The organism is Micromonospora sp. B9E7 (assembly GCF_039871815.1).
Lineage (GTDB): Bacteria > Actinomycetota > Actinomycetes > Mycobacteriales > Micromonosporaceae > Micromonospora.
In genome coordinates this window covers 1-56,678 of the sequence record NZ_JBDPLX010000018.1, presented here as the reverse complement: position 1 = coordinate 56,678, position 56,678 = coordinate 1, and the positions used below count along the sequence as shown (strand labels likewise).

At 72.0% G+C, this 56,678-nt stretch carries 54 protein-coding genes (1 of these 54 running past the window's edge); 23 read left to right on the top strand and 31 right to left on the bottom strand.

Annotation, left to right across the window (positions count from 1 at the left end; all coding sequences use genetic code 11):
• From ABGB10_RS24835 to groES, 3 genes are all read right to left on the bottom strand, one after another.
• Window positions 1-1,062 carry the 5' portion of a molybdopterin-dependent oxidoreductase gene (locus tag ABGB10_RS24835; RefSeq protein WP_347663356.1) on the bottom strand. It extends 642 nt beyond the left edge of the window, so the window shows 1,062 of its 1,704 coding nt (coding positions 1-1,062); its start codon is at window positions 1,060-1,062; the stop codon falls past the left edge of the window.
• Window positions 1,063-1,206: 144 nt separating this feature from the next.
• A complete protein-coding gene (groL, locus tag ABGB10_RS24830) occupies window positions 1,207-2,847 on the bottom strand; it encodes a chaperonin GroEL (protein ID WP_347663355.1) in 1,641 nt (546 codons plus the stop codon).
• Between the two features lie 70 nt (window positions 2,848-2,917).
• On the bottom strand, window positions 2,918-3,232 hold the full coding sequence (groES, locus tag ABGB10_RS24825; RefSeq protein ID WP_030330046.1) for a co-chaperone GroES: 315 nt from the start codon (window positions 3,230-3,232) through the stop codon (window positions 2,918-2,920).
• 259 nt (window positions 3,233-3,491) lie between these two features.
• On the opposite strand from groES, the gene ABGB10_RS24820 reads away from it, so the two are divergent.
• The 8 genes from ABGB10_RS24820 (at window position 3,492) to ABGB10_RS24785 (ending at window position 11,026) form a co-directional block, all read left to right on the top strand.
• Window positions 3,492-4,688 (top strand): methyltransferase domain-containing protein, encoded by a 1,197-nt coding sequence (locus ABGB10_RS24820; protein WP_347663354.1) that lies wholly within the window; start codon window positions 3,492-3,494, stop codon window positions 4,686-4,688.
• 10 nt (window positions 4,689-4,698) lie between these two features.
• Window positions 4,699-5,178 (top strand): Cys-tRNA(Pro) deacylase, encoded by a 480-nt coding sequence (gene ybaK / locus ABGB10_RS24815; protein WP_347663353.1) that lies wholly within the window; start codon window positions 4,699-4,701, stop codon window positions 5,176-5,178.
• Between the two features lie 179 nt (window positions 5,179-5,357).
• Window positions 5,358-6,446 (top strand): substrate-binding domain-containing protein, encoded by a 1,089-nt coding sequence (locus ABGB10_RS24810; RefSeq protein ID WP_347663352.1) that lies wholly within the window; start codon window positions 5,358-5,360, stop codon window positions 6,444-6,446.
• Between the two features lie 115 nt (window positions 6,447-6,561).
• Complete coding sequence (locus ABGB10_RS24805; RefSeq protein ID WP_347663351.1) at window positions 6,562-7,380, top strand: ATP-binding cassette domain-containing protein; 819 nt, start codon at window positions 6,562-6,564, stop codon at window positions 7,378-7,380.
• The gene (locus ABGB10_RS24800; protein ID WP_347663350.1) at window positions 7,377-8,639 is read left to right on the top strand and encodes an ABC transporter permease; all 1,263 of its coding nucleotides are present in this window, start codon (window positions 7,377-7,379) and stop codon (window positions 8,637-8,639) included. Before ABGB10_RS24805 ends, ABGB10_RS24800 begins: the two co-directional genes overlap by 4 nt.
• A 23-nt stretch (window positions 8,640-8,662) precedes the next feature.
• Window positions 8,663-9,844: an ROK family protein gene (locus tag ABGB10_RS24795; RefSeq protein ID WP_347663349.1), complete on the top strand. Its 1,182-nt coding sequence runs from the start codon at window positions 8,663-8,665 to the stop codon at window positions 9,842-9,844.
• Window positions 9,845-9,863: 19 nt separating this feature from the next.
• Window positions 9,864-10,160, top strand: coding sequence for a DUF1707 domain-containing protein (locus tag ABGB10_RS24790; protein ID WP_347663348.1), 297 nt, complete (start codon window positions 9,864-9,866; stop codon window positions 10,158-10,160).
• A 125-nt stretch (window positions 10,161-10,285) separates the two neighbouring features.
• Entirely contained in the window at window positions 10,286-11,026 is a 741-nt protein-coding gene (locus ABGB10_RS24785) for a DUF4142 domain-containing protein (RefSeq protein ID WP_347663347.1), read from the top strand.
• A 33-nt stretch (window positions 11,027-11,059) separates the two neighbouring features.
• Here the strand turns inward: ABGB10_RS24785 and ABGB10_RS24780 are convergent, their stop codons facing one another.
• From ABGB10_RS24780 to ABGB10_RS24735, 10 genes are all read right to left on the bottom strand, one after another.
• Window positions 11,060-11,314, bottom strand: a complete 255-nt coding sequence (locus ABGB10_RS24780; RefSeq protein ID WP_053660576.1) for a hypothetical protein — start codon at window positions 11,312-11,314, stop codon at window positions 11,060-11,062.
• Between the two features lie 14 nt (window positions 11,315-11,328).
• Entirely contained in the window at window positions 11,329-12,375 is a 1,047-nt protein-coding gene (gene tsaD, locus ABGB10_RS24775) for a tRNA (adenosine(37)-N6)-threonylcarbamoyltransferase complex transferase subunit TsaD (RefSeq protein ID WP_110563041.1), read from the bottom strand.
• The gene (gene rimI / locus ABGB10_RS24770) at window positions 12,368-12,850 is read right to left on the bottom strand and encodes a ribosomal protein S18-alanine N-acetyltransferase (protein WP_347663346.1); all 483 of its coding nucleotides are present in this window, start codon (window positions 12,848-12,850) and stop codon (window positions 12,368-12,370) included. Before rimI ends, tsaD begins: the two co-directional genes overlap by 8 nt.
• Entirely contained in the window at window positions 12,847-13,524 is a 678-nt protein-coding gene (gene tsaB / locus ABGB10_RS24765) for a tRNA (adenosine(37)-N6)-threonylcarbamoyltransferase complex dimerization subunit type 1 TsaB (RefSeq protein ID WP_347663345.1), read from the bottom strand. The genes rimI and tsaB overlap by 4 nt, the downstream gene beginning before the upstream one ends.
• Before the next feature lie 128 nt (window positions 13,525-13,652).
• The gene (gene ung / locus ABGB10_RS24760; protein ID WP_347663344.1) at window positions 13,653-14,354 is read right to left on the bottom strand and encodes a uracil-DNA glycosylase; all 702 of its coding nucleotides are present in this window, start codon (window positions 14,352-14,354) and stop codon (window positions 13,653-13,655) included.
• Between the two features lie 65 nt (window positions 14,355-14,419).
• On the bottom strand, window positions 14,420-14,902 hold the full coding sequence (gene tsaE / locus ABGB10_RS24755) for a tRNA (adenosine(37)-N6)-threonylcarbamoyltransferase complex ATPase subunit type 1 TsaE (protein ID WP_347663343.1): 483 nt from the start codon (window positions 14,900-14,902) through the stop codon (window positions 14,420-14,422).
• On the bottom strand, window positions 14,899-16,002 hold the full coding sequence (locus ABGB10_RS24750) for an alpha/beta hydrolase (protein ID WP_347663342.1): 1,104 nt from the start codon (window positions 16,000-16,002) through the stop codon (window positions 14,899-14,901). Before ABGB10_RS24750 ends, tsaE begins: the two co-directional genes overlap by 4 nt.
• The gene (gene alr, locus ABGB10_RS24745) at window positions 15,999-17,117 is read right to left on the bottom strand and encodes an alanine racemase (protein ID WP_347663341.1); all 1,119 of its coding nucleotides are present in this window, start codon (window positions 17,115-17,117) and stop codon (window positions 15,999-16,001) included. Before alr ends, ABGB10_RS24750 begins: the two co-directional genes overlap by 4 nt.
• Before the next feature lie 80 nt (window positions 17,118-17,197).
• Window positions 17,198-18,667, bottom strand: coding sequence for an NAD(P)H-hydrate dehydratase (locus ABGB10_RS24740; RefSeq protein ID WP_347663340.1), 1,470 nt, complete (start codon window positions 18,665-18,667; stop codon window positions 17,198-17,200).
• Window positions 18,668-18,722: 55 nt separating this feature from the next.
• On the bottom strand, window positions 18,723-19,091 hold the full coding sequence (locus tag ABGB10_RS24735) for a holo-ACP synthase (RefSeq protein WP_347663339.1): 369 nt from the start codon (window positions 19,089-19,091) through the stop codon (window positions 18,723-18,725).
• 173 nt (window positions 19,092-19,264) lie between these two features.
• Here ABGB10_RS24735 and ABGB10_RS24730 point away from each other — a divergent pair, with 173 nt between their 5' ends.
• On the top strand, window positions 19,265-19,561 hold the full coding sequence (locus tag ABGB10_RS24730; protein WP_347663338.1) for a hypothetical protein: 297 nt from the start codon (window positions 19,265-19,267) through the stop codon (window positions 19,559-19,561).
• Entirely contained in the window at window positions 19,558-21,150 is a 1,593-nt protein-coding gene (locus tag ABGB10_RS24725; protein WP_347663337.1) for an alpha/beta hydrolase, read from the top strand. The genes ABGB10_RS24730 and ABGB10_RS24725 overlap by 4 nt, the downstream gene beginning before the upstream one ends.
• Window positions 21,151-21,154: 4 nt before the next feature.
• Here ABGB10_RS24725 and glmS read toward each other — a convergent pair whose 3' ends face one another.
• Window positions 21,155-23,068: a glutamine--fructose-6-phosphate transaminase (isomerizing) gene (gene glmS / locus ABGB10_RS24720; RefSeq protein WP_347663336.1), complete on the bottom strand. Its 1,914-nt coding sequence runs from the start codon at window positions 23,066-23,068 to the stop codon at window positions 21,155-21,157.
• Between the two features lie 375 nt (window positions 23,069-23,443).
• Here glmS and ABGB10_RS24715 point away from each other — a divergent pair, with 375 nt between their 5' ends.
• The 3 genes from ABGB10_RS24715 (at window position 23,444) to ABGB10_RS24705 (ending at window position 25,596) form a co-directional block, all read left to right on the top strand.
• Window positions 23,444-23,632 (top strand): hypothetical protein, encoded by a 189-nt coding sequence (locus ABGB10_RS24715; RefSeq protein WP_347663335.1) that lies wholly within the window; start codon window positions 23,444-23,446, stop codon window positions 23,630-23,632.
• A gap of 247 nt (window positions 23,633-23,879) precedes the next feature.
• Entirely contained in the window at window positions 23,880-24,368 is a 489-nt protein-coding gene (locus tag ABGB10_RS24710; RefSeq protein WP_347663334.1) for an MmpS family transport accessory protein, read from the top strand.
• A gap of 40 nt (window positions 24,369-24,408) precedes the next feature.
• Complete coding sequence (locus tag ABGB10_RS24705) at window positions 24,409-25,596, top strand: pyridoxal phosphate-dependent aminotransferase (protein WP_347663333.1); 1,188 nt, start codon at window positions 24,409-24,411, stop codon at window positions 25,594-25,596.
• A 69-nt stretch (window positions 25,597-25,665) separates the two neighbouring features.
• Here ABGB10_RS24705 and glmM read toward each other — a convergent pair whose 3' ends face one another.
• From glmM to ABGB10_RS24665, 8 genes are all read right to left on the bottom strand, one after another.
• Window positions 25,666-27,024 (bottom strand): phosphoglucosamine mutase, encoded by a 1,359-nt coding sequence (glmM, locus tag ABGB10_RS24700; RefSeq protein WP_347663332.1) that lies wholly within the window; start codon window positions 27,022-27,024, stop codon window positions 25,666-25,668.
• Window positions 27,025-27,140: 116 nt separating this feature from the next.
• A complete protein-coding gene (gene rpsI, locus ABGB10_RS24695; protein ID WP_145778939.1) occupies window positions 27,141-27,605 on the bottom strand; it encodes a 30S ribosomal protein S9 in 465 nt (154 codons plus the stop codon).
• Between the two features lie 20 nt (window positions 27,606-27,625).
• Window positions 27,626-28,069: a 50S ribosomal protein L13 gene (gene rplM, locus ABGB10_RS24690; RefSeq protein ID WP_088987625.1), complete on the bottom strand. Its 444-nt coding sequence runs from the start codon at window positions 28,067-28,069 to the stop codon at window positions 27,626-27,628.
• Window positions 28,070-28,278: 209 nt separating this feature from the next.
• Complete coding sequence (locus ABGB10_RS24685) at window positions 28,279-29,661, bottom strand: nitrate/nitrite transporter (protein WP_347663331.1); 1,383 nt, start codon at window positions 29,659-29,661, stop codon at window positions 28,279-28,281.
• A 128-nt stretch (window positions 29,662-29,789) separates the two neighbouring features.
• A complete protein-coding gene (locus ABGB10_RS24680; protein ID WP_238644740.1) occupies window positions 29,790-30,083 on the bottom strand; it encodes a hypothetical protein in 294 nt (97 codons plus the stop codon).
• A complete protein-coding gene (locus tag ABGB10_RS24675; RefSeq protein ID WP_088950199.1) occupies window positions 30,073-30,330 on the bottom strand; it encodes a DUF6364 family protein in 258 nt (85 codons plus the stop codon). Before ABGB10_RS24675 ends, ABGB10_RS24680 begins: the two co-directional genes overlap by 11 nt.
• Window positions 30,331-30,419: 89 nt before the next feature.
• Window positions 30,420-31,115: a class I SAM-dependent methyltransferase gene (locus ABGB10_RS24670; RefSeq protein WP_347663330.1), complete on the bottom strand. Its 696-nt coding sequence runs from the start codon at window positions 31,113-31,115 to the stop codon at window positions 30,420-30,422.
• 250 nt (window positions 31,116-31,365) lie between these two features.
• Window positions 31,366-31,545, bottom strand: coding sequence for a DUF397 domain-containing protein (locus tag ABGB10_RS24665; RefSeq protein WP_347663329.1), 180 nt, complete (start codon window positions 31,543-31,545; stop codon window positions 31,366-31,368).
• A gap of 270 nt (window positions 31,546-31,815) precedes the next feature.
• Here ABGB10_RS24665 and ABGB10_RS24660 point away from each other — a divergent pair, with 270 nt between their 5' ends.
• Genes ABGB10_RS24660 through ABGB10_RS24640 form a run of 5 tightly spaced genes read left to right on the top strand, consistent with a single transcriptional unit; the run spans window position 31,816 to window position 39,386 of the window.
• Complete coding sequence (locus ABGB10_RS24660; protein ID WP_347663328.1) at window positions 31,816-33,990, top strand: molybdopterin oxidoreductase family protein; 2,175 nt, start codon at window positions 31,816-31,818, stop codon at window positions 33,988-33,990.
• Window positions 33,987-35,426 carry an FAD-dependent oxidoreductase gene (locus ABGB10_RS24655; RefSeq protein ID WP_347663327.1) on the top strand — a complete coding sequence of 480 codons (1,440 nt, stop codon included), beginning with the start codon at window positions 33,987-33,989 and terminating at the stop codon, window positions 35,424-35,426. Before ABGB10_RS24660 ends, ABGB10_RS24655 begins: the two co-directional genes overlap by 4 nt.
• On the top strand, window positions 35,423-37,954 hold the full coding sequence (gene nirB / locus ABGB10_RS24650; protein WP_347663326.1) for a nitrite reductase large subunit NirB: 2,532 nt from the start codon (window positions 35,423-35,425) through the stop codon (window positions 37,952-37,954). Before ABGB10_RS24655 ends, nirB begins: the two co-directional genes overlap by 4 nt.
• Window positions 37,951-38,298: a nitrite reductase small subunit NirD gene (gene nirD, locus ABGB10_RS24645; RefSeq protein ID WP_347663325.1), complete on the top strand. Its 348-nt coding sequence runs from the start codon at window positions 37,951-37,953 to the stop codon at window positions 38,296-38,298. The genes nirB and nirD overlap by 4 nt, the downstream gene beginning before the upstream one ends.
• A complete protein-coding gene (locus ABGB10_RS24640; protein ID WP_347663324.1) occupies window positions 38,298-39,386 on the top strand; it encodes a uroporphyrinogen-III synthase in 1,089 nt (362 codons plus the stop codon). Before nirD ends, ABGB10_RS24640 begins: the two co-directional genes overlap by 1 nt.
• Before the next feature lie 47 nt (window positions 39,387-39,433).
• Here ABGB10_RS24640 and ABGB10_RS24635 read toward each other — a convergent pair whose 3' ends face one another.
• From ABGB10_RS24635 to ABGB10_RS24620, 4 genes are all read right to left on the bottom strand, one after another.
• Window positions 39,434-40,057 (bottom strand): ATP/GTP-binding protein, encoded by a 624-nt coding sequence (locus ABGB10_RS24635; protein WP_347663323.1) that lies wholly within the window; start codon window positions 40,055-40,057, stop codon window positions 39,434-39,436.
• The gene (locus ABGB10_RS24630) at window positions 40,038-40,403 is read right to left on the bottom strand and encodes a DUF742 domain-containing protein (RefSeq protein ID WP_088950207.1); all 366 of its coding nucleotides are present in this window, start codon (window positions 40,401-40,403) and stop codon (window positions 40,038-40,040) included. The genes ABGB10_RS24635 and ABGB10_RS24630 overlap by 20 nt, the downstream gene beginning before the upstream one ends.
• A gap of 89 nt (window positions 40,404-40,492) precedes the next feature.
• Window positions 40,493-40,900 (bottom strand): roadblock/LC7 domain-containing protein, encoded by a 408-nt coding sequence (locus tag ABGB10_RS24625; protein ID WP_007465177.1) that lies wholly within the window; start codon window positions 40,898-40,900, stop codon window positions 40,493-40,495.
• Entirely contained in the window at window positions 40,897-44,040 is a 3,144-nt protein-coding gene (locus ABGB10_RS24620; RefSeq protein ID WP_347663322.1) for a sensor histidine kinase, read from the bottom strand. Before ABGB10_RS24620 ends, ABGB10_RS24625 begins: the two co-directional genes overlap by 4 nt.
• Window positions 44,041-44,484: 444 nt before the next feature.
• On the opposite strand from ABGB10_RS24620, the gene ABGB10_RS24615 reads away from it, so the two are divergent.
• Window positions 44,485-45,663, top strand: a complete 1,179-nt coding sequence (locus ABGB10_RS24615) for an ABC transporter substrate-binding protein (protein WP_347663321.1) — start codon at window positions 44,485-44,487, stop codon at window positions 45,661-45,663.
• A gap of 237 nt (window positions 45,664-45,900) precedes the next feature.
• On the opposite strand, the gene ABGB10_RS24610 is transcribed toward ABGB10_RS24615, so the two are convergent.
• Window positions 45,901-46,758: an ABC transporter permease gene (locus tag ABGB10_RS24610; RefSeq protein ID WP_347663320.1), complete on the bottom strand. Its 858-nt coding sequence runs from the start codon at window positions 46,756-46,758 to the stop codon at window positions 45,901-45,903.
• 103 nt (window positions 46,759-46,861) lie between these two features.
• The gene (locus ABGB10_RS24605) at window positions 46,862-47,893 is read right to left on the bottom strand and encodes an ABC transporter substrate-binding protein (protein ID WP_347663319.1); all 1,032 of its coding nucleotides are present in this window, start codon (window positions 47,891-47,893) and stop codon (window positions 46,862-46,864) included.
• A gap of 267 nt (window positions 47,894-48,160) precedes the next feature.
• Between ABGB10_RS24605 and ABGB10_RS24600 the strand changes: the two genes are divergently transcribed.
• From ABGB10_RS24600 to ABGB10_RS24585, 4 genes are all read left to right on the top strand, one after another.
• Window positions 48,161-48,946, top strand: coding sequence for an ABC transporter ATP-binding protein (locus ABGB10_RS24600; protein WP_278141694.1), 786 nt, complete (start codon window positions 48,161-48,163; stop codon window positions 48,944-48,946).
• A gap of 2 nt (window positions 48,947-48,948) precedes the next feature.
• Window positions 48,949-49,899: an LLM class F420-dependent oxidoreductase gene (locus ABGB10_RS24595; RefSeq protein WP_347663438.1), complete on the top strand. Its 951-nt coding sequence runs from the start codon at window positions 48,949-48,951 to the stop codon at window positions 49,897-49,899.
• A complete protein-coding gene (locus ABGB10_RS24590; RefSeq protein ID WP_347663318.1) occupies window positions 49,896-50,204 on the top strand; it encodes a cupin in 309 nt (102 codons plus the stop codon). The genes ABGB10_RS24595 and ABGB10_RS24590 overlap by 4 nt, the downstream gene beginning before the upstream one ends.
• Before the next feature lie 77 nt (window positions 50,205-50,281).
• Window positions 50,282-53,305 carry a hypothetical protein gene (locus ABGB10_RS24585; protein WP_347663317.1) on the top strand — a complete coding sequence of 1,008 codons (3,024 nt, stop codon included), beginning with the start codon at window positions 50,282-50,284 and terminating at the stop codon, window positions 53,303-53,305.
• A 135-nt stretch (window positions 53,306-53,440) separates the two neighbouring features.
• Here ABGB10_RS24585 and thiC read toward each other — a convergent pair whose 3' ends face one another.
• From thiC to ABGB10_RS24570, 3 genes are read right to left on the bottom strand one after another with little or no spacing between them, the layout of a single operon-like run.
• Entirely contained in the window at window positions 53,441-55,033 is a 1,593-nt protein-coding gene (gene thiC, locus ABGB10_RS24580; protein ID WP_347663316.1) for a phosphomethylpyrimidine synthase ThiC, read from the bottom strand.
• Window positions 55,034-55,050: 17 nt separating this feature from the next.
• Window positions 55,051-55,836 carry a bifunctional hydroxymethylpyrimidine kinase/phosphomethylpyrimidine kinase gene (gene thiD, locus ABGB10_RS24575; RefSeq protein WP_347663315.1) on the bottom strand — a complete coding sequence of 262 codons (786 nt, stop codon included), beginning with the start codon at window positions 55,834-55,836 and terminating at the stop codon, window positions 55,051-55,053.
• Window positions 55,833-56,597 carry a thiamine phosphate synthase gene (locus ABGB10_RS24570; RefSeq protein ID WP_347663436.1) on the bottom strand — a complete coding sequence of 255 codons (765 nt, stop codon included), beginning with the start codon at window positions 56,595-56,597 and terminating at the stop codon, window positions 55,833-55,835. Before ABGB10_RS24570 ends, thiD begins: the two co-directional genes overlap by 4 nt.
• Between the last annotated feature and the right edge of the window lie 81 nt (window positions 56,598-56,678).

Genomic DNA, 56,678 nt, shown 5'->3' with positions numbered 1-56,678 from the left:
AACGCCGAGCCAGCGGGCGTTGCCGATCAGGTCCCCGCCCACCTCGTTGGAGACGCACGCCAGCGTGACGTACCGCTCCACCAGCGGCCGGGCCAGCAGATCGGCGTACGTGTAGGTGCGTTCGGTGCCGACCCGCCCGTGGATCCGCAGCCGCCAGCTGTCCGGGTCGACCTGCGGCACCACCAGCGCGGTGTCGATCCGGTAGAAGCCGAGGTTCGAGGTGACGTACGGCGCGAGTTGCGTCAGTGAGAGGTCCGCACCGGCCGGCACGGCCGGTGCGGGGGCGACCGGCGCGGGTAGTCGGATCGCGTCCCGCGCGGCGGAAACTCCGCGTCGTCCGGCCAGCCAGCGCCCACCGAGACCAGCCACCACGGCGGTGCCGAGCAGCACCCCACTGCCGGTGAGGAACCGCCGCCGAGACTCGGGGTCGACCTCCGCGGGACCGGCCGGCTCGGCCGGGACCGCCGGCGCGGGCGCGGCGGGCTTCACCGGCAGCCCTTCAGGTCCCGGCGAATCCGGTTCGGCCCCAGACCCTCGCACCGGGCCGGCGGACGGCACCGGAGCATCGGGCGGCACCGAACCGGCAGGCGGCACGGTCGGGGTGGGTGGGGACCAGGGCCAGGGGTCCAGCTCGAACGGTCCACCGATGAACAGCCAGAGCACCAGGGCGCCCAGGCCGGCGCCGACCAGTGACGGCAGCGCGTCGAAGGCGTCCGCACCGGGGCGGGTCAGCGCGGCGGCCACGCCGATGACGCCGAACGCGGTGATGCCGGCCAGGCCGAACGCCAAACGACGAACCGCCAGCACACCGAAGAGCGCGGCGAACCCTCCCAGCAACAGGCCCGTGCCGACCAGCAGCGCGATCTTGTCGGCGGTGCCGAAGACGTCGATGGCGAACTGCTTCAGCGACTCGGGGACGGCGTCCACGACCACCCCGCCGACCGCGACCAGGGGCGCCGACCGGGGGCCGGTCAGCACTGCCACCGGTTCGGCGATCCCGATCGCGACGGCGGCGGCGGTCACTCCGGCCAGCGCGGCGTAGCGCCGCGACGTGGTGCTCATCGGCCCAGTGTGCGCGATCATCTCGCCGGGTCGCCAACAACGTCAGCGTTCGGTAATGACCGGCGGGGAGGCAGGGGCTCACAAGACGAACCGGGGCACACCGTCGTACGACGATGTGCCCCGGAAACGGGTGTCGCTACCGGGTCAGAAGCCCGGGCCGTGCTGGTGGCCGTGACCGTGGCCGTGCCCACCGGCGGCGGCCGGCTCGGCCTGCTCCGGCTTCTCCACCACGAGGCTCTCCGTGGTGAGCAGCAGACCGGCGATCGAGGCGGCGTTGGTGACCGCGTTACGGGTCACCTTCACCGGGTCGATGATGCCGGCCTTGACCAGGTCGACGTACTCGCCCTTGGCGGCGTCGAGGCCGTTGCCCCACTTGAGGTCGGCGACCTTCTGCGTCACGACGTAACCGTCGTGACCGGCGTTCTGGGCGATCCAGCGCAGCGGCTCGACGAGCGCCTTGCGCACGACCGAGACGCCGACCTTCTCGTCACCGGTGAAGCCCAGGTCGTCGTCGAGCACCGAGAGGATCTGCACCAGGGCGGCGCCGCCGCCGGGCACGGTGCCCTCCTCGACCGCAGCCTTGGTCGCCGCGATGGCGTCCTCGATGCGGTGCTTGCGCTCCTTCATCTCGACCTCGGTGGCCGCGCCGGCCTTGATGACGGCGATGCCACCGGAGAGCTTCGCCAGCCGCTCGGCCAGCTTCTCCCGGTCCCAGTCGGAGTCGGAGGCCTCGATCTCCTTGCGGATCTGGGACACCCGGTCGGCGACGTCGGCCTTCTGGCCGCCGCCGTCGACGATCGTGGTGTTCTCCTTGTCGACCACGACGCGCCGAGCGGTGCCGAGCACCTCCAGGCCGACCTGGTCGAGCTTGTAGCCCAGCTCCGGGGCGACCAGTTCGGCACCCGTGGAGATCGCGATGTCCTGGAGCATCGCCTTGCGCCGGTCACCGAAGCCCGGGGCCTTGACCGCGCAGACCTTGAGGGTCTTGCGCAGCGAGTTGACCACCAGGGTGGAGAGCGCCTGGCCGTCCACGTCCTCGGCGATGATCAGCAGGGGCTTGCTGTTCTGCAGGACCTTCTCCAGCAGCGGCAGCAGCTCCTCGATCGCCGAGATCTTCTGGGTGGTGACCAGGATGTACGCGTCCTCGAGGACGGACTCCTGGCTCTCCAGGTCGGTGACGAAGTTCGGCGAGATGAAGCCCTTGTCGAACTGGAGACCCTCGGTCACGTCCAGCTCGGTGGTCAGCATCGAGCCTTCCTCGACGGTGATGACACCGTCGCGGCCGACCCGCTCCATCGCCTCGGCGATCAGGTCGCCGATCGTGGCGTCCTGCGCGGAGATCGTCGCCACGTTCGCGATCGACTCCTTGCTGGTGACCTCGGCGGCACGGCCGAGCAGCGCCTCGGAGACCTTGACGGCCGCCGCGTCGATGCCCCGCTTGAGGCCGGCCGGGTTGGTCCCGGCGGTCACGTTGCGCAGACCCTCGCGAACCATCGCCTGGGCCAGCACGGTCGCGGTGGTGGTCCCGTCGCCGGCGACGTCGTTGGTCTTGGTCGCCACCTCCTTGACCAGCTGCGCGCCAAGGTTCTCGTACGGGTTGGTGAGCTCGATCTCCTTGGCGATGGTCACACCATCGTTGGTGATCGTCGGCGCACCGAATTTCTTGTCCAGGACGACGTTGCGCCCGCGCGGGCCGAGGGTGACCTTGACCGCGTCCGCGAGGGCGTTGACACCGTGCTCCAGCAGGTGCCGGGCGTCGTCCGAGAAGCTCAGGATCTTCGCCATTAATGTCCCTTCGAAGCGCCATTGCCCCGGCCCGGCGAGCCGGACCGGGGCAATGGAACTGATCGGTTGCTTACTTCTCGATGACCGCGAGGACGTCGCGGGCGGAGAGCACCAGGTACTCCTCGCCGGCGTACTTGACCTCGGTGCCGCCGTACTTCGAGTAGAGGACGGTGTCGCCGACCTGCACGTCAACCGGAACCCGGTTGCCGTTGTCGTCGACGCGCCCCGGGCCCACAGCGAGGACGGTGCCCTCCTGCGGCTTCTCCTTGGCGGTGTCGGGGATCACGATGCCCGACGCCGTGGTGGTCTCAGCCTCGTTCGCCTGGACCACGATGCGGTCCTCGAGCGGCTTGATCGCAACCTTGGTCGCGGTAGTCACGGGCATACCCTCCTGGGGTACTGGTTTCGTTGCTGGCCGGCGGGGCCGACCAGCGTCAATCTGCCTCATGCCACCGGGCGGGGCCGTCGTCGCGGGTGCCGGTCCGCCTGGCGTGCGCACCCAGGTCGTGAGACCCGGAAGCTGGCACCCTCAGGGTGAGAGTGCTAATCGCAGGTTATTCCGTGGCTAGCACTCCGTCAAGGAGAGTGCCAGCGCGTCGCGCCCCGCCAGCCAGGATTTCCGGGTCAGCCGGGACAATGACCGGGTGGATCTCGATCAGCTGGCGGCGCTGCGTACCCCCGAGGGGTCGGCCGCGCTCACGGCGGCGGCCGGGCTGGCCGGCGGTGATCCACTGGCCGCGGCCTCGGCCTTGCGCGCCGCCGGGGTGCCGCCGACGCTGGCCGCGGCGGCGCTCACCCAGGCCGAGCTGCGTCACCGGGCGGTCGGCAAGTTCGGCCCGGCCGCCGCCGGGATGTTCCTCACCCGCCCCGGCCTGGAACAGGCCACCCGCCGGGTGGTCGCCGACCGGCGGGCCGCCCGGCTGTACGCGGCCGGCGTGCGCACCCTGGCCGACCTCGGGTGCGGCCTCGGGGCCGACGCGCTGGCCGCCGCCCGCGCCGGCATCCGGGTGTACGGGGTGGAGGCCGATCCGGTGACCGCGGCGATGGCCGCCGCCAACGCGGCGGCGGCCGGGCTGGCCGAGCTGTTCACGGTCGAGTGCGGGGATGCCACCGCGTTCGACGTCTCCCGGGTCGACGGGGTCTTCTGCGACCCGGCCCGCCGCACGACCGGCACCGGGCGGCGGATCTTCGACCCGCGCGCCTACTCGCCGCCGTGGGACTTCGTCACGGGGCTGGCCGAGCGGGTGCCGCGCACCGTGGTGAAGGTGGCACCGGGCCTGGACCACGCGCTCATTCCGGCCGGCGCGGAGGCGGAGTGGGTCGGCGTGGACGGCGACCTGGTCGAGGCCGCGCTCTGGTGCGGTGAGCTGGCCGAGGTGCCCCGCCGCGCCACGCTCTACCGGCGGCAGGGCGTCGAGACCGGCCGTCACCAGCTCACCGGCTCGGGCGCCGACGAGGCGCCGGTCGGGCCCGCGCGTCGCTACCTGTACGACCCGGACCCGGCGGTGGTACGCGCACACCTCGTCGCCGAACTCGCCGCCGAACTGGACGCCACCCTCGGCGACCCGAGCATCGCCTACCTCTACGCCGACCACCCCACCCGCACCCCGTACGCGCGCTGCCTGGAGATCACCGACGTGCTGCCGTTCTCGCTCAAGCGTCTGCGGGCGCTGCTGCGCGATCGTGGGGTGGGCCGGGTGGAGATCCTCAAGCGGGGTTCCGCACTCACTCCGGAGCAGCTTCGGCGGGACCTGCGGCTGGCCGGCGCCGGGGCGGCGAGCCTGGTGCTCACCCGGGTCGCCGGCGCACCGACCGTGCTGGTCGGGCAGCCGGTCGACTAGCTTCGTCGGTGTGGCGGGACAGGGCACGCCGGCGACGGCACTGTTGGTCAAGCGCGGGATCGAGCACCGCACCCATCCGTACCGGGTGGCACCGGACGCTCCGAACTACGGCGCGTTGGTGGCGGTGGCGCTCGGCGTGCCACCGGAGCGCGTGTTCAAGTCGCTGGTGACCGAGGTCGACGGCGCGCTCACCGTCGCGGTCGTTCCGGTCACCGGCGAGTTGGATCTCAAGGCGCTCGCGGCGGCGGTCGGGGGCAAGCGGGCGGCGCTCGCCGAGCGGGCGGTCGCCGAGCGGGCCACCGGTTACGTACGCGGTGGGATCAGCCCGCTCGGGCAGCGTCGACGGTTGCCCACCGTGCTGGACGAATCCGCGCTGGATCTCCCGACGATCTACGTCTCGGCTGGTCGGCGTGGCCTGCAGCTCGAACTGGCCGCGGCGGATCTGGTGGCGCTGACCGACGCCCGCACCGCGTCGTTGCAGACCCGCTGACGACATTCATGACGGCCGACCCCTTGGTGGGTAGCCGGGGAGTAACAGTCGCGTTGCTGAATTGTTATCGCTCCCAACAAACTTGGCACCTGCGCGGTCTTGTGGAGCCGGTGTGACGCGAAATACGTTGCCGGACACAACAAAACAACACCTCCCCCACCTCCGAAAGGACCCTGCACATGCGTAAGGGGATCCTCACCATCGCCGCCGTGGGCCTGCTCACGACCGGTGGCTTGACCGCCTGCGGCGACGACTCCGGCTCTGGTTCGACCGACTCCGCCAAGACCCCCAAGATCGGCGTGATCCTCCCGGACAGCAAGTCCTCGGCCCGGTGGGAGACCGCAGACCGTCGATTCCTGGAAGAGGCGTTCAAGGCCGCCGGCGTCCAGTACGACATCCAGAACGCCCAGAACGACAAGACCGCCTTCCAGACCATCGCCGACCAGATGATCACCAGCGGCGTCACCGCCCTGATGATCGTCAACCTGGACTCCGGCACCGGCAAGGCCGTGCTCGACAAGGCCAAGTCGCAGGGCGTCGCCACCATCGACTACGACCGGCTCACCCTCGGCGGCTCGGCCCAGTACTACGTCAGCTTCGACAACGAGACCGTCGGCAAGCTCCAGGGCGAGGGCCTGTCGAAGTGCCTGACCGAGAAGGGCGCCAAGAACCCCGTCGTGGCGTACCTGAACGGCTCCCCCACCGACAACAACGCCACCCTGTTCAAGGCCGGCTACGACTCGGTGCTCAAGCCGAAGTTCGACTCCAACGAGTACGTCAAGGGCCCCGAGGACGCGGTGCCGGCCTGGGACAACGCGCAGGCCGCGACGATCTTCGAACAGCAGCTCACCAAGGCCAACGGCAAGATCGACGGCGTGCTGGCAGCCAACGACGGCCTCGGCAACGCGGCCATCTCGATCCTCAAGAAGAACAAGCTCAACGGCAAGGTGCCGGTGACCGGGCAGGACGCCACCCCCGAGGGCCTGCAGAACATCCTCGCCGGCGACCAGTGCATGACCGTCTACAAGGCCGTCCGGGAAGAGGCCAAGGCCGCGTCCGACCTGGCCATCGCGCTCGCCAAGGGCGAGAGGAAGGACACCGGTCAGACGGTGAAGGACGGCGACCGGGACGTCCCCTCGGTGCTGCTCACCCCGAAGGCCATCTACAAGGACAACGTCAAGGACGTCATCGCCGACGGCTACGTGACCAAGGAAGAGGTCTGCGCCGGGGCGTACGCCAAGCTCTGCGCCGACGCCGGTATCAGCTGACCGACGCCGCAGTACCCGCCGGGACGACAACCGCCGCCCGGCACGGGAGCACCTCTCCCGTGCCGGGCGGCGCCCGCCGGACGGGCCCCGACACTCCCTTAAGAAGGAGACCTCCGTGTCCGCGACCCCCCTGCTGGAACTCCGCGGGATCGACAAGAGCTTCGGTCCCGTCCAGGTGCTCCGCGACGTCGCCCTGACCGTCCACCCGGGCGAAGTCACCGCACTGGTCGGTGACAACGGCGCCGGCAAGTCGACCCTGGTGAAGTGCATCAGTGGCATCCATCCCACCGATGCCGGCGAGTTCCTGTTCAACGGTGAACCGGTACACATCGGCAGCCCCCGCGACGCCGCCGCGCTCGGCATCGAGGTCGTCTACCAGGACCTCGCGCTCTGCGACAACCTGGACATCGTGCAGAACATGTTCCTCGGCCGGGAGAAGCGCAGCGGCATCGTCCTCGACGAGCCGACCATGGAACAGCTCGCCGCCGAGACGCTGGCCGGGCTCTCCATCCGCACCGTCACCTCCCTGCGACAGCACGTGTCCAGCCTCTCCGGTGGTCAGCGCCAGACCGTGGCCATCGCCAAGGCGGTGCTGTGGAACAGCAAGCTGGTCATCCTGGACGAGCCGACCGCGGCACTGGGCGTGGCACAGACCGCCCAGGTGCTCGAACTGGTCCGCCGTCTCGCCGACAACGGCCTGGCCGTGGTGCTCATCTCGCACAACATGAACGACGTCTTCGCCGTCTCCGACCGGATCGCCGCGCTGTACCTCGGCCAGATGGTCGCCCAGGTGAAGACCACCGACATCACCCACGCCCAGGTGGTCGAGCTGATCACCGCCGGGCGCTCGGGCGGGCTCGGCCTCGCCACCGACCCGGGCAGCAACGGCGACGGCCCGCAGCCGGCCGACTCGATCTCAGGAGGCGCCCGATGACCACCACCGCCGTACGGAAGGACGGCCCCGCGGCCGTCACACCGGCGCCGACCGTCGGAGGCCATTTCCGCAACTACCTGAGTCGGGTACGCGGTGGCGACGTCGGCGCGCTACCGGCCGTGCTCGGCCTGATCGTGCTCTGCACCGTCTTCGCGATCATGCGGCCGTCGTCGTTCCTGTCGGCCGGCAACTTCGCCAACCTCTTCACCCAGGGCGCGGCGGTCACGCTGATCGCGATGGGCCTGGTCTTCGTGCTGCTGCTCGGCGAGATCGACCTCTCCGCCGGCTTCGCCAGCGGCGTCTGCGCGGCGGTGCTGGCCAATGTGGTCACCGTGCTCGGCTACCCCTGGTGGGTCGCCGTGCTCGCCGCCGTCGCCACCGGAGTGGTCATCGGCACCACGCTCGGCATGCTGGTCGCGAAGATCGGCATTCCGTCCTTTGTGGTCACCCTCGCCGGTTTCCTCGCCTTCCAGGGCGTCGTGCTGCTGCTCGTGAAGGAGGGCACCAACATCTCCGTCCGCGACGAGGTGCTGGTCGCCATCGCCAACCGCAACCTCGCCCCCACGCTGGGCTGGGCGCTGACCGCCCTCGCGGTCATCGGCTACGCGGCGGTGCAACTGCTGCGCCACCGCAACCGGGTGGCCCGCGGTCTGATCAGCGACCCGATCGCGGTGGTGGCGCTGCGGATCGGCGGGCTCGCCGTCATCCTCGGCACCGCGGTGTACGTGCTCAACCTGGAGCGCAGCCGCAACGTCCTGATCAGCTCGCTCAAGGGTGTGCCGATCGTGGTGCCGATCATCGTGGTGCTGTTGGTCATCTGGACCTTCGTGCTCCAACGCACCAGCTACGGCCGGCACATCTACGCCGTCGGCGGCAACCGGGAAGCGGCCCGCCGGGCCGGCATCGACGTCGACCGGATCCGGATCTCGGTCTTCGTGATCTGCTCGTCCATGGCCGCCATCGGTGGCATCGTGGCGGCCAGCCGGGCCAACTCGGTCGACCCGAACACCGGGGGCAGTAACGTACTGCTCTACGCGGTCGGCGCGGCGGTGATCGGCGGCACCAGCCTCTTCGGCGGCAAGGGCCGCGTCCTCGACGCCGTGCTCGGCGGGGCGGTTGTCGCGGTCATCGAAAACGGAATGGGCCTGATGGGGTACAGCGCAGGAGTCAAGTACGTGGTCACCGGCGTCGTCCTGCTGCTCGCTGCCAGCGTCGACGCTCTCTCCCGCCGCCGCGCGGCAGCCACCGGCACCCGCTGACCCGCGCGGGAGGTAGCACCACGATGCGCCCAGGACCGAGCCAGGACGACGTCAGGCGGCAGAACCTCGGGGCTCTGCTGAGGCACGTGCACGTCCACGGGGCGACCACGCGCGCCGAGCTGACCACCACGCTGGGCCTCAACCGCAGCACCATCGGCGCGCTCACCGCCGACCTGAGCGCGGTGGGGCTGGTCAGCGAGGGCGCGCCGAAGGAGACCGGCCGGGCCGGACGACCGTCACTCGTCGTCCGGCCCGAGTCGGCCCGGGTCTACGCGTACGCGTACTCAGTGGAGGTGGACCGGCTGCGCGCCGCGCGGATCGGGCTGGGTGGCGCGGTCCTGGACCGCCGGGAACTGGACCGACCTCGCGGGCTCCTGGCCGCCGAGGCCGCGCCGTTGTTGGCCGGCGCGGTCAAGGAGATGCAGCAGGTGGTTCCGGCCGACGCCATCTGCGTCGGCGCTGGGGTCGCGGTCTGCGGAATGGTCCGCCGAGACGACGGCCTGGTCCGGCTCGGTCCGACCACCGGCTGGGTGGACGAACCGATCGGCGCGGCCGTCGCCGACGAGTTGGGAATCGACGTACCGGTCACGGTGGGAAACGTGGCGGACGTCGCCGCGTTCGCCGAGCACACCCGCGGTGTGGCAGCCGGCTGCGACAACGTCCTCTACCTGTACGGGGACGTCGGCGTGGGCGCCGGCATCATCGCTGGTGGACGTCGACTGACCGGGCACGGCGGGTACGGCGGCGAGGTCGGCCACATGAAGGTGGTCCGCGACGGCAGGCCCTGTGAGTGCGGTGCCCGAGGCTGCTGGGAGACCGAGATCGGCGAGCACGGTCTACTACGCGCCGCCGGGCGTTCCGACTCCCGGGGGCGAGACGCGTTGCTGGAGGTCTTCGACGCCGCCGACCGGGGCGACGCCCGGGCACAGACGGCGGTCCGCCAGGCGGGCGACTGGCTCGGCTTCGGAGTCGCCAACCTGGTGAACGTCTTCAACCCCGAGATGGTCATCTTCGGCGGCACCATGCGCGACCTCTACCTCGCCGCCGCCGCCCAGATCCGAAGCCGACTGAACTCCAACGCGCTCGGTGCCTGCCTGGAGCACGTCCGGCTGCGCACGCCCAAACTGGGCGTGGACGCCCCGCTGATCGGGGCCGCCGAACTGGCCTTCGACCGGCTCCTCGCCGATCCCCTCGACGTGGGCTGATCCGCGTACGCTGTCCGGCGTGGATGTCGAGTTGCGCGCCTCCGACGACGACCGCAACCGGGTGGTCGCCGAGCTGCACCGGCACACCGCGGCGGGTCGGCTGACCCTCGACGAGTTCTCCGAACGGGCCGGTGCGGTGTGGTCGGCACGCACCCTCGGCGACCTGGCCGCGCTGACCCGCGACCTGCCGGCCCTGTCCGACCCGGCCGTCGGCAACGACACTCTCGGGCACGGGCGTCGGGAGCTGCTGATGCTCTTCGCCGCCGCCGCGATCACCCTGCTGCTGCTCGGCGGCCTCCTCGCCATCACGCGCTGATCCACGTCGCCAACCGGTGAACTGATCGCGCGATCAGTCCGTACCAGTGAGCGGACGGGCGGCCGGGAGCGTATGGCCGCCCGGTCCAGACGCGATCCGGTCCGGACCGAGGAGGCACCACAGACATGGCACCGCTCAGATCCGCCCATCGCCGACTGGGCAACCGGACCCACCGAGCGGCGATGCTGCTCATCGCGATCATCGCGGGGGTCGGTGTCCTGCCCGGCGTGGCCGTCGCCGCACCCGCCGGCGGCCAGCAGCTCAACGCCGCCGACATGACACTGCTCAACGGGGTACGGCTGGCCGGGCTGTGGGAGATGCCAGCCGGCCAGATGGCCGCCGAGAAGGGACAGTCGGCGAAGGTCCGGGAGATCGGCGCCGGCATCGCCGGCGAGCACCAGAAGCTCGACCAGCTCGTCGTCGACGCGGCCAACAAGTTGGGCGCGACGATCCCCAGCGAGCCGACGGCCGAGCAGAAGGGCTGGCTGGCCGAGATGCAGAAGGCATCCGGCGCCCGGTTCGACCAGATCTTCGTCACCCGGCTCCGGGTCGCCCACGGCAAGATCTTCCCGGTCATCGGCGCGGTCCGGGCCAGCACCCGGGACGCCACCGTCCGCAAGCTCTGCGAGGACGCCAACGCGTTCGTCCAGCACCACATGCAGATGCTGGAGAGCACCGGCCTGGTCCGTTGGCCGGAGCTGCCGCCCGCCGCGCTGCCCGCCCCGGGTGAGGACGGGCTGCTGGCCGCCGCCTCCGCCAACTCCGGCCCGCAGGTCGGAGTCAGCAGCACCGTCGTCTGGCTGGTCTTCCTCGCCGCGCTGGGCACCGGCGGAATCGCCACCTACCGAATGTTGCGCCGCAGCTGACCAGTCAGGCAGTGGCCTGGATGGTGGCTCGCGTCAGCGGTCTACCTGGGTGAAGTCCCAGGAGTGCGGGGCGCGGGCCACCAGCAGGGCTGGCGGGTCCGGCAGCGGGCGGGGGTTGCTGCGCCACTTGGAGATCACCACCACGCGGTGGTCGGTGGAGGAGAAGACCTCGCTGGAGACGTGGAGCGGGTCGTGCTCCAACTCGGGCAGGGCGGTGTCGCACACCCAGGTGATCAGGTCGGCGACTCCGTACGCCTCGGCGCGCGCCTCCCACATCCGCACGATCATGTCCGCCGCTCCCGTCACACGCTGACCGTTGTCAACGGCAGTGCCGAATCGGCCGGCAGGTCCAGTCGGCTCGGTGCGACCCCCGCGGCGACCAGGTGCGAACCGAGTGCCGCCACCATCGCGCCGTTGTCGGTGCATAGCTTCGGCCGGGGCACCCGGACCCGGATGCCGTACTTCTCGGCCCGCTGCTCCGCCATCGCCCGCAGCCGCGAATTGGCCGCCACTCCCCCGCCGATCACCAGGGTCTCGATGCCCTGCGCGCGGCAGGCGGCGAGTGCCTTGCTGGTCAGCACGTCACAGACCGCCTCCTGGAAGGACGCGGCCACGTCGGCCACCGGCACCGGCTCACCGGCACGCTGACGGGCCTCGACCCACCGGGCCACCGCCGTCTTCAGCCCGGAGAACGAGAAGTCGTACCGGTGGGCGGCGAGATCCTTCGCGGCGGTCAGACCACGCGGGAAGGCGATGGCGGCGGCATCGCCGGCCCGGGCCTCCCGGTCGATGGGCGGGCCACCCGGGAACGGCAACCCGAGCAGCCGGGCGACCTTGTCGAAGGCTTCCCCGGCCGCGTCGTCGATGGTGGCGCCCAACGGAGTGACGCCTCGGGCCAGGTCGTCGACGAGCAGCAGGGACGAGTGGCCGCCGGACACCAGCAGCGCGATGGCGGGCTCGGGCAGTGGGCCGTGTTCGAGGGTGTCCACCGCGACGTGGGCGGCAAGGTGGTTCACGCCGTACACGGGCTTCTCGGCGGCGAGCGCGTACCCCTTGGCGGCGGCCACACCCACCAGCAGCGCGCCGGCCAGACCGGGTCCGGAGGTGACCGCGATCGCGTCGATGTCGGCCAGGGTGACGCCGGCCTCGGTCAGGGCCCGGTCCATGGTCGGCACGATGGCCTCCAGGTGTGCCCGGCTGGCCACCTCGGGCACCACACCCCCGAACCGGGCGTGCTCCTCGACGCTGGAGGCGAGCGCGTCGGCCAGCAGGGTGTGCCCCCGCACGATGCCGACGCCGGTCTCGTCGCAGGAGGTCTCGATGCCCAGGATCAGCGGTTCGTCAGCCATGGTCGTGTGGTCCGTCCCCGGTCGGCTCGGCGTCGCGCCGCATGACCAGCGCGTCGGTGTTGCTCGGTTGGTAGTAGCCGCGCCGCACCCCGATCGGCTCGAACCCGTACGTCGCGTAGAGCCGCTGGGCGGCGACGTTGTCCACGGCGACCTCCAGCAGGGTGCTGCGGGTGTCGCGGCGGGCCGCCTCGGCCAGCAGGTCCTCCAGCAGGACACGGCCAACACCGCGCCGCTGGGCGTCCCGGCGGACGGCGATGTTCTGCACCCACACCTCGTCCGGAGGAACCCCGGCGAGCCCGGCGTACCCGAGCACCGAACCGTCCTCGTCGACGGCGACCCGGTAGTGGTGCCCGTTCGCCAACTCGCTCCAGAACATGCCGGGGGACCACTGCTCGGCGCCGAAGAGGTCCGCCTCGATCGGCAGCACGTCGTCGATGTGCCACCAGCGGAACGGGACGAGCCGTACCGCCGTCATGGCAGGACCGGTTTGCGGCCGGTCGCCGCCACCGCGTCGGGGCGGCGCAGGTAGAGCGGGGTGAGCCGCTCGCTGGGCGCACCCGCCCGGATCCGCTCGGCGGCGAGCAGCGCCAGCACGGTGGCGTCCGGGTACCGGGGCTCGACCCGAACGGGCAGGTCCAGGGTCTCGGCGTAGCGGTGCGCCCCGTCGCCGACCGCGATCGTCGCACGCAACTCCCGGGCACGCACCGCCGCCACCGCCGGCGTCGACACCTCAGGCCCGACGATCCGCTGGCCGGCGCCGTCGTAGACGGCCCAGTAGAGCTCCTTGCGCCGGGCGTCGCTGGCGGCCAGCACCGGCTCGCCGGACGCCGCCGGGTAGCCGATGGCGTCCAGCGAGCAGACACCGTACGTGGGGATGCCGAGCACCTGCCCCATCGTCGCGGCGGTGACCAGGCCGACCCGCAGCCCGGTGAACGGCCCCGGGCCGAGCCCGGCGACGATGGCGGTCAGGTCACGTGGGCGCGCGTCGGCGTCGGCGAGGACCGCGTCCACCTGGGGGGCGAGCAGTTCGCCGTGCGCGCGGGCATCGACCGTGCACCGGTGCGCCCGGGACACCACACCGTCCGCCGAGACCTCCACCAGCGCTGCGGTCACCGCAGGGGTCGAGCTGTCCACCACGAGTACGAGCACGGTAAGCCAGCCTAGCCGCCCCCGCCGCAGCCCTCGGCCACGCCCCGCCCGCCGCCCGGCCCACGCCGCAGCCGCCACGCACACCGCCGCCCCCACGCCAGGCCCCCAACGCCGCGCAGGAGACCGGCTCAGCCGGCGGTGCGCTCCCAGTCGATGGTGGGCAGGCCGGCATCGGCGAGAGCTTTGTTGGCCGCGCTGAACGGTCGGCTGCCGAGGAAGCCGCGCGGGTTCATGGGGCTGGGATGGCCGGCCTCCAGCACCACGTGCTGCGGGTTGGTGACCAGGGCGGCCTTCTTGCGGGCGTAGCCACCCCAGAGCAGGAAGACCACCCGGTCCGGTGACGCGTCCAGCGCACGGATGGTCGCGTCGGTGAACTCCTCCCAGCCGGCGTTGGCGTGCGAGCCCGGGGTGGCCTGGCGGACGGTCAGCACCGCGTTGAGCAGCAACACACCCTGGGCGGCCCAACCGTCGAGGTTGCCGCTGCGCGGCTTGGGAACGCCGACGTCCTCGCCCAACTCCTTGAAGACGTTGCGCAACGACGGGGGCACCGCCACACCATCGCGGACGCTGAAGCTCAACCCGTGTGCCTGCCCGGCCCGGTGGTAGGGGTCCTGCCCGAGGATCAGCACCCGGGTGGCCTGCGGCGGGCACAGCCGGTACGCCGAGAACAGGTCCTCCACCGGCGGGAAGACGGTCTGTGTCGCGTATTCCCGGGCGACGAACTCGGCCAGCGCGGCGGTGCGCGCCGCATCCAGGTGAGGGGTGAGCACGGCACGCCACTGCTCCGGCAGCAGGGCCAACAGATCCAGGGCGGGGGCGTCGTCGGGCATCAGGAACCTCTCACAGCGCGGGTCGGTCCCCCGCACTCTAGGCATCGGGTACGACAGCGGCCCGCCTAGCCCAGGTCGGCGAGCCGACGAGCCCAGTCGCCACCGATCGGCTCCAACTCGACCACGCGGGTGTCGTCGTCGCGGCGGTCGATCCGAACCCGCAGGTGCGCGTCGACCAACTGCTCCACCAGGCCCTCGCCCCACTCCACCACGGTCACCGAGTCGTCCACCGAGGCGTCGAGGTCCAGGTCGTCGATCTCGGCGCGCGGGTCGGTGGCGTCCCCCAGCCGGTACGCGTCGGCGTGCACCAGGGCCACCCGGCCGCCGCGGGCCGGATCGGGGCGGTGCACCCGGGCGATCACGAACGTCGGCGAGGTGACGTCCCCGAGGACACCGAGCCCAGCGCCGATGCCCTGGGTGAGCGCGGTCTTACCGGCGCCCAGCGGGCCGGTCAACAGCACCAGGTCGCCGGCGCGCAGCAGCCCGGCCAGGCGTCGGCCGAACTCCCGGGTGTCCTCGACGGTCGGCAGCTTGACGACGTGACTCACCGTTCCTCCGGCTCTGCGATTGACTCGAGGAACCGCGCGAGCGCGGCGTTGACCTCGTCGGCGTGCTCCAGCATCACCACGTGACCACTGTCTTCGATCTTGATGAACTCGGCGTGTGGCAGCCGCCGGACGATCTCCTCGGAGTGGGTCACCGGAGTGATCATGTCCTTGTCGCCGACCACCACCAGGACCGGAGTCGCCGCCAGCGCCGCCAGCGCCGGAAAGCGCGAGTGGGTGGCCAGGGTCCGCAGATAGCGGGTCACCGTGTCGGCCGACGTCCGGGAGTTCATCGTCTCTACGTAGGACACCAGCGCCGGACTGGGCTTGCGGGTGCCGAAGCCGTACTTGCGAGTCAGCAGCCAGGCCACGTTCGACGTCGACTTGCGGGCCTTGTCGATCACCGGCCCGCCGAAGCGGGTGGCGTTGCTGACCATGTAGAGCACCGGGCTGCCGACCCGGCCGAGCAGCGCGGGTGCGACCAGCTTGGTCTCCGCGATGAGCCCGCCCGAGGTGGCCATCAGGACCGTGCCCACCACCCGGTCACCGAACAGCTCCGGGAACAACTCGGCGAACGCCATGATGGTCATGCCGCCCATCGAGTGACCGACCAGCACCAGCGGCCCGTCCGGCGCGGTCCGGTCGATCACCTGGCGCAGCGTCCGGCCGAGCACCGCGAGGTCGTACTCCCCGGTCTCCAACCGGCCGGACCGACCGTGACCGGGCTGGTCGTACGCCACGACCCGGTAGTCACCGCGCTCGGCGAGCATCTGGCGCTGGAAGTGGAACGTCCCCATGTCCAGGCAGAAGCCGTGCACCAACACCACCGTCGGGCGGCCCGGCACCGGCCGGGTCGGCTCGACCACCTCGACGTGGATGTCCGTGCCGTCCGGCAGCTCCAGACGGAACGCCTCGTCGTACCGCTGCTCGCCGAACGTCTCGTGCGCGTAGCGGTCGGTCGGGTCGGCCTTGAAGCGGCGGACCAGGGTGCGTTCGGTCGCGACGCCGGCCGCCAGGCCCGCCGCGGCCACCCCCACCGCGGCGCCGACGATACCGGCGACCCGACCCGCCGCGGTACGCGGACGCGGGATGCGGTAGCTCATGGCCGTTCGCCGTCGTAGACCCGGGGCACCCGGGTGCCGCCGAAGCGGGTGACGATCTCGTAGTTGATCGTGCCGACCGCCTCGGCCCAGTCGTCGGCTGTCGGCTCGCCGTCGACTCCGCTGCCGAACAGGGTCGCCACGTCGCCGTCGGCCACCGGGTCGTCGCCACAGTCGATCACGAACTGGTCCATGCAGACCCGTCCCGAGATGGTCCGTCGCCCTCCGGCGAGTTGCACCGGCCCGGTGTTGGACGCGTGCCGGGGAACCCCGTCGGCGTACCCGAGCGGGACCACGGCCAGGTTCGCGTCGGCCTCCGTCGTGTAGGTGTGCCCGTAGGAGACACCGGTCCCGGCGGGCACCCGTTTGGTGAGCATGACCCGGGCTCGTGCAGTCATCGCCGGCCGCAGCCCGTACGTCTCGCCGGCCACCGGGGAGAGACCGTAGATGGCCAGACCGGGGCGGACCAGGTCGAAGTGGGTGTCCGGGCGGGTCAGGGTGGCCGCCGAGTTGGCGAGGTGCCGCCAGCGCGGTCGCAGCCCGGCCCGCTCGACCATGGCCAGCCCCTCGTGGAAGACGGCCAACTGACGATCGGTGGTGGGGTGACCGGGCAGGTCCGCGTACACGAAGTGGCTCCACACACCGACCACCTCGACCAGGCCGTCGGCCTGCGCCTTCGCGGCGGCGTTCAGCAGTGCCGGCCAGTCGGCGACGGTCGCGCCGCCCCGGGACAGCCCGGTGTCGATCTTCAGGTGCAGGCGGGCGGGACGCCCGGCGAGCTGACTCGCCTCGATCATCTCGTCCAGTTGCGGCAGGCTCGCCGCGCCCAGGTCCACCCCGGCGCTGACCCCCTCGTGCAGCGGCAGCCCCGGCGCGAGCAGCCAGGCCAGGACCGGCACCGTCACTCCGGCCCGCCGCAGGGTGAGCGCCTCGTCGAGGGTGCAGACGCCGAGCCAGTCGGCACCGGCGTCGAGTGCCGCGCGGGCGGCCGGGAGCATGCCGTGGCCGTACCCGTCGGCCTTCACCACCGCCATCAGCTCGGCGGTGGTGCCGGAGCGGAGTCTGCTCACGTTCTCGCGGATGGCGTCAAGATCGACGCGTACCTCGGCCTGCCACATGCGCCCAGCCTACTTTCCGCCGTGATCACCGGGGGCGGCGACGCACGTCCCCAGGTGCCGACCCGGCCGGGACGGCACGATCAGCCCAGCCGGGCGACAACCGGGCGGAGTGCGGTGACCACGTCGGGCGCGGTCACCGGTCCGCCCCGGGCCGCCTCCCGGCCAGCGAGCCCGTGCAGGTACGCGGCCGAGGCCGCAGCCCGGTCGGCGGGCACCCCGGCTGCCAGCAGCGAGCCGAGCAGCCCGGCCAACACGTCACCGGTGCCACCGGTGGCCAGCGCCGGCGTGCCGGTCGGGTTGACGTACGCCCGACCGTCCGGCGTGCCGATCACCGTGCGGTCCCCCTTGAGCAGCACCACCGCGTTCATCCAGGCGGCCAGCCGCAGCGCGGAGCCGACCCGGTCGGCGCCGGGCTCCTCCCCGCACAGGCGGGTGAACTCCCGGTCGTGCGGGGTGACCACGATCGGCGCGTCCCGCCCGCGTAGCCGGTCGGCGAGCGAGCCGTCCACCAGCAGGGTCAGCGCGTCGGCGTCGAGCACCACCGGCACCGGCGAGGCCAGCACGGCGCGCAGCTCGGCCGCCGCGTCCTCTCCGGTGCCCAGGCCGGAGCCGCACACCCAGGCCTGCACCCGGCCCGCGTCGGCGACCCGCCCGCTGGCGATGACCGAGGGGTGCTGGTGCAGCACCTCGCCCCGGGCACCGCCGGCGTAGCGGACCAGGCCGGTCGGCCCGGCCAGAGCGCCACCGACGGAGAGCACCGCAGCGCCCGGGTAGGTCTCCGAGCCGGTTGCCACCCCCACCACGCCCCGGCTGTACTTCTCCGACGCCGGTCCCAGCTCCGGCCACCAGTCGACCAGGTCGGACCACTCGGTGACCCGTAGCGCGGGGGTGCCTCGCAGCCACGGCCGCAGGCCGATGTCGACCAACTCCACCTGCCCGGCCAGGGCGGCGGCCGGCCCGACCACCAGTGCGGGCTTCAGCGCGCCGAACGCCACCGTCACGTCGGCGCGGACCGCCGTCGGTCGGCCGGACGCGGACAGCGGCACGTGGCCGGTGTCCACCGCGACCCCGCTCGGCACGTCCACCGCCACGACTGTGGCGCGCTCACCGTCGCGCCCCCGCAACTCGCCGAGACGTTGGACCACCTCGTCCGCGCTCGCCCGCAGGCCACCCGTACCACCGATGCCGACGATCCCGTCGAGGACCAGGTCGACCGGGCCGTTCGGCTGCGGCACCAGGCGACCGCCGGCCGCTCGCAGCGCGGCCAGCCCGGCGGCGTGCGCGCGCCCGGGGGTGAGCAGCAGGGCGGACACGTGCACACCCCGGCGGGCCAACCGCTCCCCCGCGTACAGGGCGTCGCCGCCGTTGTCACCGGACCCGACCAGCAGCAGCACCCGGGCCCCGTAGACCCCGCCGCGCTCGTCGAGCAGCAGAGCGGCCCGCCGGGCCAGCCCGGCGGCGGCCCGCTGCATCAGCGTCCCGTCCGGCAGTGTGCCCATCAGCCCTGCCTCGGCCGCCCGTACGTCGGCCACCCGCCACACCGATCTCATGCCACCGTGTCCCATCCCGTTCGCGGGCGGGCCGGATCGGCTCGCCCAGCCGACGTCACCGTTCCGCGACCACCATCGCCGACGCGATCCCCCCGTCGTGCGACAACGAGAGATGCCAGTGGTTGACTCCACGCGCCTCGGCTGCCGCCGCGACAGTGCCGGAGACGGCGAGCCGGGGGCGACCGTCCGGGTCGGACACGATCTCGCAGTCGTGCCAGCTCAGCCCGGCCGGAGCACCGAGGGCCTTGGCCACCGCCTCCTTGGCGGCAAAGCGGACGGCGAGCGACTCCGACGAGCGTGGGGAGCCGGCGCGGGTGTGCCGCTCGGCCGCGGTGAAGAGCCGGTCGGCGAGCAGCGGCGTCCGTGCCAGCGCTCGGGCGAACCGGTCGACCAGGACCACGTCGATGCCGACAGCGACGATCACCACATCACCCTACCGGCGGTCGGGGCCGCAGATTAGCCGTCGGGCCCGCGCTGGGCAATGCCTGTGGACAGGCCGGGGTACGGCTCAGCGCCGGCTGTCCACAGGGCATCCGAGCTACACCGGCACCCGCCTAGCGTCAGCGCGTCGAAGCCGATCGTCCACGGGGTGAGGTCATGACCGATGAGTCGTTCGCCGTCCGGCCGGAGGAGCTGCGAGCGGTCGCCGTCACGCTCGACGGTGAGGCGCACCGGCTGGCGCTGGGCCTGGCCGGGGCACCCGGGTTGCTGGTGGCGGCGCCCGAGTGGCGAGCCGGCGGGGCCCTGGCCGGGCTGGAGGCGGCCACGCACGCCTGGCTCTGCCGGCTGGGTTCCCGGGTCGCGGCTTCCGCTGACGGGGTCCGAGCGGCAGCCGAGGCGTACCAGACGGTGGACGACCGGGCCGCCGACCGGTTCGCCGCCCTGCCCCGGTGAGCAGCGTCGGCTACCGGCAACTGTGGTCAGCCGATCCGAGCGGGTGGCGGGCCGCCGGGGTGGCCTGGGTCGGGTTGACCGAGCCGGTCGAGCGTCGCGCCGGTGAGCTGCGGGCGGCCGGCGGGCGGTTGCGGGGCGGTTGGTCCGGTGGCGCAGCCACGGCGGCGGACGTCCGGCTCGTCGATCTGCGGGGCGAGCTGACGTCGGTCGTGCCCGCACTGATCGAGGTCGATCAGGTGCTGGCCGAGCTGGCCGGGAGGCTGACGGTGGCGAAGGCGCAGCTCGCCGATGCGGTCACCCAGGCGGAGGCGGCCGGCCTGGTCGTGGACCGCTCGGGCGGGGTGCACGTCGATCCCGCCCGAGCACGGTCCACCGAGCGGGATGGCCTGGCTGCGGCCCGGGTGGCGGCTGCCCTACGGGACGCGCTGGACGGGGCGGGGGCCGCCGACCGGGTCGCTGCCGACCGGTTGGACGAGCTGGCCCGGGCCGCCGGCACCGGCTGGATGTCCCCGCCACCGCCGGGCCGACCGGCCCTCGATGCCGCGCCGACACTCGTCCACGCCTGGTGGTCAGGCTTGACACCGGCGCAGCGGAGGTGGCTGGTCGGGCACGAGCCGGCACTGGTCGGCCGGTGGGACGGCGTGCCGGTGGCCGCCCGCGACCAGGCCAACCGGCTGCAACTCGGAGTGTGGCGGGAGGAACTGCTGTCCGAGCGGCGAGCACTGCTGTCCCGGGTGCCGCCCGGGCCACTCGCGTCGGTCCGGCTACGCGGGGTGGCCGGGCGGTTGGCCGGCCTGGACGCGCTGACCGGACGACTGGCGGCCGGCGGGGAGCCCCGGGCGTACCTGCTCGGGCTGGATCCGGCCGGTGAGGGCCGGGTGGTGATGGCGCTCGGCGATCCGGACCGGGCCGAGCGGGTGCTGACCTACGTGCCGGGGATGACCGCCGGCCTGGACGACGCCCCCGGCGAGCTGGGCAGGGCGGCGCGGGTGCTGGACAGGTGCGCCGCGCTCGGTCCGGGTGAACGCAGCGCGGCGGTGCTCTGGTTGGGCTACGACGCTCCGGATTTCCTGACCGAGGCCGCCTCGGCGGGCCAGGCACGCGACGCCGGCCCGGCGCTGCACCGCTTCCAGGAGGGGCTGCGGGCCACCCACGAGGGGCCACCGGCCCGGCAGACCGTGCTCGGGCACAGTTACGGATCGCTGGTGGTGGGTGTGGCCGCCCGGGAGCACGGGCTGGCCGCCGACGCGCTGGTCTTCGTCGGCTCGCCCGGGGTCGGCGCGTCGCACGCCGCCGAGTTGGGGGTGCCGCCCGGGGAGGTCTGGGCGAGCAGCGCCCCGGACGACGTGATCCGCGCGGCCCGGTCAACGGACGAGCTGGGCCACCGCGCCCTGCTGGGTGCGGCGCCGCTGGCCGCCGTGCTCGGCTGGCCCGACCGGACCGGGCATGAGCTGTGGTTCGGTCACGACCCGTCGGATCCGGGGTTCGGCGGCCGGGTCTTCGACAGCGGGCGGGGCGGCCACGCCGGTTACTGGGACCCGGGCAATCCCGCGCTGGACGGGATGGCCCGGGTCGTGTTGGGTCGCTGAGCGGCTACTCGACGGTGACCGACTTGGCCAGGTTGCGGGGCTGGTCCACGTCGTGCCCACGGGCGGCGGCGATCTCGGCGGCGAGCACCTGCAACGGCACCGTGGTGACGAGCGGGGCCAGCAGGGTCGGGGTGCGCGGCACGTAGATCAGGTGGTCGGCGTACCGAACGACGGCCTCGTCGCCCTCCTCGGCGATCACGATGGTCCGCGCACCACGGGCCCGGACCTCCTGGATGTTGGAGACGACCTTGTCGTGCAGCATTCCCCGGCCGACCGGCGACGGCACCACGCAGATCACCGGCGTGCCCTTGTCGATCAGGGCGATCGGGCCGTGCTTCAACTCACCGGCCGCGAAGCCCTCGGCGTGCATGTACGCCAGCTCCTTGAGCTTCAGCGCACCCTCCAGGGCCACCGGGTAGCCGACGTGCCGGCCGATGAACAACACGGTCGGCTCGGACTTCAGCTCCCTGGCCAGCTCACGGACGGGTTCGATCCGGTCGAGCAACTCGCGCAGCTTGCCCGGGATCTCCTGCAACTGGGCGACGACCGCGCCCACCTCGTCGGCGAACTTGATGCCGCGCACCTGGGCGAGGTGCAGGCCGATCAGGTAGCAGGCGACGACCTGGGTGAGGAACGCCTTGGTGGAGGCGACGGCGATCTCCGGCCCGCCGTGGGTGTAGAGCACGGCGTCCGACTCACGCGGGATGGTCGAGCCGTTGGTGTTGCAGATCGCCAGCACCCGGGCCTTCTGCTCCTTGGCGTGGCGCAGCGCCATCAGGGTGTCCATCGTCTCGCCGGACTGCGAGATGACCACGATCAGCGTGGACCGGTCGAGCACCGGGTCGCGGTAGCGGAACTCGCTGGCCAGCTCCACCTCGCACGGGATGCGGGTCCAGTGCTCGATGGCGTACTTGGCGACCATCCCGGCGTGGTACGCCGTGCCGCAGGCCACGATGAAGATCTTGTCGACGTCGCGAAGATCCTGGTCGCTGAGGCGGACCTCGTCGAGGGCGATCTCACCGGTCTCGGTGAGCCGGCCGAGCAGCGTGTCGGCGATGGCCTGCGGCTGCTCCTCGATCTCCTTGAGCATGAACCAGTCGTAGCCGCCCTTCTCCGCGGCCGAGGAGTCCCAGTCGATGTGGAAGTCCTTGCCGGCGGCGGGCTGGCCGTCGAAGTCGGTGATCTCGATGCTGTCACCGGTGATCAGGACGATCTGGTCCTGGCCCAGCTCGACCGCTTCCCGGGTGTGCTCGATGAACGCGGCCACGTCGCTGGCCAGGTAGTTCTCCCCGTCGCCACGGCCGACCACCAGCGGCGAGTTGCGCCGGGCGCCGACGACGGCACCGGGCACGGCGGCGTCCACCGCGAGCAGGGTGAACGCGCCCTCCAGTCGCTGGCAGACCACCCGCATGCCGGCGGCGAGCAGCTGCGGGCTGTCCGGCTGGCCGGCGGCGCGCAGGTCGGCCAGCGCGGCGGCGAGCAGGTGTGCGGCGCACTCGGTGTCGGTGTCGCTGGTGAACTGGACGCCGTCGGCCTCCAGTTCGGCACGCAGCTTGGCGAAGTTCTCGATGATGCCGTTGTGGATCACCGCGACCCGCCCGTCGGGGGCGACGTGCGGGTGTGCGTTGCGGTCGGTCGGGCCGCCGTGGGTGGCCCACCGGGTGTGCCCGATGCCGGTGGTGCCGTCACCGATGCCGATCGGGCTGGCCGCGCAGGAGGTCGGGTCGTCGGCGGCCCGCTCGGACAACACCTTCTCCAGGTTGGCCAGCTTGCCGGCCTTCTTCTCGGTCAGCAGCTGGTCGTCGCAGACGATCGCGACGCCTGCCGAGTCGTAGCCGCGGTATTCCAGCCGCCGCAGCCCGTCGAGCACGATGCCCAGTGCGGGGCGCGCGCCCGCGTATCCCACGATTCCACACATGGCCCGCAGCCTAACCCAGTTTCACTCATGATGGGTGCTCGAAAGTCGGGTTATCAATCACGGAATCTGAGCGATCGGTGGTTGGCGGGTCGCAACGGGACGAGCGTCACAGCCCTGCCGGATCCGGCCCAGGACGGACGGGGTTGCGGCACGCCTTCGGGTACGACAGTCTCTCGGCGGGTTCGGCGCGCCTGCCCTCGGCCCGTTCGTCCCATACCCGATCCCGTCCGGAGCAGCCATGTCCGACGCGCCGCCGCCCGATCCGTCCCCCTCCTCCCCGTCGGATCCGGCCCCCAGCCCGCCGCCGTCGGACCCGACGGCGGCGCCGCCCTCGGGCCCGCTCCCGGCACCCGATCCGCTCGCCCCGGGCCAACCGTGGGCGCCACCGGCCCCCTGGACGCCCGCACCGTGGACGCCGTCCCCGCCCACGACCGAGTGGACCCCGCAACCGCCCACGACCCAGTGGACGCCCGGCTCACCAACATCCCCGTGGACGCCCGGCTCACCAGCATCCCCGTGGACGCCCGGCTCACCAGCGTCCCCGTGGACGCCGCAGCCGCCTGACGCCTCCGACCCGACCCACGCCGGTTCGCCCCCGCACGCCGGATGGCCGCCGCACGCAGGCTGGCCCCCACCCACCGGCTGGTCCCCGCCTCCCGGGGAGCCACCACCGGCCGGATGGCAGCCGTCAGCCGGATGGCCGCCGTACGGCTACCCGCCGCCGTACGCATACCCCGGCCACCCGCATTCCAGCGCCGGCCAGACCACGAACAGCGGCCGGATCGTCGGGATCGTCGTCGCGGTCTTCGTGGTGCTGGTCGTGCTCGTCTGCGGCTGCCTCTGCGCGGGTGGCTTCCTGTTGGACAGACCCGGCTCGGAGCCGGTCGCCGAGGAGCCGTGGGTCGTCCCCGACGACGGTTGGACCGCACCCACCACACGTGCGCCCATTCCGGAGCGACCCAGCCCCGCGCCCCCGACCCCGACCCCGAGCAAGCAGCCGATCACTCGGCCGACGTCGGGGCCGGCCCCGGTGACCGTGGTCTACGAGGTGACCGGCTCGGGTACGGCGGACATCGCGTACTACGACGCCGAGAGCGATCTCATGCATGTCGACGGCGCGACACTGCCGTGGCGCACCACCATTCGGACCAACGGCCAGACCAGGGTGATGGTGAAGGCCACCGGGCCCGACATCAACAACGCCACGCCAATCGACTGCACCGTCACGATCAGCGGCGTCGGCAAGCCGGTGGTCATCAAGGAACAGGGGTATTACGGCATCTCCTGCGCACCGAAGTGAAGCTGGGGCTCGACCCGGGTGTGGCCGTAGGCTGGCGCAGGTGACGAGCACCGATGTCGACCCGCTGGTGGCCCGGATGCGGCCGTTCGGCACCACGATCTTCGCCGAGATGTCCGCCCTCGCCGTGCGCACCGGCGCGGTCAACCTCGGCCAGGGCTTCCCCGACACCGACGGCCCGCCGGAGATGCTGGCCGCCGCCGCCGAGGCGCTGCGCGGCGGGCAGAACCAGTACCCGCCCGGCCCGGGGATCCCCGCCCTGCGCGCGGCGGTCGCCGCTCACCAGCGACGATTCCGGGACCTGGAGTACGACCCGGACGGCGAGATCGTCATCACCGCGGGCGCGACCGAGGCGGTGGCGGCGAGCATCCTCGCGCTCTGCGAGCCGGGCGACGAGGTGGTGTGCTTCGAGCCGTACTACGACTCGTACGCCGCGTCGATCGCACTGGCCGGTGCGGTCCGGCGGCCGGTGACCCTGCGCCCCACGGCCGACGGCCGGTACGCCTTCGACCCGGAGGCGCTGCGCGCGGCGTTCGGCCCGCGCACCCGGTTGGTGCTGCTCAACTCACCGCACAACCCGACCGGCAAGGTCTTCACCCCGGCCGAGTTGGCCCTGGTCGCCGAGTTGTGCCAAGAGTTCGGCGCGTACGCGGTCACCGACGAGGTGTACGAGCACCTGGTCTTCACCGACGCGGCGAGCCCGCACGTGTCGCTGGCCAGCCTGTCCGGGATGCGGGAGCGGACGCTGCGCATCTCGTCGGCCGGCAAGACGTTCTCCTGCACGGGGTGGAAGGTCGGCTGGGCGAGCGGCCCGTCGGCGCTGGTCTCGGCGGTGATCCGGGTGAAGCAGTTCCTCACCTATGTCAACGCCGCGCCACTGCAACCGGCGGTGGCCGTGGCGCTGGCCCTGCCGGACGACTACTACACCGACTTCCGGGACAGTCTCCAGCAGCGGCGTGACCAGCTCGTCGGCGGTCTGACCGACGCCGGGTTCGAGGTGCTCGACTCGGAGGGGACGTACTTCGTCACCGCCGACATCACCGCCCTCGGCGGCCGGGACGGGGTGGAGTTCTGCCGCTCGTTGCCGGAGCGCTGCGGTGTGGTGGCGGTGCCGACCCAGGTTTTCTACGACGACACCGACGCCGGTCGGCGACTGGTCCGCTTCGCCTTCTGCAAGCGCCCCGAGGTGCTGACCGAGGCGGTCACCCGGCTGCGCGCTCTGCGCCGCTGATCCGACGGACCGGCCGGAAGCTGTGGAGCTGATGTCGTAACCGATTCAGCTCCACAGCCTCCAACCGACCTACGACGTGGCGGGGCTGGCGGTACGGACCTGCTCGGCGATCCGTTCGGCGACCGCGCGGGCGGTCTCCTCGGTGGCGGCCTCGACCATCACCCGGACCAGGGGCTCGGTGCCCGACGGGCGCAGCAGCACCCGACCGGTCTCACCCAACTCCGCCTCGGCCCGCTCGGCCTCGGCGCGGACGGCCGGCGCGTTGGCGCCCACGGTCCGGTCGCCCACCGGCACGTTGATCAGCACCTGGGGCAGCTTGGTGACCACCGAGGCCAGCTCGGCGAGGGACTTGCCGGTGGCCGCCATCCGAGCCATCAGGTGCAGGCCGGTGAGCACACCGTCGCCGGTGGTGGCGTGTGCGGGCATCACGATGTGACCGCTCTGCTCACCGCCGAGCGCCAGGCCGGAGGCGCGCAGCTCCTCCAGCACGTACCGGTCGCCGACCTTGGTCTCGATCAGCCGGATGCCCTGCGCGGACATGGCCAGCCGCAGGCCGAGGTTGCTCATCACGGTGGCGACCAGGGTGTCCTGGGTCAACGTGCCGGCGTCCCGCATGGCCAGCGCGAGGATCGCCATCACCTGGTCGCCGTCGACCTCGTCGCCGTCGGCGCTGACCGCCACGATGCGGTCGGCGTCACCGTCGTGGGCGATGCCCAGGTGGGCGCCGTGCTCGACCACGGCCTCGCGCAGCGCCTCGATGTGGTTGGAGCCGCACTCGTCGTTGATGTTCAGCCCGTTCGGCTCGGCGTGGATCGCGATGACCTCGGCGCCGGCTTCCCGGTAGGCGACCGGGGCGACCTCGGCGGCGGCACCGTTGGCGCAGTCGACCACGACCTTGATCCCGTCCAACCGGTGCGGCACCGCGCCGACCAGGTGTTGGACGTAGTGGTCCGCGCCGTCGAGCAGGTCGTGCACTCGGCCGATGCCGGCACCGGTCGGCCGGTCCCAGGCGGTGGTGGCGTTGGCCTCGACGGCGGCCTCGATCTGCATCTCGATCTCGTCGGGCAGCTTGTGACCGCCGGCGGCGAAGAGCTTGATGCCGTTGTCCGGCATCGGGTTGTGCGACGCGGAGAGCACGACGCCGAGGTCGGCCTTGGCTTCCGCGGTGAGGAACGCCACCGCGGGGGTGGGCAGCACGCCGACCCGCACCACGTTGGCACCGGCGCTGGTCAGACCCGCCACCACGGCGGCCTCCAGCATCTCGCCGCTGGCCCGGGTGTCCCGACCGACGACGGCGAGCGGCGGGTGGCTGCGGTCTGTCTCGGCGAGTGTGTGCGCGGCGGCCACGGCGAGCGCCAGCGCCAACTCGGGGGTGAGATCCGCGTTTGCCCGCCCGCGTACGCCGTCCGTGCCGAACAACCGACCCATACCCGCCAACCTCCGAATGAGCACGACCAGTGAGGAGAAAGCGGAACGGCCGACCCACCTCCCCGAGCGGGGAGGCGGACCGGCCGTCCGTCAGAAGTACAACGCGCTGGGAAAGATCAGCGCTTCGAGTACTGGGGAGCCTTACGGGCCTTCTTGAGGCCGTACTTCTTGCTCTCCTTGACCCGGGCGTCCCGGGTGAGGAAGCCGGCCTTCTTCAGGGCCGGGCGGTCGTCCGGCTCGTTGACGATCAGCGCACGCGCGATGGCCAGCCGCAGCGCACCTGCCTGGCCGGTGGTGCCGCCGCCACGCAGGTTGGCGATGACGTCGAACGCCTCGGGCTTCTCGGCGGTGACCAGCGGGTCCTTGATGAGCTGCTGGTGCACCTTGCTCGGGAAGTAGGCCTCGAGGTCGCGACCGTTGCAGGTGATCTTGCCGGTGCCCGGGACGATACGGACCCGGACGATGGCCTCCTTGCGCCGACCCACGGTCTGGATCGGGCGGTCACCACGCGGCGCGCGGGCGACGGGCGCCGGTGCCTCGGTGACCTCGGGGGCGACCTCGGTCTCGGTGATGTCGGTCATGCTGATTCCTTCGCCCGCGCTCACTGCGCGATCTGCTTGATCTCGAACGGCACCGGCTGCTGCGCGAGGTGCGGGTGCTCGGCACCGGCGTAGACCTTCAGCTTCTTGATCAGCTGACGGCCGAGCTTGTTGTGCGGGAGCATCCCCTTCACCGCGAGCTCGATGGCCCGCTCGGGGCGCTTGGTCAGCAGCTCGTCGTAGCCGACCTGCTTCAGACCACCCGGGTAACCGGAGTGGCGGTAAGCAACCTTGGTGTGGCGCTTGTTGCCGGTCAGCGCAACCTTGCCCGCGTTCACGATGACGACGAAGTCGCCCGTGTCGACGTGCGGCGCGAAAGTCGGCTTGTGCTTACCACGCAGCAACGTGGCGGCGTGGGTGGCCAGGCGGCCCAGCACGACATCAGAGGCGTCGATGACGTGCCACTGACGCTCGATCTCACCCGGCTTCGGGCTGTACGTACGCACAGGTCTACCTTGTCTCGTCGTCGGTCTGGGGTCGCGCGCCGAGGTGACCAGATCTTGCAGGCCGGACCAGCGCGCACGAACGACCAAGCGTACCTGATGGGGCACGCCTCTGGATGTCGCACAACAGCAGGCAACGATACCCGGCGCCCCGTCCGCAGGTCAAAACGGGGGTACGGTCCGCCGCGCCGACACGCCGTACGTGGCCCAGCTCACACGCTGGCGAGCCGATCGGCCCGAGGCCGCAGGTACACCACCCAGGTGACCACGAAGCACAACGCGTACCAGCCGATGAAGGCCAGATAGGCGGCGTCGGCGTTGCCGGAGCCGAGGAACGACTGACGGAACGAGATGTTGACCAGCACCCCGCCGAACGCGCCGACGGCACCCGCGATACCGATCAACGCACCGGTCATCCGCCGCGCCCACCGTGCGGCCGCCTCCGGATCGCGGCGACCGGTGCCCACCGCGTCCGCCGCCCGGGCCTGGAAGATCGCCGGGATCATCTTGTACGTGGAGCCGTTGCCGATGCCGGAGAAGACGAAGAGGGCGATGAACCCGGCCAGGTAGAGCCCGAACGAGCGTTCTCGGGCCGCGTACAGGACCGTGCCCGCGCCGGCCGCCATCGCGACGAAGTTCCAGAAGGTCACCCGGGCACCGCCCAGCCGGTCGGCCAGGTGCCCGCCCAGCGGACGGATCAGCGAGCCGACCAGTGGGCCGAGGAAGGTCAGCCAGGCGGCGTCGACGGGGGTGGGAAACCGCTCGGCGAACTGGAGCTGGAGCACCTGACCGAAGGCGAAACCGAAGCCGATGAACGAGCCGAAGGTGCCGATGTAGAGCAGTGACATGACCCAGGTGTGCGGGTCGCGGGCCGCCTCGCGCAGCGCGCCGGGCTCGTTGCGCGCCCCGGGCACGGTGTCCAGCCAGCGGGTCGCCGCCAGCGCCGCCAGCACGATCAGCGGCAGGTAGACCGCCGGAACCAGCCGGGGGTACGCGGCACCGGCGGTGGCGAGGACCGCCAGCCCGACCAGTTGCACCGCGGGTACGCCCAGGTTGCCGCCGCCCGCGTTGAGCCCGAGGGCCCGGCCCTTGAGCCGCTCCGGGTAGAACAGGTTGATGTTCGCCATCGAGGAGGCGAAGTTGCCCCCGCCGACGCCGGTCAGGCAGGCGAGCACCATCAGGGTGGAGTAGGACACCCCGGGTTCCAGCAGCACCGTCATCGGCACCGTGGGCACCAGCAGCAGGAGTGCGCTGATGATCGTCCAGCGCCGCCCGCCGAAGCGGGCCACCGCCAGCGTGTACGGCAGCCGCAGCACCGCGCCCAGTGCGGCGGGCACGGCGGTGAGCAGGAACTTCCCGGCCGGGTCGATGCCGTACGCCGGGCCGAGGAAGAGCACGGTGACCGACCAGAGGCTCCACACCGAGAAGCCGACGTGTTCGGCGAAGATCGAGACCCAGAGGTTGCGCCGGGCGATCGGCGCGCCCGTCGCCCGCCAGAAGTCGGGGTCCTCGGGGCGCCAGTCGTCGAGCCGGCGCGCACGGCCGGTGGTGGCCGGCGGCCCGGCGGTGACTGCGGTGCTGGTGAGCGTGCTCACGGCGGCTCCTCCTCGTCGGTGTGACGAGGAGGAACGCTAGGAACGCCCGGTTTCCTGACAGTGCCCTTCGCGGGTCGGCCCGGAAACGGGGATCGCACCACGGGCCGGCGGCGGTGGTGAGGTGCCGATCAGAGTTGCTGGAGGATGCGCAGCGCGCGGCCGACCCGGAGCATGGTGTCGGTGTCGGCGACGTCCACGCAGTCGGTGAACCACTTCTTCATCGGCGAGGAGATGCGGTCGGGCATCACCACGTACCGGCCCATCGACACGGCGAGCGGCGAGTCGCGCAGCAGCGACTCCTCGACCACCTCGACCACGATCACGATGGGTACGTCGGTGGAGTTGTAGACATCCGAGCTGACCACGAGCCCGAGGCGTTCCCGGGCGCCCTCGATGCGCCAGACCTCTCCCCTACGCAGCACGCGGCCGTCCGCCGGAGAGCAGGTCGTTGACCATGCCCACCTCGCGGGCGTCGGCGAGAGCGGCGGACTCCAGGTCCAGGCCGGCTCGGCCCACGGCGGCGGCGTGCGCGGTGAAGACCTCGCGCAGTGCTTTCTCGCGGGCGGCCTGGTCCATCCATGCGGAGAGCGACAGACCCTCGCGCTTGGCGAACCGCCGGGCCTCCTCGATCGTCTCGTCGGTGAACGAGAGAGTCACCTTGGCAGTCATGCCGCTGAGACTACCCATCGGTATGACCGGCAGTCATCCGCGCGTCCATCGGCTCACCCCCGACGTCGAAACGCACAAACCGGTGGTCTTCACGCGACGCGACCACCGAACACCGCGAAGCGCCACTCCTTGAAGTAGCAGTCGACGTCGACCAGGCCCGCCTCGGCGAGCCACCGGCACTGGTCGACAACGGTCGCCGGCCGGTCGTGCCGCATCCGCTCCCGGGATGCGGCGATCTCCTCACCGGACGCGCCCAGCTCGGTGATCCGCTGCATCCACACCTCGTCGTAGCGACGGTCCAACTCCGGAGTCGGGCCGGCGACCTGCTCGGCGTTGACGAACACCCCGCCCGGGGCGAGTGCGCCGGCAGCCCTCCGGTACAGCGCCCGTTTGCCCTCGTCGTCCAGGTGGTGGATCGCCAGCGCGCTGACCACCGCGTCGTACCGGCCGGCGGGCAGCGGATCGGCCAGGTCGGCCCGGACCGTCCGGTGCGGCACCGACCGGGCGTCCAACTGCTCGGTGGCGCGGGCGAGCATCGCCGGCGCCCCGTCGACCAGGGTCAGCCGGACACCGGGCACCGCGGCGGCCAGCAGCAGCGAGAGCAGGCCGGTGCCGGCGCCCAGGTCCAACACCTCCGGCGCACGACCGGCGGCGAGCGTGGCGCGAAGCGGGGGCGCGGCAACCTCGACGGCCGTGCCGTAGAAGGCGTCGAAGCAGGGCACGAGCCGCCTGCGCGCCTCGTCGTAGGTGCCGGCCACCGCGTCGAACACGTCCGCCACACTCATCGCGCTCTCCCAATTAGTGAGACAACTTTCCCACATTATAAGCCAATGAACGATGCTGATGTCATCAGCGATTCAGCTCCAAAGGCTCCGGCTCGCACCTCCCACCGCACGCGAAGTCACCGCGAATTCCGCCGCAACGGAGCCGGAACCGTCGGTGTGGTCAGTCCGGCCGCGCCTGCGTTTCCTGGCGGGGATTGATCCCGGACACACGAAGGCACCCGGCGAACCGGGGGCCTCGGTGTGATGCTGGTCAGGCCGGGTCGTATGCCTTCGCCATACCCACGAACGCCCGCCAGGCCGTTGACCCGAAGACCAACGCCGGCCCTGCCGGGTCCTTCGAGTCCCGCACGCCAACGATGCCAGGCAGGTTGTATGCAGGACGCGGTTCACGACCTGTACTCCCTGGGCGTTCACCCTGACCCGCGGGCACTCCACGCCCGGTTCCTCGGCTGGTTGTCACTGACCCGACGACCACACCGCTACGACGTGCGCTGACCTCCCGCGGGGTGACGTGCGCTGCCGCTCTGGAGCTGATGTCGCAAACGAATCAACCGTCGATGTCGTAAACGACTCAGCTCCACAGGCTCCGACTCGCACCATCCAACGCGCCAGCTGCCCCGGTGCGGTGTGAGCCCCACTTGACAGGACCGAAACAGAAGGGACCCGGACCGGAAACCGCTCAGCGGCACGCTTTGCCGACATGACAGACGGTGCATGGTCGGCAACTCGACCGGGGCTGGCGCCCCGGGAGGTTGCGACGCACTGCCCGTACTGCGCCCTGCAGTGCGGCATGACGCTGCGCGAGGACCAGACCGGGGTGTCGGTCCACCCCCGCCAGTTCCCCACCAACCGGGGCGGGCTCTGCCAGAAGGGTTGGACCGCCGCCGAGCTGCTCGACCACCCCGAGCGGCTGACCACCCCACTACTGCGCGACCCGGCCACCGGCGAGCTGCGCCCGGCGAGCTGGGACGCTGCGCTCGACCGGATCGTCACCGGCATCCGCGCGGTCCAGGACGACGCCGGCCCGGACGCGGTCGCCGTCTTCGGTGGCGGTGGCCTGACCAACGAGAAGGCGTACGCGTTGGGCAAGTTCGCCCGGATCGGGCTGCGCACCCGGCACATCGACTACAACGGACGGTTCTGCATGTCCTCGGCGGCGGCCGCCGGGATGCGGGCCTTCGGCATCGACCGGGGGCTGCCGTTCCCGCTAGCCGACCTGGGCCGGGCCGACACGCTTCTGCTGGTCGGGGCCAACCCGGCGGAGACCATGCCACCGCTGGTGCGCTGGCTCACCGAGCAGCGCCGCAACGGCGGACAGTTGATCGTCGTCGACCCCCGGGTCACCGCGACCGCCCGTCAGGCCGACCTGCACCTGCAACCGCTGCCCGGCACCGATCTCGCGGTGGCCAACGCGCTGCTGCACATCGCGCTCACCGAGGGGTGGGTCGACCGCACGTACGTGGCCGACCGCACCAGCGGCTTCGAGGCCGTCCGCCGGGCTGTCGCCGCCTGGTGGCCGGCCCGTGCGGAACAGCTCTCCGGGGTGCCGGTGGCCGACCTGGAGGCGACCGCCCGGGCGTTGGGCAGCGGCGGTCGCGTGATCATCCTGACCGCGCGCGGCGCCGAGCAGCACGCGAAGGGCGTCGACACGGTCACCGCGTACGTCAATCTGGCTCTCGCCCTCGGCCTGCCCGGCCGGGACGGTTCGGGGTACGGCTGCCTCACCGGGCAGGGCAACGGCCAGGGCGGGCGGGAGCACGGGCAGAAGGCCGACCAGCTCCCCGGCTACCGGAAGATCGACGATCCGGCGGCCCGGGAACACGTCGCCGAGGTCTGGGGAGTGACAGCCGACGAACTGCCGGGGCCGGGTGTGCCGGCCTACCGACTGCTCGACTCGCTCGGCACTCCGGACGGCCCCCGGGCGTTGCTGGTGTTCGGTTCGAACCCGGTGGTCTCCGCGCCCCGGGCGACCCGGATCGAGCGGCGGTTGCGCGACCTCGACCTGCTGGTCGTCGCAGACCTGCTGCTCTCCGAGACGGCGGCGCTGGCCGACGTGGTGCTGCCCACCGCACAGTGGGCCGAGGAGGACGGCACCATGACCAACCTGGAGGGTCGGGTGCTGCGTCGTCGCGCCCTGCGCCCGCCCCCGCCGGACGTCCGGACCGACCTGGCCATCATCTCCGACCTCGCGACGAGACTGGCCGCCGCCGAAGCGACCGCCGCCGAACCGGCCGACACCGCACCGACCGGCGCGCGACCGGAAGCCGTGGCGGCGGCGCGGTTCCCGGCCGACCCGGCCACCGTCTTCGCCGAGCTGCGCCGCGCCTCCGCCGGTGGGGCCGCCGACTACGCCGGCATCAGCTGGGCCCGGATCGACGCCGACGACGGCGTCTACTGGCCCTGCCGCACCGAGGACGGGCCGGACACGCCACGGCTCTTCGCCGACCGGTTCGCGACCCCGGACGGCCGGGCCCGGTTCCACCCCGTCGACCACCGGCCGGCCGCCGAGGAGGTCTGCGCGACGTACCCGCTGCACTTCACCACCGGCCGGGTTCTGACGCAGTACCAGTCGGGTACCCAGACCCGCCGGGTGCCCGCGCTGCGCCGCGCCGCCCCGGAGGCGTTCGTCGAGTTGCACCCCGATCTGGCCGCCCGGCTGGGCATCGACGACGGCGACCCGGTGCGGGTCACCTCGCGCCGGGGTGAGTTGTGCGCTCCGGCCCGACTCAGCGTCGGGATCCGACCGGACACGGTGTTCGCCCCGTTCCACTACCCGGGGGCGGGACGGGCCAACTCGGTGACCAACGACGCGGTCGACCCGATCTCCGGAATGCCCGAGTTCAAGATCTGCGCGGTCCGGGTGGAGAAGGCATGACCGCCCGGGTGGTGATCGTCGGCAACGGGATGGCGGGCGCCCGCCTCGCGGGGGAACTGCACGCCCGGGAAGGAGACCGGAAGGTCACCGTGCTCGGGGCGGAGCCGCACCGCGCGTACAACCGGATCCTGCTCTCCACACTGCTGGCCGGGCGCATCGACGAGCCGGACGTGGAGTTGACCGAGGCCGCCGGGCACGGCATCGACCTGCGCACCGGCGTACCGGTGACCGCCATCGACCGGTCCGCGCGGGAGGTCCACACCGACGACGGCGAACGCATCGGATACGACCACCTGGTGCTGGCCACGGGCGCACGGGCGGTGGTGCCACCACTGCCCGGCCTCGACCCGACGGACCTGCCCGAGCGGGTGGTTCCCTTCCGGACGCTGGACGACTGCCGGCGCATCCTCGCCGCGGCGGACGGCGCGCGCAGCGCCCTGGTGCTGGGTGGCGGTCTGCTCGGCCTGGAGGCCGCCCGGGGCCTGGCCAGCCGGGGGTTGGCCACCACCGTGGTGCACCCGAGGGAGCACCTGATGGAACGACAACTCGACCCGACGGCCGGTGCGGTGCTCGCCGGCACGCTCGCCGGATTCGGCGTCACCGTGCAGCTCGCGGTGCCGGCGACCGGCGTGGCCGCCGACGCCACCGGCGTCCGCCTCGACCTGGCCGACGGCCGGACGTTGCGCGCCGACCTGCTGGTGCTCTCCTGCGGGGTACGCCCGGACACCGCCCTGGCGCAGGCCGCCGGGCTGACCGTCCGACGCGGGGTGGTGGTGGACGACCGGCTCCGCACCGACGACCGGTCCATCTCGGCAATCGGCGACTGCGCCGAGCACGACGGCGTGCTCAGCGGGCTGGTCGCACCCGCCTGGGCCCAGGCGCGGGTGCTCGCCGACGTGCTGACCGGAACGGACCCGTTGGCGCGGTACCGGCCCCAGCCGGTGGTGACCCGGCTCAAGGCCGCCGGAATCGACCTCGCGTCGATGGGTGACCCGGTCAGCGGCGGGCCGGGCGAGGAGCTGACCTTCACCGACCCGGCCCGGGGCACGTACGCCCGGTTGCGGATCCACGACGAGCGGCTGATCGGCGCGATCCTGCTCGGCGACAACCCGGCCGTCGGGACGGTGATCCAGCTCTTCGACCGTGGCCAGCCGGTGCCGGCCGACCGGCGGGCACTCCTGTTGGGCCGGGCACTCGGCACCGCCGGCGCGACCCCGGCCGCGTCCCCGGCACTGATGCCGGACGCGGCCACGGTCTGCCAGTGCAACACGGTGAGTAAGGGCGCACTCGTACGCAGTTGGCGCTCCGGAGCCCGGACGGTCGACGCGGTGGTGGCGGCGACCCGGGCCGGCACCGGCTGCGGCGGGTGCCGAGACGCGGTGGGCGGCATCGTCGACTGGCTGAGCCAGGCGGAATCGGTGGAGGTGACGCGATGAACGGCGGCAATCTGGTCGTCATCGGCAACGGAATGGTCGGTCAGCGCTTCGTCGACGCGCTGCGCGCCCGTGACCCGGAGGGTCGCTGGCAGGTGACCGTGCTGGCCGAGGAGCGACGCCCCGCGTACGACCGGGTGCGGCTCTCGGCCTACTTCGACGGGGTGAGTGAGAGCGAACTCAACCTGCACACACCGCACGACGGGGTGCGGCTGTGTCTGGGCGAACCGGCCACCGCCATCGACCGGGCCCGGCAGGTGGTGACCACCGACGTCGGCGAGTACCCCTACGACGCCCTGGTGCTGGCCACCGGGTCGTACGCGTTCGTGCCGCCGGTGCCCGGCGCGGAGCTGCCCGGTGTCTTCGTCTACCGGACGTTGGACGACCTGGCGGCGATCCGGTCGTACGCGGAGGGCCGGCGGGTCGGCGCGGTGATCGGTGGCGGGCTGCTCGGGCTGGAGGCGGCGAACGCGTTGCGGCTGCTCGGCCTGAGCACCGACGTGGTCGAGTTCGCGCCCCGGCTGATGCCGGTGCAGGTGGACCAGGCTGGCGGCGCGATGCTGCGGCGCTATGTCGACGAGTTGGGCGTACGGACCCATCTCGGTGTCGCGACCAGCGCGATCCGACCCGGCCCGGACGGCGCGGTGGCCGCACTGGAGCTGTCTGACGGCGGCGCAATCGACGCCGAGCTGGTGGTGGTGGCAGCCGGCATCCGACCCCGGGACCAGTTGGCCCGGGACGCCGACCTGCCACTGGGTCCGCGCGGCGGGGTGCTGGTCGACGAGACCTGCCGCAGCGCCGACGAGCGGATCTGGGCGATCGGTGAGTGCGCGGCGGTCGACGGCACCTGTCACGGCCTGGTCGCGCCGGGGTACGCGACGGCCGAGGTGGTGGCCGACCGGCTGGTCGGCGGTGCGGCGACCTTCCCGGGCGCGGACACCGCCACGAAGCTCAAGCTGCTCGGGGTCGACGTGGCCTCGTTCGGCGACGCCCACGGCGTGACCCCCGGCTGCCTGGACGTCACCTTCACCGACCCGGCCACCCGGGTCTACGCGAAGCTGGTCCTCTCCGACGACGCGCACACCCTGCTCGGCGGAGTGCTCGTCGGTGATGCCAGCGCGTACCCGACGTTGCGGGCCAGCGTGGGCGGCCCGTTGCCGGCCGCGCCGCTGGCGCTGCTCGCCCCGGACGGCGGTGGGGCGGACGCCGGGGCGCTGCCCGCCACCGCGCAGGTCTGCTCCTGCAACGCGGTGACCCGGGACGACGTGGACGCCGCCATCGCCGACGGCTGCGCGGACGTGCCGGCGTTGAAGGCGTGCACCCGGGCCGGCACCAGCTGCGGTTCCTGCGTGCCGATGCTGAAGCAGCTCCTGGACGCGGCCGGGGTGGCGCAGTCCAGCGCGCTCTGCGAGCACTTCGACGTCAGCCGGCGGGAGCTGTTCGAGATCGTCCGTGTACGCGGCATCCGTACCTTCTCCCGGTTGGTCGCCGAGCACGGTCGGGGGCGCGGCTGCGACATCTGCAAGCCGGTGGTGGCATCTATCCTCGCGTCGCTGGGCAGCGGGCACGTGCTCGACGGTGAGCAGGCGTCGTTGCAGGACACCAACGACCACTTCCTCGCCAATCTGCAACGCGACGGCAGCTACTCGGTGGTGCCCCGCATCCCGGGCGGCGAGATCACCCCGGAGAAGCTCATCGTCATCGGTGAGGTCGCCCGGGACTTCCAGCTCTACACGAAGATCACCGGCGGGCAGCGCATCGACCTGTTCGGGGCGCGGGTGGAGCAGTTGCCGCAGATCTGGCGGCGGCTGGTGGACGCCGGCTTCGAGTCCGGCCACGCCTACGGCAAGGCACTGCGGACTGTGAAGTCCTGCGTGGGCGAGACCTGGTGCCGGTACGGCGTACAGGACTCGGTGGGGTTGGCCGTCGCCCTGGAACTGCGGTACCGCGGGCTGCGCGCTCCCCACAAGATCAAGTCGGCGGTCTCCGGCTGTGCGCGCGAGTGCGCGGAGGCGCGCAGCAAGGACTTCGGCATCATCGCCACCGAGACCGGCTGGAATCTCTACGTCGGTGGCAACGGCGGCTTCCGACCCCGGCACGCCGACCTGTTCGCCACCGACCTGTCCACGGAAACGCTGATCTCGCTGATCGACAGATTCCTGATCTACTACATCCGCACCGCCGACCGGCTCCAACGCACCGCCGGCTGGATCGAGGCGATGGACGGCGGCCTGGACCACCTGCGCTCGGTGATCGTGGACGACTCACTCGGGCTCTGCGCAGAGCTGGACGCGGCGATGGCCCAGCACGTGTCGTCGTACTCCGACGAGTGGCGCGACGTGCTCGACGACCCGGCCCGGCTGCGCCGCTACACCTCCTTCGTCAACGCCCCCGACGTGCCCGACCCGTCGATCACCTTCACCCGGGAACGCGGCCAGCCGGTACCCGTACGCGACCATCCCCCGACCGGATCCGAGCCGACCAGCCGTCGGCAACCGGTCACCCTCGGCCTACCGGAGGTACGGCGATGACCCAGACCCTCACAGCCACCTGGACCACCGTCTGCCTCCTCGACCGGTTGGAACCGGACCGAGGCGTCGCCGCCCTGGTCGAAGGGGTGCAGATCGCCCTCTTCCGAACCGCCGACGGGCTGTTCGCGATCGACAACCGCGATCCGGTCTCCGGGGCGTACGTGCTGTCCCGGGGCATCGTCGGCAGCCGTGGCGGAGTGCCGACGGTCGCCTCGCCGCTGCACAAGCAGGTGTACGACCTACGCAGCGGGCAGTGCCTCGACCTGCCCGGGGTGGTCGTGGCCCGGCACGACGCGCGGTGCCGCGACGGGCTGGTCGAGGTGCGGCTGCGACAGGAGGGTTGATGCGCGAGGAACTGGCGGGCTTCACCATCGGGGTGACCGCTGACCGGCGGCGCGACGAGTTGGCCGCGTTGCTCGAACGGCGGGGCGCCCGGGTGGTGCTCGCGCCGGCGTTGCGGATCGTGCCGCTCTCCGACGACACCGAGCTGCGCGAGGCGACCCGCGCCTGCCTCGACCAACCGCCGGACATCCTGATGGCCAACACCGGCATCGGCATGCGGGGGTGGCTGGAGGCGGCCGAGGGCTGGGGCTTGGGCGAGCCGCTGCGCTCTGTGCTGGCCAGCTCGTACGTGGTGGCGCGCGGCCCGAAGGCACGCGGCGCGATCCGTGCGGCCGGGCTGCACGACCAGTGGTCGCCGGCCTCGGAGAGCTGCGACGAGGTGGTCGACCACCTGCGCCGGCGGGGCGTGGCCGGGCAGGTGATCGCCATGCAGCTCCACGGTGAGCGGCAGCCCGACTGCACGCTCGCGCTGGAGGCGGCCGGCGCGACGGTGATCGAGGTACCGGTCTACCGCTGGGCCCCGCCTACCGATCCGGCACCGCTGCACCGGTTGATCGACCTGATCGCCGGCCGGCTGGTGGACGCGGTGACCTTCACCTCGGCACCGGCGGCCGAGGCGCTGCTGCGGGCAGCCGGGGACCGCACCGACGCGCTGCTCTCCGCGTTGCGCAGCGACGTGCTCGCCAGCTGCGTCGGCGCGGTGACCGCCGAGCCGCTGCTCCGACGCGGGGTGCCGGTGAGCGCGCCGGGACGGGCCCGGCTGGGGGCGCTGGTACGGACCATCGTCGACGAGCTGCCCCGCAGGACCGTGACGTTCAAGGCCGGCGGGCACCTGCTCACGCTGCGCGGGCATGCCGCCGTGATCGACGGCGAGTTGCGGCCACTTGCCCCCGCACCGATGGCGGTGTTACGGGCCCTGGCCCAGTCCCCCGGCCGGGTGCTGTCCCGCACGGCGCTGCTGCGGACGCTGCCCCGAGGCGCGGACGAGCACGCGGTGGAGATGGCGGTCGCCCGCCTGCGGGCCGGCCTGCACGCGCCCCGGGTGGTGCAGACCGTCGTGAAGCGCGGCTATCGCCTTCGGGTGGACTGACGCGTCACGGCCAGCCGGTGGACACCGGCCGGCCGGGACACGACAGATCAGCCGACCGGCGTGGCGAAGCCCCGCCCGTGCTCGGCCTCAAGGCGGAGCATGGCGTGCTCGACAACCGTCACCAGCACCTGCTTGACCGATTCCCGGTGCCGGGCGTCGGTCATCACCAGCGGCACCTGCGGCGAGATGGCGAGCGCCTCGCGAACCTCCTCCGGCTCGTACTGGGGAGCGCCGTCGAACCGGTTCAGGGCCACCACGTACGGCAGGTTGCGGTTCTCGAAGTAGTCGAGCGGGGCGAACGCGTCGGTGATCCGGCGCGTGTCCACCAGCACGGCGGCACCCACCGCACCTCGGATGATCTCGTCCCACATGAACCAGAACCGGGTCTGACCGGGTGTACCGAAGAGGTACAGGATCAGGTCCTGGGCCATGGTGATACGGCCGAAGTCCATGGCGACCGTGGTGGTCTCCTTGCCCGGCACCTTGGACGGGTCGTCGATGCCGACGCCCGCCGCGGTCATCAACGCCTCGGTGGTCAGCGGTGTGATCTCGGAGATCGCCCCGACCAGTGTCGTCTTACCAACGCCGAAGCCGCCCGCGACGACGATCTTCGCGGAGACGATTCCCCGGCCCGGCCGCCCCCCAGCGGGGTCATAGCCTGCGAAGTCCACTTAGCACCCTTCCAAGCAGTTCCATCCGCTCCTCGAACCCCTCGGCGGGAGCAGCAGTGTGTAACGTCAGCAGGCTCTCGGCCACCATGTCGGCGACCAACACCCGGGCGACGCCCAGCGGCATCCGGGTGTACGCGGCGATCTCCGCCAGCGACTGTGCTCGGCCCTCGCAGACCGTGGCGATGCGGTGCTTGTCATGCCCGGCGAAGCGGGACTCGGCGACCTGGGTGAGAGACGCGGTGAGGACGGCCTCGAGGGCGATGTCCTGCCGGGGCTCGGTACGACCGCGGGTGACCGCGTACGGACGCACCAGCGCCCCGCGTGGGTCAACGCGCCGTTGGTCCATCCCCGATCACCTCCTCGTCCCCCGTGGAGTCGGCGGAAGCCGGCTCCGGTCGCTGTCGCGACGCACGGATCGCGCGCCGCCTTCCGGTGCTAGGAACGCACCGCGTCCCGTGGCAGCGGCACCAGCGCCGCACCCACCCGCTCGACCAGCAGTGCCATCTCGTAGCCCACCTGGCCCACGTCGCAGCTGCGGGCGGCCAGCACGGCCATCGACGAGCCGTCGCTGATCGACATCAGGAAGAGGTACCCGCTGTCCATCTCGATGACTGTCTGCAACACCCCGCCCGCGCTGAACATCCGGGCCGCGCCCTCGGTCAGGCTCACCACGCCAGAGGTGATCGCGGCGAGCTGGTCAGCCCGGTCCCCGGGAAGATCCCGGGAGGACGCGAGCAGCAGCCCGTCGGCGGACACCGCCACCACGTGGGCGATGCCCGCCACGCTGTCGGCGAAGTTGGTGAGCAGCCAACCCATGTCCTGCATGGCAGCTGGCCTGTTCATCGGCTCTCCTTGGTCGAGGTGCTGTTCAGGTCCGTTCCGGCCGTCCGACCGCGTTGCACACCACGGTGGTAGGCCGACAGCAGACCGCGTACTTCATCAGGGGTCCGCCGGCTGCGGTCCCGGCCGCTCTTCGGTTCGATGCCGCCCGGCACGAGCTGTGCCTGTGGCACCCGCTTGGGCAAGCCGGAGCGGGTGGTCCCGGCGGGAGCCGGCTCGGCTGCCCGACTGGCCCGGGACCAGCCCTCGTCGGCAGCCGTCCGCCACGCCCCGGCGTCCGCCGAGGGCGCGCTGGGCGCGCTGGGCGCGGCCGGCCGGGCAGCCGGAGGCGGGTTGTACGACGGTGGCGCCGAGGGCGGTGCGCCGAGCCCGCTCCCGGCCGCGTTGCCGCCGAGCCCCCTGGTGCCCGGCGTGCTGGCACCGTCGCTGCTGGAGCTGCCCGGGGTACGGGTCGGCAGTTTCGGCCGGGCCGGCGCGGCGGCGGGCGCGGGAGCGGCACTCGGCTGGGCGCCACCGCGCGTACGCGGGCCGGCGTCGACCGGAGTTGGCATGGTCGCCGGCGGCTCGTCGAAGTTGGGCCGGGTGAAGATCGCGGTGGCGTCGTCGCCGTGCGACCGGAACCAGACCGCCTCCATCTCCCGGAAGATCGGTGCTTCGGCGGGGAAGTCCGGACGGGTGCTCACCGGTGCGGGGGGCACCGAGGGGGCGGGGGGCGGTGCCACCGCGCCGGGGCCGGCGACCGGCCCGACCGGCAGACCCGGGGAGGCGCCGTGCCCGTCCTCGGCGTCCGAGTTCGCGCCACGCCGGGGCAGCGGGTCGATGGTCGGGTAGGCCACGGTCGGACTGCCCGTCGAGGCGCCCAGCCCGTTGCCGTACGCGGACCGCGCCGGCGGGAGCGGTGCGACGGGTGCCGGGGCTGCTGGTGCCGGCGGCACCGTCGAGCGCGTGCCGGCGTAGCCACCCGCCTGCACCGCCGGAGTGGTGTCCCGCGAGTCCAGCGGGGACTGCCACTGCGTGGGTGCCGGCGCGTTGGTCCGCCACTGGTCCGGCAGCGTCGCCGCCGAGGTCGTGGCGCCGGCGAACTGCTCGGCGTGACCGGCCGGCGTGAGCGGCGTCTGCTCCACGGCCATCGGCTGACGCGGCCGGGTGAGCGCCTGGTCGCGGCCCCGGTTGCTGGGTAGCACCACCGTGGCGGCGGGCAGCGTCACCTGGGCGACGGTGCCGCCCTCCACGTTGCGGCGCAGCTCCACCCGGATGCCGTAGCGGGAGGCGAGCCGACTGACCACGGCCAGACCCATCAGCCGGAACGCGGCGACGTCGACGCTCGGCGGGGCGGCCAGCCGCCGGTTGAGCGAGTCGAGCTGCTCGTCGGTGAGGCCGAGCCCACGGTCCTCGATCTGGATCAGGACGTAGTCGCGGATCCGACGACCGTCGGCGACCACTGTCGTGTTCGGCGGCGAGAACCGGGTGGCGTTGTCGAGCAGCTCGGCGACGAGGCGTACCACGTCGTTGACCGCGTGCGCGGCCACCGAGATGTCGGTGTCGACCGTCCCGAACTCGATGCGGTTGTACAACTCCACCTCGGACTGGGCGGCGCGCAGCACGTCGACCACCAGCGCGTCGTCGCGACGCGGTACGCCGGAGTCGGCACCGGCCAGGACCAGCAGGTTCTCGTCGTTGCGGCGCATTCGGGTGGCCAGGTGGTCCAGCTCGAACAGCTGCGCGAGCCGCTTCGGGTCCTCCTCGCCACGCTCGATCGCGTCCAGCTCGCCGATCATCCGGTCGACCAGGGTCTGACTACGACGGGCCAGGTTGAGGAACATCGCCGAGACGCTGGTACGCAGCGCGGCCTGCTCGGCCGCGACCCGTACCGCCTCGCGGTGGACGACGTTGAACGCCACCGCCACCTGACCGACCTCGTCGCGGCTGTTGAGCTGGATGGGGTCCCGGACCTGGCGGACGATCTCGTCCACCCCGCCGTCGCCCACACTGCCCATGGTCTGCAACCGCTGCACGGCGTCCGGCAGGTCGTGGTTCGCCACCGAGAGGGCGCCCTCACGCAGCCGGCGCAGCGAGTGGTTGAGCGAGCGGGCCAGCACCACGGCCAGCGACACGGCGATGATCAGGGTCAGCAGCACCAGGACCGATTCGACCACGGCCTGTCGGATGACGTCCGAGCGCGCCGCGTCGGCCTGCTGGAGCAGCCGGTCCTGGAGTTGGATCTCGGCCCAGCGCATCAGATCGTTCACGGCGCCGATGGCGGCGGTGGCGTCCTGCGCGGTGACCAGCGGGCGCTGCCCGACCGAGCGGGTGATGTCGGTGGCCACCCGGTCGGCCAGGCCGACGGCGTCACCCGAGACGGTGCTGTCGACGAGTGCGCGCTGCACCGGGTCGGCGGCCAGGGAGAAGGCGACCAGGGCCTCCTGCTGACTGGTCAGCGTCGCCACGAAGGAGGAGAACTGCTCGGAGTCGAGCTGGCCCGCCGTCAGCGCGGTGAAGGCGACCGCCTCCTCCTCGGCGACGGAGGCCTTGGCACGGGCGAAGGCGGCGACCGCGCGGCGGCTGTCCGCCAGGCTCTCGGAGCCGGGCAGCTGGGCCAGGCCGTCGCCGTAGGCGATCAGGTCGGTGAGGATGACGCCGTAACGGAGCACCGCCTCGGCGACCGCCATCTGCCGGCGGTCCAACACCTCCTGGCGGGTGCCGTCCAGAGTGGCCAGGTGCTCGTCGATGACGGCCAGTCGCTCGCGCAGGGCCGCCGGCACCTCGCCGATCCGGCCCCGCTCGGCGCGGTACTCGTCCACCTGCTGCTGCGTCTGCCGAACCCGCAGGTTGTACGCGTCGGCCGGCTGTTGCGGCGTGGCCAGGTAGGCCGCCGCGGCCATCCGCTCGCTCTGCAGGTCCTGCGTGAGGGCGCTGACGTCGATCGCGAGCGCCGTCAACGAGCGGGCCCGGGTGGCGTCGAAGGCGCCCTCTCCAACGGAGATCAGCCGGACCGTGGCCAGCGCGATCACCGCCGCCACCGGGACGACCAGGATCAGCGCCAACTTGGACCGGATCCGGGCGTCCCGCAGTCTGGGCAACCGTCGGCTCGGACGCCGAGCGCTGTCGCCAAGCGTGGGCAGGGTCGTCGGTCCGGTGCTCACGACATCGCCTCCGTCGTTTCTTCCCCGCCTGACCCGCCGAGCCATGCCGTAAGCGGAGGGGACCACGCGCGGCACGGCCGCGATTTCATCAGAGAAGATCGGGTTTGGGAAGCCGCAGTGAGGTAGGAAACGGTCGGACGGAGCGCATCCCGTGATCCGGTCAACTGATACCTTCATTTCCGCAAGCCCCTGAACAGGGCATGTAACTCCAGAGTGGTCACGCGTGTGTGCAAAGTGAGGTTTTGCAAACATTGCGTTACCCCAGCATGTGGGATGACCGTCCCGAAACCGCTGCCGCAGTCCGCGCTTGACCACAGCGCCGGCCATTGGCAAGGTTTTGCAGGCTTCGCGCACACCGTACGGCAGAGGAGATCCCGCCCTCCACTGAGGACGGATTAACGGCGGTGACCGGGCAGCGCCCGCGCCCGCACCTGGAGGACTGAGTTGAGCCCCATCCGCTCCGCGACCATCGCGGCGCTCGCATCGGCCGTAGTGGCCACCACGCTCACCGGCTGCCAGTTTGGTGAAGCGGAGAAAGACACGAGTCCGATCGTGATTGCCGCCGACCTCGAACTGTCCGGCGCTGCGGCCCCGGTTGGCCGGACATACCAGCGAGCCCTCGAACTCAAGCGCGATCAGTTGAACGCCTCCGGCGCGCTCGACGGCCGGAAGATCGAACTTAAGGTGAAGGACAACCGTTCCGACTCCGCCGAGTCTCTTCGCAACATCGCGGACTTCAGCAGCGATTCCCGGGTCAGCGCCATCATCATGGGTGGTTGCAACGAATGCGCGGTCGGCGCGGTCGGGACCATCAACGAGAAGCGGATTCCCACCATTGCGCTCGCCGCTTCCGGCGCGATCACCAGCCCGGTCGCCGACCGGCGGTACGTGTTCAAGCTGGGCCCCAACGCCGCCGACAGCGCCGCCGCACTGACCACCGAACTGCGCCGCAACAACGTCCGCAAGGTGGGGGCGCTCGTCAGCGACGACGACTACGGCCGGGAGGGCATGGCCGCGCTCAAGAGCGAGTTGGACAAGGCCAACATCACGCTTCGCGAGCAGAAGGCCAAGATCACTGACACCGACGTGAACCAGCAGGTCCAGCTGCTCACGACGGCCAAGCCGGACGCGCTCGTCTTCTGGACCCCGCCGGAGCAGGCGATGCTGGCCGCCACCAGCGCGCAGCAGACCACCTTCCGTGGGTCGCTCTTCTTCGACGCGGGCGCGGCCGGTGACCTCTTCCTCGGCGCGGCGGCCAAGGCCACCGAGCGTGCGACGCTGATCTTCACCCAGACGATGGTGATCGACGACGTGATCGCGACCACGCCGGCCAAGGCCGCGCGGCGGCAGTGGTTCCAGGACTACACGGCACGCTTCGGCGGCTACAACGGGTCGTCGTCCTTCGCCGCGGACGCCATCCAGCTGATCGCCGACGCGGAACTGCGGGCCGGCGGTGAAGTCGGCAAGGTGAACCGCGACGGCCTTCGGGACGTGCTCGAGACGTCACAGATGGATGGCCTGTCCGGGCCGATCCGAATGACGCCGGACAACCACAGCGGCCTGATGCCGCAGGCGCTCACCACGCTGGTCGCCCGCAACGGCAGGTGGCGGTTGGCGGGGTAAACGCTGGGCCTTGTGGTTCCGGCGCTTCATCGGGTGCCGGGTGGGGGTGTGGCCGACCGTGCCCGGCTCCGGGCGGTCAGGCTTGATCCCTCCGCCGGGCACGGTCGGCCACACCCTTTGCGCCAGCAACGTCGATGAAACGGGCCGGCCTCCTGAGTGGGAGGCCGGCCCTTCGCGTTCTTGGTGTTGATCTTGAATTGTGTCTTGGTGCCGGTCGTTGATTTTGCTCTTGGTGGGTCAGTGGCTGCTGGTGGTCTCGCGGACCCAGGGCAGAGCCATCCGCTCGATGAGCAGCAGCGCCGAGTAGAGCAGGATGCTCACCAGCGCCACCAGCATGATCGCCGCCCAGGCGGTGGCGGTGTCGCCGACGCCGGCGTACTGCGTGATGACGTAGCCGAGGCCGGTCTCGCCGGCCTGGAACTCACCGATCACGGCGCCGATCGCGGCCAACGGCATGGCCACCTTGAGCCCGACGAAGATCTGCGGCAGCGCGGCCGGGAAGCGCACCTTACGGAACGCCTGCCAGCGGGACGCGTTCCAGGAACGCACCAGTTCGGCCAGGTCCGCAGGCGTGGTGGTGAGGCCGGTCGCGGTCGAGAGCACGATCGGGAAGAAGCAGAGCAGGAACACCATGGTCAGGATCGGCTTCTGGCCCCAGCCGAGCGCCACCACCAGCAGCGGGCCCAGCGTGATCTTCGGCACCGCGTTCACCGCGACCAGCAGCGGGGTGAACATCCGCTCGACCGTGCGGGAGCTGGCCAGGGAGAGTCCGATCAGGACACCGGCGGCCGCCGAGAGGGCGAAGCCGTACACGATCTCCAGCAGGGTGTCCCAGGTGTGTTCCAGCATCTGGGCGGGCTTGTCGACGAACGCGGTGAGCACGTCGCCGGGCGGCGGCAGCGCCGCGGGATGGATCAGCTCCAGCCGGGCGATCAGCCACCACGCCGCCAGAGCGACCAGGAGGCCGACCGCGGGCAGCGTCGCCCCGGCCCCGGCCCGGAGACCGGCACCTCGACCCGCGCGCCCCGTCTCGGGGCCGGCACCCGGGGACGGGGTTGCCGCCACCGCCGGGTCCGCTGACCGGACGTCGGTCATCTTGTCCTCCTCGAAATCCCACGGCCCCCGTGGGGGCCGACGAGCGACGGGGGTACGCCCCACCGGGATCGGCGGAACGTACCCCCTGGTGACGACCGGACGATCAGGCCTTCGGCGCGAGGCTGAAGTCGATGATCTGCTCGGGGGTGATGTTCTGCTTCAGCGCGCCGGCGCCCTGCAGGATGGCGATGCTCTTGGCGACCCGACCGCTGTCCAGGGTGCCGATCGCGGTGCCGGTGTTGCCGGAGCGGACGTACGCGGCCATCAGCTCCAGCTCGGCGGCTGCGGCGACCGGGTTGGCGGCGTCGACGTTCTTCTTCAGGATCTCGCCGGCCTCCTTGGAGTTGGCCAGGCTGTACTCCAGGCCCTTGAGCAGCGCCGCGGTGAACCGCTTCACCATCTCGGGCTTCTCCTTGGCGATCTTCGAGGAGGTGATCAGCACGTTGCCGTAGAGGTCCTGCATCACGTTGCTGTACGGCAGCATGACGGCCTTCTTCTTGGCCACCGCCTCGATGGTCGGCTGACCGACGACGAACTGGCCGATGCCGTCCACCTGGCCGGAGGCCAGCGTGCCGATCAGGGCCTGCGCCTCACCGTTGACCCAGGTCACCTTGTTGACGTCCACGCCGGCGAGCCGGGCGTACGTCGGGAAGAGGTTGCGGACCACGGACCCGGGGGTGTCGGCGAGCTTCTTGCCCTCCAGGTCCTTCGGCGAGGCGATGTTCTTGCCCTCGACCGTGGCGATGCCGGCCATGGTGCGCTGCTGGATCGCGGCCACCACGGTGAAGTCCTTCGCCTGGCCGTTGCCGACCTGGAGCAGACCGCCGGTGAGGTCGATCGGGCCGAAGTCGGCCTGGCCACCGACGACGGTCTGGATCACGCCACCGGTGCCCTGACCGGGCTTGATCTCAACCTCGAAGCCGGCTTCCTTGAAGTAGCCCTTCTCCTTCGCCACGTAGGCGTAGGAGTCACGGCCGAAGTTGCCGAAGGAGGTGAGGTAGGTCACCTTCTCCAGGCTCTTGCTGTCGCCGCCCTTGGCGTCGTCGGCCGAATCCGACCCGCTGCTGCAGGCGGAGACAAAGGCGAGGGCGGTGGCCAGCGCGGCCGTAGCGACCGTACGGGTCAGCCTTCTCATCAAAGCACCATGTCCTTTCCGACCGGGGCCGACAGGCCACCGGAGGGGTTGTCGTGACGGGCCGGCGGGAGGGGCGGAAGCCGGCGCCGCCGTCGTGGGGGGACTCTTCGCGGGCACAGCGTACGAGAAACCCACCTTTGCGACGCCAGGTGCATCGGGTTGCGGAACGGAAACAACCTGACGACCACCCCGGACGGTGCGATACAACGATGGGCCGGCTAGCCTTTGTCGGATTCCTGACCGTCCACTCAGCGGAGGCCGCCGGAGATGATCCGACTGTCCGGAGTGTCCCGTACCTTCGAAGGCCGGTCCGGCCGGGTGGAGGCGCTGCGCGGCATCGACCTCGACGTCGCCGAGGGTGAGTTCGTCGCGGTGCTCGGCCGCTCCGGTTGCGGAAAGTCCACGCTGCTGCGGCTGATCGCCGGGCTGCTCCCGCTGACCGCTGGCGAGATCACCGTGGCCGGCACGCCGATCGCCCGCCCGCGCCAGGACATCGCCATGCTGTTCCAGAAGCCGGCGCTGCTGCCCTGGCGCACCGTGCTGGACAACGTCCTGCTGCCCGTGGAGATCTTCGGCTGGAGCCGCGCCAAGCACCGCGAGCGCGCCCGGCAGCTGCTCGACGTGGCCGGTCTTGCCGGCTTCGAGAAGCGCCTGCCGCACGAACTCTCCGGCGGCATGCAGCAGCGGGTCTCGCTGTGCCGGTCGTTGATCGGCGAGCCCCGGGTGATGCTGATGGACGAGCCGTTCTCCGCGCTCGACGCGCTCACCCGCGAGGAACTGTCCGGCGAGCTCCAGCGGGTGCACATGGAGAACAAGCCGACCATCGTCTTCGTCACCCACTCGATCGACGAGGCGGTGCTGCTCGCCGACCGGGTGGTCGTGCTGAGCCCCCGCCCCGGCCGGATCCGCAAGGTGCTCGACGTCGACATCCCCCGGCCCCGCACCCTGGGCCGCAACGCCCACCTGGCCGACGTCGCGCGCGTCAGCGCCGACCTCCACGAGCTGTTGATGGAACGCGACGAGCCGGCGGCGGCCGGCGCGGAAGGACGATGAACATGCGGGTGTCGGTCTTCACCGAACCCAACCGGGGCGCCACCTACGACACCCAACTCCGGTTCGCGCGGCTGGTCGAGGCCTGCGGCTACGAGGGATTCCTCCGCGCCGACCACTACCAGTCGATGGGCGCCGACCCGGGCCTGCCCGGCCCGACGGACGCCTGGCTGACCCTCGCCGCGCTGGCCCGGGAGACCGAACGGATCCGGCTCGGCACCCTGGTGACGTCGGCCACCTTCCGCCTGCCCGGCCCGCTCGCGGTGCTGGTCGCGCAGGTCGACCAGATGAGCGGCGGGCGCGTCGACCTGGGCATCGGGGCCGGCTGGTACGAGCGTGAGCACACCTCGTACGGCATCCCGTTCCCGCCGGTCGGCGAACGCTTCGACCGGCTGGCCGAGCAGCTTGAGGTGATCACCGGGCTGTGGGGGACCCCGTCCGGGGAGACCTACAGCTTCACCGGCGACCACTACCGGTTGGTGGACGCGCCCGCCCTGCCCAAGCCGGTACAGGTGCCCGGGCCGCCGATCATCGTGGGGGGTCGCGGTCCCAAGCGCACCCCGGAGCTGGCCGCCCGGTACGCCGACGAGTTCAACATGCCGTTCAAGTCCGTGGCGGACACCGCCGAGGCGTACGACCGGGTACGGGAGGCGTGCGAGCGCACCGGGCGCAGGGAGTCCGGGCGCGCACCGCTGGTGCTCTCCGCCGGCATCGTCGTGGCCATCGGCCGGACCGACGAGGAGGCCCGGCGGCGGGCCGCGCCCCTGCACGTGAAGAGCGCACTGCCGCCGGAGGACCCGGTGGTCGGCTCACCCGCGCAGCTCGCGCAGCGGATCGGCGAGTTCGCCGCGATCGGCACCACCCGGGTGCACCTCCGTCTGATCGACTTCGACGACCTCGACCACCTCGAACTGATCGCCGCCGAGGTGCTTCCCCAGCTGGACGGAGAACGATGACCGACGTGATCGACGGAACCGAACTCGGGCCGGTGGGCCAGGAGATCGTGTTCGAGAACGACCGGGTCCGGGTCTGGCACATCCGCCTCGAGCCCGGCGAGCGGCAACCGCTGCACCGGCACGACCACCCGTACCTGGTGGTGGCGATCGAGGGCGCGAAGAACGTCGTACAGACCATCGACGGCACCCGGATCGACGCCGACGAGCCCACCGGCGGAGTGGTCTACCGGGACCCGGGCGCGATCCATATGCTCACCAATGTCGGAGACACGACATACCTGGCCCGGCTGGTCGAACTCAAGTAGACCCGCCGAGCGCGGTCCGGCGCGCCGCGCGGCGCGCCGGTGGCGATCCGGTGTACCAGGTGCGTAACGTGCCCGACATGGCCTTTCGGACCTGGGGCAGACTGCTGCTCACGGCGCTCGGGGTGAGCGTGCTGGCCGGAGCCGGCCAGCTCGGCGTCGCGTACGGTTTCGGCATCGTCCGGCTGACCGGCGCCTTCACCGGTACGACCGTCAACCAGTGGCCGACCCAGCTCGTCTGGGTCGGTTGGTTCGCCGCGAACGCCGCCGTCGCCGGCGCCGTCCTGACCGGACGCCTCGCCCGCCGCGACGCACCGGCGCCCAGCACCGGCCGCCAGTTGGCGATCGGTGGCGCGGCGGCACTAGGTGCCACCGTCATCGCTCCGCTCTGCATGCAGCCCGCCCGCGCCGCCGAGTTGATCTCGGTCGACCCGGTGTGGGCGGTGGGCATCTGCGCCGTACTTGGAGCGGTGATCGGAGCGGGCGCGGCGATCGCTGTCCTGCTCCGGCCCGAGCTGGGCTGGAACATGGCGGCCGTGGCCGGCGCGGTCTGGCTGCTGGCGATGATCTCGGTCCTGCCGTCGCTCGGTACGGCCGGCCCGCTGCCGACGGTACGGCTCGGCGTCCTGGAGCCGAGTTGGCTGGACGATTCCGCCGCGCAACGGCTGGCGCTGCTCCTGCTGCCCATCGTGGCACTGCTGGCCGGCGCGGCGACCGCCGGGCTGGCCCGCTGGCGAGGTCAGGCACCACTGGTCAGCGGAGCCACCGGGGTGGCCGGTCCGGTGCTCGTGGCATTCGCGTACCTGACCGCCGGTCCGGGTGACACGGTGGACCGCTACCAGGCCACCCCCTACTACGGCTCGTTGATCGCGATCCTCGCCGGCGCGCTCGGCGCGGCGGCCGCCGCGCTGCTGCCTTGGCCCGGCGGCGCTCGTACCGGTGACACGCAGGCCATCGAGCCCTCCGACATCCTGCGCCCGCTACCCCCGGGTCCGGAGCTGCCGGGCACGGAGCTGCCGGGCACGGCGTCGACGGATTCGCCGAACGAGTCGGCCACCGCCGAGCGCACCGACGCGAAGACGCCCGCCGACACCAAGCCGGCCGCCCTCGTCCCAGGTCCGTGGGCCGCCGACGGCTCCGACGGTGTACGCACCGTCCCGGCCCACTGGGACTGGCCAGCGACCACCACGGGCGGTCAACACGGCCCGCCCCCCGCCGCCGCCGCGGCAACCCCTGACGCGCCGGCCAAACCCGCATCCTGGCTGACCGATCCGACCGGCGAGTTCACCGCCGACACGCGGACCCGCAGGCTGAGCCCGGAGGACAGCACCTCCTCGGCCGACAGCGAACGCTCGGCCACCACCGATGTCAGCAGCCCGACCAGCGGCAGCCCGACCAACCCTGCCTCGACCAGCGGCACGGCCGGCCGTGCGGGTGCCGCCGCCCCGGCGGTCGGCCCTACCGGCGACGAGCCGACCGACAGCGCGACAACGCGCACGAACGGTCCAGCGACCGACGACCGCGGCATCCGTGCGAGCACAACCAGCACGGGTGCGGCCAGCACAGACGCGACCAGCACGGCCAGCGCGGGCGCGACCAGCACGGGCAAGACCGGCACGGATGCGACCAGCACGGGCAAGGCCAGCACGGACAAGACCGGCATCGGCACGACCGGCGCGGCCAGCACGGGTGCGGTCAGCGCCGGCGCGGCCAGCACGGGTGCGGGCGATGCGGCGGCGGCGCTCAAGCCGCGCCGTACCCGTAAGCCGAAGGTCGGTTCGGATGCCACCTCTGACGCTCCCGGCGAGACGTCGCCAACCGAGTCGAAGAGCAGCGACGATACGGCCGCCGGGCGCACGAAGCGAGGCACCCATCCCGGCAGGTCCGCAGACAGCACCGGTTCCGGCACGCCAACCGACACTCCGGTGGTCAGCAACGAGAGCCAGGACGCCGGGTCCGACCAGGCAGCCAAGGCCTCCCCGGCCCGCGCGACGGCAGCGGTCCCGACCACCGCAACCGGTACGACAGGAGCACCGGCCGCCGTGACCGGCCCGGCGGCCGAGGCGGTCGACCCGCCGCGCACTCCGGTCACCGGCGTGAAGAGCGAAGCAGCCACTGCCAGGACGGCAACAGCCGACCCGAAGGCGGCAGCAGTCAAGCCGCCGCGCGCCGCCGCGACCAGCCCGACGTCGGAGGTGGCCGACCCGAAGGCGGGCCCGCCGCGTACCCCGGCCGACGCAACCACCGACTCCACCGCGCCACCCGCCGACGCAGCCACCGGTTCCACCGCCCCGGCCACCAGCACCACCGCGCCACCGGCTACCGCAACCGCCAGTTCCGCCACGCCACCAGCCGACCCGGCAGGTGCGTCCGCAGCCGACCGGGCCGGCGACGCCGACGAGGCTCGGACGGCCACCGAGGACGGTTCCGCCGCTGGGTTGTTCGGGATCACGACCACCGGCAACTCCGACACGGACCGGTGGACACCCGCGCGATCGCCCTGGCCGGTCACCTCCGCATGGACGGTGCCGCCACAGACTCCTGGACAGGAGTCGACGGCTTCGGATGCGCCGACCGAGCCGGACAAGCCATCGGGGCCGACGCAGCGGCCCCGCCACCGGGCGCCGCTGCCGGATCTGAGCCGGGCCAGCACCTGGAACGCCTTCGACACGACCCGGCGCACCGGACCGACCGACTCACCGGACCCTTCGACGATCCGCACGACACCGACCGGTCCGACCACGAGCAGCGAAACGTCAACTCCGCCCGAGAACCCGAGCGCCTCGGATTTCCCGGTCGTGCCGGTCACCGCCGGTACGGCCTCCGACACCGACGACCCGGCGAGCGTCGACGCCACGCCGACACCGGGCAAGGTCGCGGAACAGCCCTCCCGGCGCGGACGGCTCGGTGGCCTCTTCCGCCGTAACCGGTCCCGGGCCGAGGAAGGTCAGGAACCGGCGGGCGAGACGGAACCGCTGCCGGCTCAGGACGAGGAGTTCGTCGACTGGGTCGCAGGGCTGAGCAAGCCGGTGTCGGACAACGAGCCGGAGCAGGGAAACGCTCGCCGTTCGCTGCGCTCCACCGGCCGGCACCACCGCGAGTGAGTCCCGCTTGATCCACTCGGGTTCACTGAAGTCGGGCTATCCCACCCGCTTGGACACCGCGACACCAGTGAACCCGAGTCGATCATCCTGCGGCGGGTCGACCGGGCGAGCCGAGCCGAGCCGCCTGCCGCACCGTCAGGCCAGCGGCAGGTAGACCTTCCCACCTCCGGAGACGAACTCTTCCGACTTGTCCTTCATGCCGCGGGCCGCGTACTCCTTCAGCTCCTGGGTGATCTTCATGGAGCAGAACTTCGGGCCGCACATCGAGCAGAAGTGCGCGGTCTTCGCGGGCTCGGCGGGCAGGGTCGCGTCGTGGTACGACCGCGCGGTCTCCGGGTCCAGCGAGAGGTTGAACTGGTCCTCCCAGCGGAACTCGAACCGCGCCTTGGAGAGCGCGTCGTCCCACTCCTGGGCCCCCGGGTGCCCCTTGGCCAGGTCCGCCGCGTGCGCCGCGATCTTGTACGCGATCACGCCCGCCTTCACGTCGTCCCGGTCCGGCAGGCCGAGGTGCTCCTTCGGGGTCACGTAGCAGAGCATCGCGGTGCCGAACATGCCGATCATCGCGGCGCCGATCGCCGAGGTGATGTGGTCGTAGGCCGGCGCGATGTCGGTGGTCAGCGGCCCGAGCGTGTAGAAGGGCGCCTCGTGGCACCACTCCTGCTGCAGGTCCACGTTCTCCTTGATCTTGTGCATCGGCACGTGGCCCGGGCCCTCGATCATCACCTGGACGTCGTACTCCCAGGCGATCTTCGTCAGCTCCCCGAGGGTGCGCAGCTCGGCGAACTGCGCCTCGTCGTTGGCGTCCGCGATCGAGCCGGGGCGCAGCCCGTCACCGAGGGAGAACGTCACGTCGTACTTCGCGAGCAGCGCACACAGCTCCGCGAAGTTGGTGTAGAGGAAGTTCTCCTCGTGGTGCGCCAGGCACCAGGCCGCCATGATCGAGCCGCCTCGGGAGACGATCCCGGTGACCCGGTCCACGGCCAGCGGCACGTACGGCAGCAGCACCCCGGCGTGCACCGTCATGTAGTCCACGCCCTGCTCGGCCTGCTCGATCACGGTGTCCCGGAAGACCTCCCAGCTCAGCTTCACCGGGTCGCCGCCGACCTTCTCCAACGCCTGGTAGATCGGCACCGTCCCGATCGGCACCGGCGAGTTCCGCACGATCGCCTCGCGGGTCTCGTGGATCCGCTTTCCCGTGGACAGGTCCATCACGGTGTCCGCACCCCACCGGGTGGCCCAGGTGAGCTTCTCCACCTCCTCCGCCACCGACGAGCTGACCGCCGAGGTGCCGATGTTGGCGTTCACCTTGACCAGGAACGCCTTACCGATGATCGCCGGTTCACACTCCGGGTGGTTCACGTTGAGTGGCAGCACCGCCCGGCCGGCGGCGATCTCGGCTCGCACGAGTTCCGGCTCGACGTTCTCCCGGATCGCCACGAACTCCATCTCCGGCGTCACCACACCCGCCCGCGCGTACGCGAGCTGCGTGGGCCGGCGACCGTCCATCCCGGCCAGCGGGGTACCCGCCCCCCGCACCGGTGCCACGTCACCACGCTCGGCGATCCAGGGGCCTCGCAATGCGGGCAACCCCACCGACGGGTCCGACCCCGGCCCGGACGTGTCGTAGAGCCGCACCGGCGGGTGATCCCCGGTCAACTCCACCTCCGCGAACGGAACCCGGACGTCCGGTCGTGAACCCTCGACGTACACCTTGCCTCGTGCCTGCATGACAGCCTCCCTGGTGATCAAGCGGACCAGCCGAAGTGGTTCAGCGGCCCGCGCCCCGCGCCCAGCTCCCAACTCCGCGCGCCGGTCAGCGCGCGGAGCACGTACTCCTTGGCCGATCCCACCGCCGCCGGCACCGGATCGCCGAGTGCGAGCCGCACCGCGATCGCCGCCGAGAACGAGCACCCGGTGCCGTGGGTGTGCCGCGTGTCCACCCGTGGGGCGCGCAGCAGAGTGGTGACGCCGTCCCCGTGCAGCACGTCCACCGCTTCGCCACCGCCCAGGTCGCCGCCGGTGACCACCACGTACTCCGGTCCGCCGGCCGCGAGCGCCTCGGCGGCCACGACCATCGCGGCCACGTCGTCGACCGGGCGCCCGGTGATGGCTGCGGCCTCCGCGCAGTTCGGCGTCGCCACCCTGGCGTACGGCAGCAGCCGCTCCACCGCGTCCACCACACCGAGCCGGTGACCACTGGTGGCGACCAGCACCGGGTCGACAACGAGGTTCGGCAGCCGACCGACCCGTGCGGCCTCGGCCACCACGTCGGCAACCGCCGGAGTGCCGAGCATCCCGGTCTTGACCGCGGCGACGGTGAAGTCGGCGAGCACGCTGTCCAACTGCTCGGTGACCGTGCGCGGAGGCATCGGCAGGACGGCGTCGACACCCCGGGTGTTCTGCGCGGTGACCGCCGTGAGGACGCTGGTGCCGTACGTGCCCAGCGCCGCGAAGACCTTGAGGTCGGCCTGGATGCCTGCGCCGCCGCCGGAGTCCGAACCGGCGATGGTCAGCAGTGTTCGCGGGGTCATTTTCTTTCCTTGGTTGCGGTTTGGGGCTGCGGGCCTTTGCTGGTTGCGGTTGAGGGCTGCGGCCGACCGTGCCCACTCCGGGCGGTCAGGCTTGATCCCTGCGTGGGCACGGTCGGCCGCAGCCCTCGTCGTGGGGACCTGGCTGACTCCGCGCCGGGTTCTACGAGTTTGGGGGTGACCGCCTCTTTGAAGGCTCTGGTCAGACTCGCCGCTGTTTCGGTGGGGTCTGCTGCTCGCATGAGTGCGCCCAGCACCGCCACCCCTGCGGCTCCCGCCTCGACGCAGGCCGTTACCTGGTCTGGGGTTTCCACTCCGCCTAGGGCCAGCAGGGGCACGGGGGTGGCCTCGACCAGCTTTCGCAGGCCGTCCGGGCCCAGGGGTGGGCCGTAACCCGGTTTTGTCCTCGTGGGCCAGACCGGGGAGATGGTGGCGTAGTGCTCGGTGGTCAGGCGGTCCAGCTCGCTCTGGTCGTGGCAGGAGCGGCCGACCAGGGTGTGGGGCGGCGGTGGGTACGGGCCGGCGGCCGGCAGATGGACCGCGTCGCCGCCGAGCGAATCGGGGCCGGCCACGACGAGGGTGCCGTCGACGTCGGCGAGGATCGCGCGCAGGTCGGCGGCGATTGCGGCGCGTTCGGCACGGGACAGGTCCTTCTCCCGCAGCACCACCCAGCGCACTCCCCCGGCCACAGCTGCCGCGATGACCCGCTCAAGCCCGCCGCGAGCGACCAGCCGATCGGTAAGAACAACAACCCCCGACGGGATCTTGGAAGGAATGGACCCCTCCAGGGGCAGATTGCTTCCAAGATCTACAGCTGGGTGGGGGGCTGGGTGGGGGGCTGGGTG

What these genes read in the sequence shown, in the direction of transcription:
- groL (WP_347663355.1), bottom strand. Translation starts at nt 2,847, where the DNA reads ATGGCGAAGATCCTGAGCTTCTCGGACGACGCCCGGCACCTGCTGGAG.
- groES (WP_030330046.1), bottom strand. Translation starts at nt 3,232, where the DNA reads ATGCCCGTGACTACCGCGACCAAGGTTGCGATCAAGCCGCTCGAGGAC.
- ABGB10_RS24810 (WP_347663352.1), top strand. Translation starts at nt 5,358, where the DNA reads ATGCGTAAGGGGATCCTCACCATCGCCGCCGTGGGCCTGCTCACGACC.
- ABGB10_RS24800 (WP_347663350.1), top strand. Translation starts at nt 7,377, where the DNA reads ATGACCACCACCGCCGTACGGAAGGACGGCCCCGCGGCCGTCACACCG.
- ABGB10_RS24795 (WP_347663349.1), top strand. Translation starts at nt 8,663, where the DNA reads ATGCGCCCAGGACCGAGCCAGGACGACGTCAGGCGGCAGAACCTCGGG.
- ABGB10_RS24785 (WP_347663347.1), top strand. Translation starts at nt 10,286, where the DNA reads ATGGCACCGCTCAGATCCGCCCATCGCCGACTGGGCAACCGGACCCAC.
- ABGB10_RS24780 (WP_053660576.1), bottom strand. Translation starts at nt 11,314, where the DNA reads ATGATCGTGCGGATGTGGGAGGCGCGCGCCGAGGCGTACGGAGTCGCC.
- tsaD (WP_110563041.1), bottom strand. Translation starts at nt 12,375, where the DNA reads ATGGCTGACGAACCGCTGATCCTGGGCATCGAGACCTCCTGCGACGAG.
- rimI (WP_347663346.1), bottom strand. Translation starts at nt 12,850, where the DNA reads ATGACGGCGGTACGGCTCGTCCCGTTCCGCTGGTGGCACATCGACGAC.
- ung (WP_347663344.1), bottom strand. Translation starts at nt 14,354, where the DNA reads ATGCCCGACGACGCCCCCGCCCTGGATCTGTTGGCCCTGCTGCCGGAG.
- ABGB10_RS24750 (WP_347663342.1), bottom strand. Translation starts at nt 16,002, where the DNA reads ATGAGCTACCGCATCCCGCGTCCGCGTACCGCGGCGGGTCGGGTCGCC.
- alr (WP_347663341.1), bottom strand. Translation starts at nt 17,117, where the DNA reads ATGTGGCAGGCCGAGGTACGCGTCGATCTTGACGCCATCCGCGAGAAC.
- ABGB10_RS24740 (WP_347663340.1), bottom strand. Translation starts at nt 18,667, where the DNA reads ATGAGATCGGTGTGGCGGGTGGCCGACGTACGGGCGGCCGAGGCAGGG.
- ABGB10_RS24730 (WP_347663338.1), top strand. Translation starts at nt 19,265, where the DNA reads ATGACCGATGAGTCGTTCGCCGTCCGGCCGGAGGAGCTGCGAGCGGTC.
- glmS (WP_347663336.1), bottom strand. Translation starts at nt 23,068, where the DNA reads ATGTGTGGAATCGTGGGATACGCGGGCGCGCGCCCCGCACTGGGCATC.
- glmM (WP_347663332.1), bottom strand. Translation starts at nt 27,024, where the DNA reads ATGGGTCGGTTGTTCGGCACGGACGGCGTACGCGGGCGGGCAAACGCG.
- rpsI (WP_145778939.1), bottom strand. Translation starts at nt 27,605, where the DNA reads ATGACCGACATCACCGAGACCGAGGTCGCCCCCGAGGTCACCGAGGCA.
- ABGB10_RS24675 (WP_088950199.1), bottom strand. Translation starts at nt 30,330, where the DNA reads ATGACTGCCAAGGTGACTCTCTCGTTCACCGACGAGACGATCGAGGAG.
- ABGB10_RS24670 (WP_347663330.1), bottom strand. Translation starts at nt 31,115, where the DNA reads ATGAGTGTGGCGGACGTGTTCGACGCGGTGGCCGGCACCTACGACGAG.
- ABGB10_RS24660 (WP_347663328.1), top strand. Translation starts at nt 31,816, where the DNA reads ATGACAGACGGTGCATGGTCGGCAACTCGACCGGGGCTGGCGCCCCGG.
- ABGB10_RS24655 (WP_347663327.1), top strand. Translation starts at nt 33,987, where the DNA reads ATGACCGCCCGGGTGGTGATCGTCGGCAACGGGATGGCGGGCGCCCGC.
- nirB (WP_347663326.1), top strand. Translation starts at nt 35,423, where the DNA reads ATGAACGGCGGCAATCTGGTCGTCATCGGCAACGGAATGGTCGGTCAG.
- nirD (WP_347663325.1), top strand. Translation starts at nt 37,951, where the DNA reads ATGACCCAGACCCTCACAGCCACCTGGACCACCGTCTGCCTCCTCGAC.
- ABGB10_RS24640 (WP_347663324.1), top strand. Translation starts at nt 38,298, where the DNA reads ATGCGCGAGGAACTGGCGGGCTTCACCATCGGGGTGACCGCTGACCGG.
- ABGB10_RS24630 (WP_088950207.1), bottom strand. Translation starts at nt 40,403, where the DNA reads ATGGACCAACGGCGCGTTGACCCACGCGGGGCGCTGGTGCGTCCGTAC.
- ABGB10_RS24625 (WP_007465177.1), bottom strand. Translation starts at nt 40,900, where the DNA reads ATGAACAGGCCAGCTGCCATGCAGGACATGGGTTGGCTGCTCACCAAC.
- ABGB10_RS24610 (WP_347663320.1), bottom strand. Translation starts at nt 46,758, where the DNA reads ATGACCGACGTCCGGTCAGCGGACCCGGCGGTGGCGGCAACCCCGTCC.
- ABGB10_RS24605 (WP_347663319.1), bottom strand. Translation starts at nt 47,893, where the DNA reads ATGAGAAGGCTGACCCGTACGGTCGCTACGGCCGCGCTGGCCACCGCC.
- ABGB10_RS24600 (WP_278141694.1), top strand. Translation starts at nt 48,161, where the DNA reads ATGATCCGACTGTCCGGAGTGTCCCGTACCTTCGAAGGCCGGTCCGGC.
- ABGB10_RS24595 (WP_347663438.1), top strand. Translation starts at nt 48,949, where the DNA reads ATGCGGGTGTCGGTCTTCACCGAACCCAACCGGGGCGCCACCTACGAC.
- ABGB10_RS24590 (WP_347663318.1), top strand. Translation starts at nt 49,896, where the DNA reads ATGACCGACGTGATCGACGGAACCGAACTCGGGCCGGTGGGCCAGGAG.
- ABGB10_RS24585 (WP_347663317.1), top strand. Translation starts at nt 50,282, where the DNA reads ATGGCCTTTCGGACCTGGGGCAGACTGCTGCTCACGGCGCTCGGGGTG.
- thiC (WP_347663316.1), bottom strand. Translation starts at nt 55,033, where the DNA reads ATGCAGGCACGAGGCAAGGTGTACGTCGAGGGTTCACGACCGGACGTC.
- thiD (WP_347663315.1), bottom strand. Translation starts at nt 55,836, where the DNA reads ATGACCCCGCGAACACTGCTGACCATCGCCGGTTCGGACTCCGGCGGC.